At 67.7% G+C, this 51,035-nt stretch carries 33 protein-coding genes (1 of these 33 running past the window's edge); 22 read left to right on the forward strand and 11 right to left on the reverse strand.

Annotated elements, in window-relative coordinates:
- From J2853_RS47565 to J2853_RS47605, 9 genes are all read left to right on the forward strand, one after another.
- A protein-coding gene (locus J2853_RS47565) for a helicase-like domain-containing protein (protein ID WP_307569538.1) crosses the window boundary here: on the forward strand, window positions 1–12,821 show its 3' end. It extends 17,953 nt beyond the left edge of the window; only the last 12,821 of its 30,774 coding nucleotides appear in the window; the start codon falls outside the window, past its left edge; the stop codon is at window positions 12,819–12,821.
- Window positions 12,822–12,884: 63 nt separating this feature from the next.
- Window positions 12,885–13,577 (forward strand): hypothetical protein, encoded by a 693-nt coding sequence (locus J2853_RS47570; RefSeq protein WP_307569540.1) that lies wholly within the window; start codon window positions 12,885–12,887, stop codon window positions 13,575–13,577.
- 271 nt (window positions 13,578–13,848) lie between these two features.
- Window positions 13,849–14,676 carry a hypothetical protein gene (locus J2853_RS47575; protein WP_307569542.1) on the forward strand — a complete coding sequence of 276 codons (828 nt, stop codon included), beginning with the start codon at window positions 13,849–13,851 and terminating at the stop codon, window positions 14,674–14,676.
- 238 nt (window positions 14,677–14,914) lie between these two features.
- Entirely contained in the window at window positions 14,915–16,363 is a 1,449-nt protein-coding gene (locus J2853_RS47580; protein WP_307569544.1) for a toprim domain-containing protein, read from the forward strand.
- The gene (locus tag J2853_RS47585; RefSeq protein WP_307569546.1) at window positions 16,278–16,958 is read left to right on the forward strand and encodes a DNA-methyltransferase; all 681 of its coding nucleotides are present in this window, start codon (window positions 16,278–16,280) and stop codon (window positions 16,956–16,958) included. The genes J2853_RS47580 and J2853_RS47585 overlap by 86 nt, the downstream gene beginning before the upstream one ends.
- Window positions 16,955–17,338, forward strand: coding sequence for a hypothetical protein (locus J2853_RS47590; protein WP_307569548.1), 384 nt, complete (start codon window positions 16,955–16,957; stop codon window positions 17,336–17,338). The genes J2853_RS47585 and J2853_RS47590 overlap by 4 nt, the downstream gene beginning before the upstream one ends.
- A gap of 68 nt (window positions 17,339–17,406) precedes the next feature.
- Entirely contained in the window at window positions 17,407–17,688 is a 282-nt protein-coding gene (locus J2853_RS47595) for a hypothetical protein (RefSeq protein WP_307569550.1), read from the forward strand.
- Between the two features lie 55 nt (window positions 17,689–17,743).
- Window positions 17,744–20,746 (forward strand): Tn3 family transposase, encoded by a 3,003-nt coding sequence (locus J2853_RS47600; protein ID WP_307569552.1) that lies wholly within the window; start codon window positions 17,744–17,746, stop codon window positions 20,744–20,746.
- A gap of 497 nt (window positions 20,747–21,243) precedes the next feature.
- On the forward strand, window positions 21,244–21,399 hold the full coding sequence (locus J2853_RS47605; RefSeq protein ID WP_307569554.1) for a hypothetical protein: 156 nt from the start codon (window positions 21,244–21,246) through the stop codon (window positions 21,397–21,399).
- 132 nt (window positions 21,400–21,531) lie between these two features.
- Here the strand turns inward: J2853_RS47605 and J2853_RS47610 are convergent, their stop codons facing one another.
- Together J2853_RS47610 and J2853_RS47615 are read right to left on the reverse strand one after the other, a co-directional pair.
- Window positions 21,532–22,098, reverse strand: a complete 567-nt coding sequence (locus J2853_RS47610) for a hypothetical protein (protein WP_307569555.1) — start codon at window positions 22,096–22,098, stop codon at window positions 21,532–21,534.
- 409 nt (window positions 22,099–22,507) lie between these two features.
- Complete coding sequence (locus tag J2853_RS47615; protein ID WP_307569557.1) at window positions 22,508–23,047, reverse strand: hypothetical protein; 540 nt, start codon at window positions 23,045–23,047, stop codon at window positions 22,508–22,510.
- Between the two features lie 625 nt (window positions 23,048–23,672).
- Here J2853_RS47615 and J2853_RS47620 point away from each other — a divergent pair.
- From J2853_RS47620 to J2853_RS47655, 8 genes are all read left to right on the forward strand, one after another.
- A complete protein-coding gene (locus J2853_RS47620) occupies window positions 23,673–25,475 on the forward strand; it encodes a YVTN family beta-propeller repeat protein (RefSeq protein WP_307569559.1) in 1,803 nt (600 codons plus the stop codon).
- A 112-nt stretch (window positions 25,476–25,587) separates the two neighbouring features.
- A complete protein-coding gene (locus J2853_RS47625; protein ID WP_307569561.1) occupies window positions 25,588–26,148 on the forward strand; it encodes a hypothetical protein in 561 nt (186 codons plus the stop codon).
- Between the two features lie 337 nt (window positions 26,149–26,485).
- The gene (locus J2853_RS47630) at window positions 26,486–26,941 is read left to right on the forward strand and encodes a sulfatase-like hydrolase/transferase (RefSeq protein ID WP_370879568.1); all 456 of its coding nucleotides are present in this window, start codon (window positions 26,486–26,488) and stop codon (window positions 26,939–26,941) included.
- Between the two features lie 281 nt (window positions 26,942–27,222).
- Window positions 27,223–28,371: an RICIN domain-containing protein gene (locus J2853_RS47635; protein WP_307569563.1), complete on the forward strand. Its 1,149-nt coding sequence runs from the start codon at window positions 27,223–27,225 to the stop codon at window positions 28,369–28,371.
- Window positions 28,372–29,217: 846 nt separating this feature from the next.
- Window positions 29,218–30,246, forward strand: coding sequence for a DUF8189 domain-containing protein (locus J2853_RS47640; RefSeq protein ID WP_307569565.1), 1,029 nt, complete (start codon window positions 29,218–29,220; stop codon window positions 30,244–30,246).
- Window positions 30,247–30,658: 412 nt separating this feature from the next.
- On the forward strand, window positions 30,659–33,022 hold the full coding sequence (locus J2853_RS47645) for an arylsulfatase (RefSeq protein ID WP_307569567.1): 2,364 nt from the start codon (window positions 30,659–30,661) through the stop codon (window positions 33,020–33,022).
- A 223-nt stretch (window positions 33,023–33,245) separates the two neighbouring features.
- On the forward strand, window positions 33,246–33,530 hold the full coding sequence (locus tag J2853_RS47650; protein ID WP_307569569.1) for a hypothetical protein: 285 nt from the start codon (window positions 33,246–33,248) through the stop codon (window positions 33,528–33,530).
- Window positions 33,531–33,623: 93 nt separating this feature from the next.
- Complete coding sequence (locus J2853_RS47655; RefSeq protein WP_370879569.1) at window positions 33,624–34,184, forward strand: tyrosine-type recombinase/integrase; 561 nt, start codon at window positions 33,624–33,626, stop codon at window positions 34,182–34,184.
- A 339-nt stretch (window positions 34,185–34,523) separates the two neighbouring features.
- On the opposite strand, the gene J2853_RS47660 is transcribed toward J2853_RS47655, so the two are convergent.
- From J2853_RS47660 to J2853_RS47700, 9 genes are all read right to left on the reverse strand, one after another.
- Entirely contained in the window at window positions 34,524–34,868 is a 345-nt protein-coding gene (locus tag J2853_RS47660) for a hypothetical protein (protein ID WP_307569571.1), read from the reverse strand.
- A 135-nt stretch (window positions 34,869–35,003) separates the two neighbouring features.
- On the reverse strand, window positions 35,004–35,417 hold the full coding sequence (locus J2853_RS47665; protein ID WP_307569572.1) for a DUF4913 domain-containing protein: 414 nt from the start codon (window positions 35,415–35,417) through the stop codon (window positions 35,004–35,006).
- On the reverse strand, window positions 35,414–38,317 hold the full coding sequence (locus J2853_RS47670) for a TraM recognition domain-containing protein (protein ID WP_307569574.1): 2,904 nt from the start codon (window positions 38,315–38,317) through the stop codon (window positions 35,414–35,416). Before J2853_RS47670 ends, J2853_RS47665 begins: the two co-directional genes overlap by 4 nt.
- Window positions 38,314–39,807 carry a putative type IV secretion/conjugal transfer ATPase gene (locus J2853_RS47675; protein WP_307569576.1) on the reverse strand — a complete coding sequence of 498 codons (1,494 nt, stop codon included), beginning with the start codon at window positions 39,805–39,807 and terminating at the stop codon, window positions 38,314–38,316. Before J2853_RS47675 ends, J2853_RS47670 begins: the two co-directional genes overlap by 4 nt.
- A 12-nt stretch (window positions 39,808–39,819) precedes the next feature.
- A complete protein-coding gene (locus J2853_RS47680; RefSeq protein ID WP_307569577.1) occupies window positions 39,820–41,301 on the reverse strand; it encodes an SCO6880 family protein in 1,482 nt (493 codons plus the stop codon).
- Window positions 41,288–42,847 (reverse strand): hypothetical protein, encoded by a 1,560-nt coding sequence (locus J2853_RS47685; RefSeq protein WP_307569579.1) that lies wholly within the window; start codon window positions 42,845–42,847, stop codon window positions 41,288–41,290. The genes J2853_RS47680 and J2853_RS47685 overlap by 14 nt, the downstream gene beginning before the upstream one ends.
- Window positions 42,844–43,587 carry a DUF8175 domain-containg protein gene (locus J2853_RS47690; protein WP_307569580.1) on the reverse strand — a complete coding sequence of 248 codons (744 nt, stop codon included), beginning with the start codon at window positions 43,585–43,587 and terminating at the stop codon, window positions 42,844–42,846. The genes J2853_RS47685 and J2853_RS47690 overlap by 4 nt, the downstream gene beginning before the upstream one ends.
- Window positions 43,584–44,069, reverse strand: a complete 486-nt coding sequence (locus tag J2853_RS47695) for a hypothetical protein (RefSeq protein ID WP_307569582.1) — start codon at window positions 44,067–44,069, stop codon at window positions 43,584–43,586. Before J2853_RS47695 ends, J2853_RS47690 begins: the two co-directional genes overlap by 4 nt.
- Window positions 44,070–44,071: 2 nt before the next feature.
- The gene (locus J2853_RS47700) at window positions 44,072–44,653 is read right to left on the reverse strand and encodes a DUF6668 family protein (protein ID WP_307569584.1); all 582 of its coding nucleotides are present in this window, start codon (window positions 44,651–44,653) and stop codon (window positions 44,072–44,074) included.
- Between the two features lie 175 nt (window positions 44,654–44,828).
- Between J2853_RS47700 and J2853_RS47705 the strand changes: the two genes are divergently transcribed.
- From J2853_RS47705 to J2853_RS47725, 5 genes are all read left to right on the forward strand, one after another.
- Entirely contained in the window at window positions 44,829–45,872 is a 1,044-nt protein-coding gene (locus J2853_RS47705) for an NlpC/P60 family protein (protein WP_307569586.1), read from the forward strand.
- A complete protein-coding gene (locus tag J2853_RS47710) occupies window positions 45,869–46,495 on the forward strand; it encodes a hypothetical protein (RefSeq protein WP_307569587.1) in 627 nt (208 codons plus the stop codon). Before J2853_RS47705 ends, J2853_RS47710 begins: the two co-directional genes overlap by 4 nt.
- A gap of 259 nt (window positions 46,496–46,754) precedes the next feature.
- Complete coding sequence (locus J2853_RS47715) at window positions 46,755–48,569, forward strand: hypothetical protein (protein ID WP_307569588.1); 1,815 nt, start codon at window positions 46,755–46,757, stop codon at window positions 48,567–48,569.
- 33 nt (window positions 48,570–48,602) lie between these two features.
- Entirely contained in the window at window positions 48,603–50,141 is a 1,539-nt protein-coding gene (locus J2853_RS47720) for a hypothetical protein (protein WP_307569590.1), read from the forward strand.
- A 129-nt stretch (window positions 50,142–50,270) separates the two neighbouring features.
- The coding region (locus J2853_RS47725) for a hypothetical protein (RefSeq protein WP_307569591.1) at window positions 50,271–51,035 on the forward strand (765 nt) is incomplete at its 3' end.

The raw sequence follows: 51,035 nt of genomic DNA on the forward strand, positions 1-51,035 counted from the left end.
TGTTCGTCGCCGATGTCGGATCCATCGACCATCCGCACTACGCGGTCGCCAACGGCGTATGGACCCGCGTCATCGACGGCGTCCACCAGCCGGTCTCACGGTCGCCCGCCTGGAAAGAGCTGACCGAGCTCGCCGCGTCTGCCGTGTCCCTCGCCGCTGATGCGGACTTGGAGGGCGCCGATCCGGCGCGGCAGGAGGAGCCGAGCGCGACACCAGATCTAGATCTCCAGCAGGCCTGGCATCGTAGCCACGGGTGCGAGCCGGCCACATGCGTCATCGGCCCGCTGGCCGCCGAGCGGCTGCCGGATCTGCAACGCGCCCTGGACATCGACGACGCCGTGGAGCGGCTGGGCGTACCCAACGGCCTGCACGAGGTCACCTGGGATTCCACCATGCGGGCTTTTGGCGTCAGCTGGAGTGCGAGCCGCCTCGACCGCGACTGGACCCTCTACGTCCACGCCGCAGGCAACGGGATTTTCGCCGTCATGCACGGCTCGGTGTGGGCCGATGCCGGACTCGGACTGACCAGCGACACCCCCGTGCACGAGGCCGCCGCCAGCTTCCACACCTTTTTGATCGAACGCGCCGGACTCCATGACCCCGACCCTGACCGCGCCCTCGCCCTAGCACCGGCCCGGGATCCGCTTTCCTCCCCCACCGCTGATCCCACGACCCAGCCGGAGACCAAGGCTCCGGGCCCGGAGCCGATCCTGGTTCAGCTGTCGCCCACCGTAGACGCAACTGCCGAGGGTGAACCGGCGCCCGCCGCGCTCGACAGCGGCGAGGACCCGCCGGGCCCCGTCACTGGGCCCCTGGCTACCCGAATCATCATCGACGAGCACGGCCTACAGCCCGTGGTGCGCGGCACCCACTTCAAGCTCGACCCTCCGGCGCTGCGACAAGCACTCAAAGACAACCACTTCAACTGGAAGAAAGACCTGACCCATTGGCTTTATGAAGGACCACCCAGCACCAGCGCCCATGCCGTCGCCCAGCTACGCCACACCATCGATGAGCTGGACAGTCGGCACGCTCGCACCGTGGAAGCGGCCAAGGCCAAAGCCGAGTCGGCCAAGGCCAAGCCGTCGTATCCGCCGACCGCCCAGCAGCAGGCCATTATCGATGCCTGCCTGCGAGGCCTCGATGCCGCTGTCCAAGCGCTGGCCGGCACCGGCAAGACCTCTACCTTGCGGCTGGTCGCGCACGCGTTGGCCGAGAGCGCCCCCACCAAGAAGATCATCTATTTCGCCTACAACCGCTCCATCGCCGACGAGGCACAAGCGGCCTTTCCCGACAACGTCACCGCCAACACCTCGCACTCCTTCGCCCGCGCCGGACTGGCCGACGGCCGCTACAAAAACAAGATCAACCAGGTGGGTCAGGGCGTGCGCCTGCCCGCCGACCAAGCCGCCATTTTGGGCATCCCCAAGCAGTTCATCGCCGATGACGAATACGTCTCCGGTGCGGTGGCGGCCCGTTTGGCCATGGCCACCGTGCGTAAATACCGCGAAAGCGGTGATGACGACCTCACCGGCCAGCACCTGCCGCAGGCGGTGAGCGACACTCCTGAACTGGCCACCGCCGTCCTTGGCTACGCCCGCGCCGCCTGGGCTGACATCACCGACCCGGCAGGCAAGCTCCTCTTCGATCACGACGACTACTTAAAAATCTGGGCGTTGAGCAAGCCCCGCCTGCTCTGCGACATGATCTTTTTCGACGAAGCCCAGGACATCAACGGGGTGCTGCGCAGGCTGGTGCAAGACCAGCCGACCCAGACCATCGTGGTCGGCGACTCCAACCAGTCCATCTACAGCTTCCGTGGCGCGATCGACGCGCTGAGGGGCTGGCCCGCTAACGTCACGCTGCCCCTGACGCAAAGCTGGCGTTTCGGCTCCGTGCCCGCCGCGGTCGGCAACCGGTTCCTGACCATGCTGGGCTCGCCGCTGCTGCTGGAGGGTAACCCCCGCCTCAACACCCGCCTGGCACCGGTCGAGGCTCCGGACGCGGTGCTGTGCCGAACTAACGCCGGCGCGATCGGTGAGGTCTTCGACGCCCTGCAATCGGGCAAGCGGGTGGCCATGGTCGGAGGCGGCCAAGCCCTCAAAGACATCGCCCGCGCCGCCCGCGACCTGCAAAAAGGTCGCCGCACCAGGCATCCGGAACTGGCGGATTTCCCCGACTGGGACGCGGTACGCGATCACATCAGGGACGATCCCGACGCCCAGAGCCTGGAAGTGTTCGTCACCCTGGTGGAGCGCTACGGCGCCGAGCAGCTGATCCGGATGCTGGATCAGCTGGTGCCCGAAGACGACCCGGATCCCGATGAGGGACCGCAGGTGGTGGTCTCCACCGTGCATAAGGCCAAGGGCCGGGAATGGGACCACGTCAAGATCGCCAATGACTTCCGGGGCCCCACCTACGACGAGAAGACCAAGGAGATCATCCCTCCGTCGGATGAGGCTCTCCGGCTGGCGTATGTGACCGTCACCCGGGCCCGTAAAACCCTGCAGCTGGGGTCGCTGGGATGGATCTGCGACGACGACGTCGTCGCCGAGGTGATGGCCGCACTGCCGTCCCACTTGCGTAACCGGCCCATCCCGGTCATTCCCGACGCCGACGGCCCGCCTCCCGCCGCGGCGGCGCCGGATCAACTAGATCGCGTATCGTCGGTGCCCTCCGATACCGTCAACCCTCAAGAGCAGCCGCACCTCACCGCGGCCGCCACGTCACACGCGCCGATGCTGCCGTTGGTGTTGCCACAGGTAAGACAGGAGGAAAACGGCGATGAACCACTACGGTCAGCTGGCCCAGACCTACATGCGCCAGTGGAGGCCCCAGGCCTACCAGCAGATCAGCGACCTGCAGACGCACTTCACGGAGCTGGGCGAGACGATCGCGGACCGGGTGCTGGAGCTGAAGATGCAGATGGCCGGCTCCGACCCGCAGGGCGAGGGCTACCTACAGAAGGTGCAGCGCCTGGAGCGGGCCCAGATGGCGGCCGAGGAGATCGTGCTGGAGGACCTGGTCTACCAGCGGACCAAACCGGTGACGCCCAGCCCGTAGCGGCGCCACCGGCGGCCGGGAGCAAACGCGCACGCAAGCAGCAGCCCCTCCCGGTACAGCCGGATGTGTCCTGGCGGGAAGCCGAGCGGGTGGCCGCCGCCGCCCGCCGCGATGCCTTCAGTGCCCCGGCTGCTAGCGCCGAGGCGCAAACGGCCGCATTCCGGCCCGCCACCCAGGAAGATCTGGCTCCTTCCGGCCAGGTGGCTCGGGTGCGCGCCAACCTGGCCGCGGTGCGCACCGTGCGTCTGCTGCAGAGCGAAAAGCGGGCCGCCACCGCTGAAGAGCAGCAGGTCTTGGCCCGCTGGTCGGGGTGGGGCGCGGTCGCGGCGGTGTTCGACGAACGCGAGGAGCACTTTCAGCGGTTCGCCTGGGCGCGTGAAGAACTTCACGCCTTGCTGTCGGACAAGGAGTACGCCGCGGCGGCGGGTAACACCCTCAACGCGTTCTACACCAACCCGGCCATCGCCGGCCCTATCTGGCAGGCCCTGCAAGACCTGGGATTTACCGAAGGTCAAGTCATCGAGGCCGGCTGCGGGTCGGGTACCTTCATCGGCCTGGCCCCGCCCGGGGCGCGCATGGTCGGCATCGAGGTCGACCCGACCACCGCCGCCATCGCGCAAGCGCTCTACCCCCACGCGCGGATCCTGGCTGAGTCTTTCGCCGACAGCCGCCCCCCGGTCAAGAGCTTCGACGCGGGCATCGGCAACGTGCCCTTCGGCAGAGTCAACCTGACCGACCCCCGCTACAACCCCGCCCGCCAGCACCGCATCCACAACCACTTCCTGATCAAGGAACTGGATGCGATCAAGGAGGGCGGCATCCTGGCCGTCATCACCTCCGCCTTCACCCTCGACAGCCTCAACCCCGCCGCCCGGCGAGAGTTGGCCGCTTATGGCGACCTGATCGGCGCCATCCGGCTGCCCAACGGCGCTCACCAGCGCGCCGCCGGCACTAAGGCCCTGACCGACATCCTGTTCCTGCGTCGCCGTGAGAACGGCCGCGCCCCAGATGAGACCAGCTGGGAGCTGTCCAAACCCATCACGCTGGCACAGGGTCCGGTCCGGCTGAATGAGTACTTCCACGACCACCCCGAACAGGTGCTGGGCACCTTGTCGACCGGGGGGCTGTATCGAGCCGATGAATTGGCGGTCGAGCCGAACGGTGATTTAGGGCCCGCCTTGTCCCAGGCGTTGGACCGGATCGTCCAGCATGCCAAAGACACCGGTCTGACCTGGAGCTCCGCGCCGCCGCAAACCGCCCAACCGCTTCGGTCGCTGGTCGAGCAGCGCGCCCGGCCCAACGGGCACCTGGACGTCGATGGAACCGGGAAATTCACCATCGTCGAAGGCGGCGCCGTCGTCGCCTATCCCGTCCCCCCCAAGCAGCGCCACCAGCTCGCCCAGGTACTGCGCATGCGCAACGTGGCCGAGGCACTGCTCCGGGCACAAGCCGAATCGTTCGACGACACCGACGATATCTACGCGCTGCGCGCCGAGCTGAACGCCATCTACGACGCCTACGTCGACCGCTACGGCCCCTACAACCAGTTCAAACTGATCCGCACCGGCCACACCGACCCCGAAACCGGTGAAGACAAGTACCGGCGCGACTACGACCACATCCGCCGTCACATCAGCGACGACTCCATCGTCGCCGGCCTGGAGATCTTCGACGAGAAAACCCAGATCGCCACCAAACAGGAGGTCTTCACCCAGCGGGTCGTCGGCCGCAACGATCCGCCGCTGGGAGTGGAAAGCGCCGAGGACGCGCTCGCGGTCAGCTTCGACCAGCATGGCGAAGTCCGCATGGAGTATGTGGCGTGGCTGCTGGGGTGCGAGCAGGATGAGGCCCTGAAGCTGTGCGAGGGCCTGATCTACACCGATCCGGCCACCGGCAACCACGTGGCCGCCGCCACCTACCTGTCGGGCGACGTCCGTAAAAAGCTGCGTCAAGCACAGGTGGCGGCCGAGGCCGACCCGATGTTCCTGACCAACGTCAAAGCGCTGCACGAGGTCATCCCCGAGGACCGCGAACCCGAGCAGATCAGCGTCAAGCTCGGCGCCCCCTGGATCCCCGACCCCTATGTCCAGGAGTTTTTACGCGAGGCCTTCCAAGACCCCCGCCTGCGAGCCCACCGCGATCGCGAAGATCCCAACAAATGGTTCGTCACCCTGTCCAAGCTCAGCGATGCGCTGAATGAGGAATGGGGAACCGAACGCAAAAGCGCAGACGCCATCGTCGTGCACGCGCTGGAGCAGTCCACCCCGACCGTCAACGACTCCATCATGGTCGGCGAGGACATCAAGTCGATCGTCAACCACACCGAGACCGCGATCGCGCGAGACAAGGTCAACGAACTCCACACGCGATTCGCCGAGTGGCTGTGGGAGAACGACGAACGCGCCGCCACCTTGTCCACCCGCTACAACGAGTTGTTCAACGCCTACGTCCCACCCGACTACAGCCAAGTCAAGCTGACCTTCCCCGGCATGTCACCGGTGATGAGCCTGTACCCGCACCAGGTCGCGTCGGTCGCCCGGATCATCAGCGAACCCAGCGTCGGCCTGGCGCACGCCACCGGCGCCGGCAAGACCCGCACCCTGATCACCGCGGCGATCAAGATGCGCCAGCTGGGCATCGCGACCAAGCCCGCCATCATCGTGCCGGGCAACGTCATCGACGGCTTCGAGCGCGAATGCCGCCGCCTGTACCCCAACGCCAAAATCCTGCGCGGCTCCACCCGCACGATCAAAGGCAAGCGCCGAGAATTCGTGGCCCGCTGCGCGCAAGGCGACTTCGACATCGTGCTGCTCACCTATGAGGCCGCAGCCCGGATGCCGCTGTCGAATGAGCTCCTGGAGTCCTACACCGACGATCGGGTCCTGGGCGCGCTCAACCTGAGCGGTAAGTCGGTCAAAAAAAGCGAAGAGATCAAAGCCAACGCCACCGAGCAGGCCAAGGCCGACCTGGCGCGCAAACGCGACGAAGGCGTGCATTTCGACCTGACCGGCATCGACGCGTTGCTGATCGATGAGTTCGACAACTTCAAAAACCGGCGCCGGGTCTCCAAGATCGCCGGATTGGCGTACCGGAAGAACACCAAACGCGCTGCCCAGATCGAGGCGATGCTGCACTACGTCCGCGAGCGCTACAACGGCCGCACCGTGGGCGCCACCGCGACCTTCGTGCCCAACGCGATCGGCGAGATGCACACCGTCACCTCCCAGCTCGCGCCATGGCTGCTCGTCGAGCGCGGCATCGTCGACTTCGACAGCTGGGCGGCGGCCTTCACCCGGGCCGAAAGCCGGGTGGAGACCACCGTCGAAGGCAGTTCCCTGCGCATCAAGGAACGCCACCGCTACACCAACACCCATGAGCTGGGCCAGCTGTGGAGCCAGTTCATCGACTACAAGTCCAAGTCCGATCTGCCCTACATCCCCGAGCCGCCGCTGGCGCCGCGCGACAGCGACGGTGCCCGTGAAGCCGAAATCATGGTGTGCCCGCGGCTGCCCGAGCATCACGCCTACACCCAGCACCTGCTGGACCGCGCCCTGCTGATCACAGAGAAAAAGGTCAAGCCGAATCAAGACAACTGGCTTTTGCTCACCCACCACGCGCGGGAGATGGCGCTGGATCCGCGGCTGCGCGGATTGGACCCCTCCGGCCCGACCAAACTCGACATCGCCGCCGACAAGATCGCCGAAATTTACCGCCGCTACCAGGGTGCCACCTACACCGATTCCGCCACCGGTGAGCAGCTGCCCGCCAAGGGCGCGATGCAGGCGGTCTTCTGTGACCTGTCCACCCCCAAGCCGGCCTGGAACGTCTACGACGAGCTGACCGCTCAGCTGGTGCAACGCGGCATTCCCCGCGAGCGCATCTTGCGCATGCAAGACGCCAAGAACGAAGACGAAAAATCCCGCTACATGGACATGTGCAACAACGGCGAGGTCGACGTCATCATCGGCAGTACCCCGACGATGGGCGTGGGTGTCAACATCCAGCGCTGGGGGGTGGCCGAGCACCACCTGGACGCCCCGCATCGGCCGCGCGACATGATCCAGCGCTACGGCCGGCTGCCGCGCAACGGCAACGTGATGAGTGGCGTGCACCGCTACATCTACGTCACCGAAGGCACCCGCGACGCCGCCTCCTGGGACCTGCTCACCTTCAAGGCCGAGTTCATCGACCAGCTGCAGCGTGGCGCGGCCGTCGACGACATCGACGACGTCGATGAGGACGTACTGTCCATGGCCAAGATCCGTGCCATGGCCACCGGTAACCCGCTGCTGATCGAAAAAACCGAGATCAGCGCTGAGCTGAAGAAGCTCCAGCAGCAACATCGCGACCATGGCCGCCGCCAGGGGCGCCTGCGCAAGGCGGTCCAGAACCAAAGCGCCATGGCCGCCCAGTACACGGCCATGGCCGATCTGTGCGAGCAGATGATCGCCCGACGCGTCGACACCCGCGCAGAGGCCTTCGCCATGGAGTTGGGTGAGCACCGTTTCACCAAACGCGCTGATGCGTGGGCGCACCTTAAGCCGATCCTGCAACGCGCCCTGGTGCTGACCGCCCGGAGCAAGCCCGATATCAACACCGACACCCAGATCGGACACCTGGGCGGATTCCCGGTGTGGATGCAGGTCGGCTACGAGCGCGACATCGGCGCCCGGGTGCATTTGCACTTCGGCAAGGACACCCCCCTGGCCGGCGTGATGATCGGACTCGAGGACCTGGCCGACAAGGACTCCGCCGCCACCATCGTCACCCTGGAAAAGCGCATCCGCGGCCTGGAGAGCTGGCGCGATGGCCGACTGGATGACGCCGCCCGCTGCACGCAAGAGGCCGAACGTTCCCAAAGCCAGCTCGGCCAGCCCTTCCCCCACGCTCGGCGCCTGATCGAGGTCACGGCCCGAAACGAGGAGATCGACCGCCTGTTGGGCGAACTCGCCCTGGAAGACGCGAGCAATGACCTCAACCCCGGGCGGATCGCCGAGTTCCTCGGCTCGGACCTGCCGGGCAATAACTACCAGCATCACCCCGACCTCGAGCAGGTGGACTTCACCATCGGCACGGCCCCTTCCGCCACCCCCGTGCAGGTCCGTCTCAGCGAAGACCCCAACCGGCCCTTCCTGCTGGTCGTGCGAGGCCAGGCCTGTGCGGTGAACCGCAAAGAGATGCCCGATGTCTTGCGGTTCCTCTCCCACCCAGGGTTTCGCCGCGCCATGCCCAAAAAGGCGGCCAAAGCGATCGAGGAACGACTCATCGATGATCCAGGCCCGCGCCTGATTCCCGCCCCGCCGCGCCTGCTGAATCCGGCCGAGGCCACGCTGAGCGCCGCCGTGCGCACACAGCTGGAGCAGCTCGCCGCCCAGCACACCGTCACCTTGACCACGCAAGAACTCGGCTGGCTGCAGGCGCTGCCGATCGCCGCCGGCGATGACTCCACCCTGCGGGCGACCGCGCTGGCCAACCCGATCGACAGCTTCGCCCAGGTATTCGACGACTGGTTGCTCCAGCAGATCCTGGCCCACACGCGCGCTGACGCCGAGCCCGGGCCGTTGACCCTCGCCGTCTTCGACCCTCAGCAGGACTTCGGCCCCGCGCTCACCCAAGCCCTGCGCTCCAACGCCTACCAATTCATCCACACCCCCGCCGCTGGAGCCGACACCCCTTCGGCGAAGACCGCGACCGCTCCGCGCCCTTCAGCTGACCTCGCGCCACCGGTGCAGATCGTCGAGCACGTCACCGCGGAGCCGGAACCCGCTCACCTGACCGAGGCCGGGCGCCCCGGACACGACCTCACCCGGCTCCTCAACACGGTATTGGGCCCCTACACCGGCCCGGCCGAGCTCGTCGCCGGCTACAACGCCATTGTCCAGGCATGGTCGACGACCCTGGTCGCCTTCGCCCACGAGCCCTTTGCCGACCCCGATACCAAGGCCCAGGTCAGTGACCTGCTGCGCCAGATGGAAGAGCCGATCAATGCCGGGACCGCCCCCAACCGGATCAATCCCACCGAACTGACCGCCACCTACCGCAAAACCGCGGCTCAGGCGGCCGCTCTGGCTGACCTCGGATCCCCAGAGCTCTCCGATGCGGCCCTGCAACTGCAAGACTTCCTGCATCGCCATGTCGCCCGCATCGACGCCGCCCGAAACGCGATTCCCAACGCCCGAGCGCTGCTGGACAACGCCCGCGCCCTGAAGTTGAACGACCCACGGGTCGCCGTCATCTCCGACCCGCTACGCCTGTTCGTCGAGCCGTACCACGAGCGGGCGAAACTCCACGAGGCGCGCGAGGAGATCTCCCGGGCGATCGAGCGCTGGGCCGTGGTGCGCAGCTGGCAATCCCCGCCCCAAACAGGCGAACACATCACCGACGTCATGCGGATCCTCGGCGACCTGAACCAGAGCGCCGACGCCGATGAGCGCACCTTCGACACCGTCGCCGACCAGTGGCAGGCGGCCAGCGGCCACGCGATGCGCCTGGCCGACCAGCTCACCGTGGCCGATGAGCGCCGCGCGCTGAGCGGCGTGGCCAAGCTCCTCTACACCCACGCCCAACGACTGGCCGCACCCACCGTCCAGGCCCGGCGCCAGGCCGCACCGTTTGAGGAGGCCGAACCCTACCTTCAGGGCGCCGAGACCCTCCGTGCTCGCTACGGCACCTACGCCGAGACCCGGTTGTGGTTCTCCTTCGAGCGGCACGCACCCGAGAAGATGAACGATGAGAACTTCCGCACTGCCCACCACTGGTGGGAGCGACTCAACGAGGCCAACCACACCCTCCATAACCTGATCGCCGACGGCGTCGCCCTGGAGAGAATCGCCCGTCAAGCATTCCTGACCGCCGACACCGCTCAAACCCTGGTGCTGCATCTGACGCCCGCGCACTACCAGAGCACCGGCGAACGCGACCTCCTGGAAGACTTCTCCAACGCCGCCTACCGATACGCGGCCCAGCTGCAGCTGACCAGCCGCTCAGGATTGCGGGAGGTCCGCATCCGTGCCGCCCGGCAGGGGCTGCCCCCCACTTCCGAACACAACGATCTTCAGCCCACCACAGAGCTGGGCGAGCAGATCCAGCAGATCGCTCACCGCCATCACGTCGAACTCAGCCAGGCCGATCTGGACTGGCTGGAAGGCCACACGGCCATCGCCCGCGCCGATGAGCCTCTTGCGGCGGTGGCCACCAACAACGCCCTGGATGCCTTCACCCGCAGCTTTTCCCGGTGGCTCGATCAAAAGATGGTTCAGCGATCCCTCGGCAGCGACACCCTGACCGCTTGGGAGATCACCTACTACAACACCGCCTCCCCCTTCGGCAAGGAGGTGACGAGCGCGCTGTGCGCCGCCATCTACCCGGCGTTGCGCCGCGCCCCGAGCGCCAGCGCCGTCTTGAGCGGCGACCAGAGCGCGCCCGCCGCTGTCAGCGGAGCCGAGCACGCCGAATCGCCGGCTGTCTCGGCCGGCGAGCCGACGTCGCCCGCCGACCCGCCACCACCTCACCCGTGGGATGAGCACAGCGCCTTCCTATCGGCGGTTCTGGACCCCTACGCCATCGCGGCCGAACTGGTGGCCGCCCACGACCGCATCTCCCTCGCCGCCCATGGACTGCGCTGGCGCGTGAGCACCGAGGACTTCCCCGACGAAACTACCAAGCAGCAGGCCGAGCAACTGTATGCGGCGATCGAGACCGCCCTGGCGACCCCCACCTCCGACTCGGAGGATCCGGCCACCTATCTGACCCGTTACGGCACCGTCGCCACGCACGCTGAAGATCTCGCCAGACTGGTCGGCCCCAACCTGGCCAATCGCGCCCGGCACCTCAAAGACCTCGCGGTGCGCCACCGAGGCCGCCTCGGCGCCGCCGACGGCCATCACCCCTCCCCCACGCAGCTTCTCCAAGAGGCAGCGGCGCTCTCCGCACGGAGCGGAGAAGTGCGCGCCATCACCGATCCGCTGATGCTGCACGCGCCGACCTACGACGACCGCGTCGAAGCCGAAACCATCCACCGGCACCTGACAACGATCACCGCGGCGTGGGCCAACGACTACCCGATCCCAGCCACCGATACGCGGCGCGCGGCGCTCAATGCCCTGCACGAGGTGGATGCATACACCGTGCACGGTGAGCACCGCGACGGCCACACCATCGGCCTGCGCGAGCTCGGCGCGCGATGGCAGACCACCGCGCAGCAATGCGTTCAGGTGGCCGCCGCCAGCCACGATGAGCAGGAACGGGTTCAGCTGCAGCAGATCGCGCGCACGGCCTACGAACTCAGTCAACGACTGAACGTCACCGTCGTCCGCAAGGCTCCCGAGCGAACCTCCTACCGTGGGCCCGAGGAGTACCTGGCCGCATCCGCCACGTTGCGCGACGCCTACGGCGAGGTCACCCGCACCGCGACCGTGCAGCGGCTACACGCCCTCGAGGCCGGGCAACGCGAAAGCACCGACGTGGCGATCGCCTACCGGGCCACTCAGCGCCTGGAGCACGCCTACGAGCGCTTGGCCACCGACTCCGGCGCCGATCTGGCACAAACGCATGAGCACCTGATGGGACTGAGCGATACCTCCTACGCCCTGCTGATCGCCCTCCGCGAACAGGACTACCGTGATCCCGACGACCGTGACTTCCTGCTCGAACTCATCGACCTGCCGCTCAAATACGCCGTCCAGATGCGAGAAAGCGCCGGACAGCCGGACCTGGCCGAAAAGATCACCGAAGCTCTCGCCGCTCGCACCGGCGGCCCGGCCCCAGCCGAACAGGCGGGCGCCGCGGTGTACGGGTTGCGCATCGAGCACACCTCCGAAGGCACGATCGTCTTGGGCGTGCAGAGGACTGATAAGGCCATCCACAAGATCCTCGACGACGGTAATTTCAAGTTCAGCCGCAACAAGGGTTTCTGGTTCCTGCCTCGTACCTGGCGTCACAGCACCCGTACCTACCGGGTACAGGAGTTGCAACGTGCGCTGAAGCGCGATGGGCACACCTTCACCCTCGATAACCAGGAACCGACCAAGCCCGCAGTTGACGAGGCACCACCGGTGCCGTTGCCGCAGGCTGAGCCCTACACCGATCTGGGGGAAGCCCAGCGCAACTGGAGCAACGCCACGTCGGGGTACTGGGAGATGGAAGGTACCCCCGCGGGAAAACGCATGCTGCCCACGATGCGCAACTACACCGCTGAATTCCGCCCCGAGGGGCGAGAGTTGGGCCGCCTGCATGATCGCGCCCGTGGACACGGACTTACCGGCTCGGCCGAGCAGGTGACCACACGCTTTACCGCCTTGTTCCAGGCAGCGCGCCGCCTGCAAGACACCCTGACCACCCAGCGCTACAACGCGCCCTCCTTCCTCAAGCACTTAGCCCTCTACGTGCAATACACCGAGAAGCTGGCTTCGCGCCTGATCGCCACCGCCGCCGATCCAGAACGCTGGGCCACCGTCATGGCCTCCCACCTGAAAACCACCCAAACGGCCCGTGCCGCTGAGATGCCCGCCCTGAACGCGTTGGCCGACACCGCCTCAGCGGCAGCTGAACCTGCCGCGCAACCGCTGTTTTCAACCGACAGCGCTGCGCAAGAAACGACGGAGCAGGAAACAGCCCCCACCACGGCGCAGCTGGGCTTTCCCGGGAGCGCCGCAATGCGCCTCGGCGGATCGGGCACGCGTTCACCCGACCTTCAATTCGACCCACAGTCCGCGCCGGCCACGGCCCTGCCGCGAAACGAACCCGACCAAGCACGATAAGCCAACACGCACCACAGAAAAACACAAAAGGCACATATCGAATGAACGTTCTAAGGAGGTGTGATGGCAGATCAGTCCATTTATGATCGCCAACTCCGGGCAGATGCAATGCTCCGCACCTATTCTGCGGACCAAGGCCAGACACCAAGGGAGCGCGCCGCTGCAGCGATTGCTGACCTGCTGTTCTACGTCGTAACCGATCCACAGGAGGTGCTGGCCGCTGGCGTCCAGGAGTTTGCTTCTCAACTGGCTAGGGAAGATCCGCTGTCTGCGACAAGGGTGGACTGGATTCCCGGCGCTTCCGGAGGTTATGTTGCCGCCGCAAGTCGGATGATCGAATCACTCCTCGGCGAGGACGCTCAAATTCCTGGTTTGAACGTAGCCGACGCTCCTCGGGAAACTGCGCAAGCTGTGCATTCCCGTCTGATGCGTATGGGTCTAGGAAACTTCCCGATGCCTGATGCGGATAATACCAATTTCGGTCATGTGGAAGATATGAAAACGATGATGAGTGAAGCATCAAAAATTGTCGCAGAGCCGACCACGTCTGTTCTCGATACCGCTCAGGTAGCCCCCGCCGTCGCCGAGAGCTTGGGCCAGAAGGCTTCAGCGGCTTCTCTGTCTTTTCCCGTCGGCCCCGCTCAGCAACTGGCGCACTCCCAGCAGAGCGCAGCATCCGGCAGTGGCGATGAGCTGCAGCGTCCTGCTCACCCCGCCTTGGGTGGCCATTCCGCGCAGGGAGAGACCGGACGGTGACGCCGCAGATGATGAGCCGACACACTTCAGCACGAGCCCGTATGAGGCGTGCCCTCGGCGCACGAGGCCGGCTGCCGTGCTTCGCATGCTGGCGCCACCCCATCGAGCAACAACAAAGGTGGCGCGATCGCAGTCGAGGCCCTGTTCACCACAGCTCGCACCGACCACACACTCCCGGCGCGAAACGAGCCCGACCAAGCACGATAAGCCAAACCGCACCACAGAAAAACACCAAAAAGTACACATCGAATGAACGTTCTAAGGAGGTGTGATGGCAGACCTGTCCATTAATGATCGCCAGCTCCGAGCAGAAGCAATGCTCCGCACCCATTCTGCAGGTCAAGACCAGACGCCAAGAGAGCTCGTAACCGCAGCAATCGCCGACCTGCTTTTCTACGCGGAGAGCGAAATCCCACATGAAATATTGACCGCAGGTATCCAGGATTATTCCTCCCAACTGGCCAGGGACGACCCGACGCCGGTGACAGGGGCGGAAGCCTATACGATATTCGCAAGTCGAATGGTCGACGAGCTACTGTATGAGGCCAACCGAATTAATGGCACGAATGCGGAGGGGGTGCTACGAGAAACCAGACATTCAAGCCTGCTGGATACGCGCGAAGACCTCGAAGAAGGCACTGTACTTGACGTAGATGACATCGATTTCTCTCGGGTCCGAGAGTCGGTTCAGGCGTATAATGATCACATTGCCAAACAGCGAGCGGATGGAGCCGTATACACCGCCGCTTGGGAGGACTACGTCTACGGCCGGCCGTCTGCTTCACCGGCCGCTCAACGGTTTTTCGAACACTGGAATAGCCAACCCAGCTACCGGCAGGCCGCCGAGGACATGCGTCAGGCGCTGAAGGCCGCCGGGCAGTCGATCATTCCTGCTCCCGATCCTGTTCAGGTAGCCCAAGCCGTCGCCGATGGCGTCGACGGGGTGAGCTCAGCGGTTGCTCTGTCCTTTCCCGCCAGCGCCGCTCAGCGATTGGCACACTCCCAACAGAGCGCAGCGTCCGGTAGCGGCGATGAGCTGCAGCGTCCTGCCAATCCCGCCTTGGGTGGTCGTTCCGCGCAGGGAGAGACCGGACGGTGAGGCCGCAGATGATGAGCCGACATGCTTCAGTGCGAGCCCGCATGAGGCGCGCCCCCGGCGCACGAGGTTGGCGGCCGTGTACCGCGTGCTGGCAGCACCGAGAGCACCACGATCGTGGTCAATGCGCCGCCCATCCTCAACATGCCGCCTCGTCGCCTCGTGTGCGCGGCGGCTCACGCCAAGGTCGGCCCGACCTCCGACGCAACCACCGGATCATGATCGCTCACGTGCGGTGTTCATGACGAGCTCTTCTGCCATCGAGACCGAGCGCTCTGTTGTCCGATTGAACTTCTGGGCTCAGAACTTCTATCGCGCTCAGCTCGCCCGTAGCCGCTGGGGTTGTAGCTTCCTGCGTGAGCGGGGAGTGTCGCCTGCGCAGGTGAGCAGCTGGCAGATCGGCTATGCCCCCGCCGGCCGTCGCACTTTGGTGGAGCACCTGCAGCGTCGCGGTGCCCATCCGGTCGCCATCGAAGAAGCCGGTCTTGCCATCCGCGACGGCGACGGCGTCCTGATCGATCTGTTCCGAGACCGTCTCATGCTCGCTTTTCACGCGTCGACCGGTGCCGTCATCGGTTTCATCGGACGGGCCCGCGACCCCATCTCGGCCAGCTCACGCCCTGCACCGCCCAAATACCTCAACACCCCCGAGACCCGGCTATTTCACAAAGGGGAGGTGCTGTTCGGCCTTGATGAAGGACGGCACCGGCTGCGCCGCGGGGCTCACCCTGTCATCGTCGAAGGGCCCTTCGACGTGATGGCCATCAACCTGGCCAGCGCCGACCACGTCGGCGTCGCCCCGTGCGGGACCCAGCTCACCCCGGCGCATCTGGCGGCCCTGACCCACGCCGCACCCTTGGAGGACTGCGGGCTTTCGATGGCCTTCGACGGTGACCGCGCCGGCCGCGAGGCGCTATTGCGCAGCTACACGCAGGTCTTCGCCGCCGTTCCGGCTGCCACCGCTTTGGCCTTTCCCGACGACAGCGATCCCGCTGCCTTCGGGGCCCAGTATGGACCGAAAGCTCTTGCGGCGTTCTTGCGGCGTCCGGTAGCCCTGGCCGACCTGGTCCTCGACCTCACCCTGCGCATCCTCACCGCTCGCTCTCAACCGTCAAACCTGCGGCCGCCGTACCCGGAAGAACGTCTGGCCGTACTGCGCGGGGCCGTCGCGGTGATCGCCACGCTGCCATCTCATCAGGTGGCCCAGCAGGTAGCCCGCCTTAGCCAGGCCCTGAACGTCGATCACCATCTGGTCACCGAGGCGCTCATCAATACCAGCGCGCATCGATCCTGGGAGCCGTTTCCTCTCCCAAAAGCCCGCTTGCCGGCTCCGCGGCGCTCGCCTCCACCCATGCCGCAGCAGCTTTTCCCCACGCGCCGACCACCCAGCCGGCGATCTCTTCACCGCGGGAGACCACCCACACGGCGGCGGCCCCGTTTGCCGCTTGGCGCCTACCCGCAGCCCAGTACCACCTTCGTCTCCTTCCGAACACGGCACAGGAGCATTGATGACGCCATATTTCACCGACTCCCATGGGTATGTCACGTTGTATCTGGGCGACATGCGCGAGCTGTTGCCGCATCTACCGGAAACCGCCAGCGCGATGGTCACCGACCCCCCGTACGGTGTGACGTCCTTGCCGTGGGATCGCTGGCAAAACGGATGGCTGGAGGCAGTAGCCGACTCTGACATCAGCTCACTGTGGTGTTTCGGGTCCATGCGGATGTTTCTCGAGCACGCGCAGGAGTTCGCCGCAACGCGCTGGAAGATGTCTCAGGACGTGGTCTGGGAAAAGCACAACGGCTCCAGTTTCCACGCCGACCGTGTCCGGCGTGTACACGAACACGTCTTGCATTTCTACCGGGGTCCGTGGTCGAAGGTATGGAAGCAACCGCAGACCACACCGGATGCCGTCGCCAAAACGGCTCGGCGCAAAGCGCGGCCCCCGCACATGGGCGACATCGGCGGGGGTGAGTTCACCAGCTACGACGGCGGACCTCGGCTGTTGCGCTCGGTGGTGCGGATGCGCTCGATGCACGGCCGGGCCAGACACCCCACCGAGAAGCCGATAGGGCTCCTGGCGCCCCTCATCCGATATGTCGCGGCCCCAGGAGAAACGATTATCGATCCGTTTTGCGGGAGCGGATCCGCGCTGGAAGCCGCACTACTCACCGGACATCGCGCCATCGGCATTGAGTCTCACGAACCTTACGCCGAAATAGCGGCCTTACGCCTGTCTCAGAACATTTTCCTTAACGATAATTACTCAGGAGATGCTTCATGAGTGAAAATCCCGAAGAAAATCATCCGATTCCGGTCAGGCCAGAACCTGCGGGTTCGCAGAAATCCGGAGATGAGATGACCACAGCTCGGGAACTGATTGAGTCATTCGACCCCGACGCGGGATTTTTGCTAGCCGACGGTTTCGACGAGGCGCTCATTGGTGTGGTCGAGGCCTGGTTCGCGGGAAATATCCATAGTGTCGTCGCTCTCTATGACACCGCACGCTGTATCCAGATTCTCATGCGCGAGGGGATGGACGAAGAAGAGGCAAATGAATACTTCGAATTTAACGTCACTGGCGCTTACGTAGGTGAAGGAACCCCGGCCTTCGCCACGATCTATCGACAGCCAGACATCAGATCCGTGTCAGATGACTTTTAAAGAATTCAGACGTCTGGTGAACACCCGGCCGACCCGCCAGGAAATGATGACTACTCAGGAGATGTCTCATGAACGAAAATCCCGAAACAGATCGCCCCGATTCCGAGCACGAAATTGATTTCACGAACCTCACGTTTGATTTCCTCATACAAGAGGAAAGCGACACCATCCTTTATGATGAGGGTGATGGCAAATCGGTCAACAATGACCTTGGTCGAAGGATTCAGACACTACTCGGCGAGCTGGCAGATATTTCGGATCCGACAACTGCGGCTTCATCCTCTTTCCCAGGAACTCCTGTTTCACGGGGTCGCCGTAGTACTGGCCGAAAAACGGGCGGATATGGCTGAATAGGCTTCCTTGCTGGGATCATGGTCTGGCTGGAGGTCGTTGTTGGCGACGCGGATGTTCGCAGACGAGGATCTAAGGGGTCTGCGGGAGTTCCCAGAGATCGGTCGGGAGGAATTGTTCCGGTTCTTCACCTTGACGTCAGCCGATGTGGCGTTCGTTGATCCTGGTCGGGGGCGCGGGCCAGGGGATCGGCTCGGCCTGGCGGTGGCGTTGTGCACGTTGCCGTGGTTGGGGTTCGTGCCGGACAAGGTGTCTTCGGCTCCGCCGATTGCCGTATCCAGGCTGGCCGATCAACTGGGTGTCGATCCGGCTGAGTTGCGCTCTTATGGTCGACGCGCGAAGACGCGAACTGAGCATCTACGATTGGCGGCGAAGTATCTGGGCTGGCGGCAGGCGACGATGCTGGAGCTCAAGGAGTTGGATGAGTTCTTGCTCGCTCGCGCGTTGGAGCACGACTCACCGACGCTGCTGTTTCGGCTGGCGTGTGAGTATCTGATCTCGACGCGGGTGATCCGGCCTGGCCCGGTGAGTGTGGTGGAACGGGTCGCGCACGCCCGTGCGGAGGCGCAGCGGGAGACCTTCGACCGGTTGGCTCACGAGTTCAGCGCGCCGCGACGCGCTGAACTGGACGCGCTGCTGGACAACGACCCTGCGATCGGGATGACCCGTCTGCGGTGGCTGTCCACCGGCCCGGTTGAGGCGTCGGCGGCGGCGGTGAAGGCCGAGGTTGCCAAGCTGGAGTTCCTGCGCTCTTTGGGTGCGCACGAGCTCGATTTGTCGGTGTTGCCGGCCGAGCGGCGCCGGTTTCTGGCCACGGTCGGCCGCCGGTTGACCGCGCAGGCGTTGCAGCGGCGTGATGCGCAGCGCCGCTACCCGATCTTGCTGACGTTGCTGGCGCAGTCGGCGAGTGATGTGCTGGATGAGGTCGTGCAGTTGTTCGACCAGGCCGTCTCGGCGCGGGAGAGCAAGGCCGGCCGCCGGATGCGTGATGCGCTGGCCGAGCGGGGCCGGGCGGGTGAGGGGCGGCAAGCTCTCTTGGACGATCTGCTGGCGATCATCACCGATCCTGCCGTTCCTGATGAGCAGCTCGGCGGACTGATCCGGGGTGAGCGGATCGGGTGGCCGCGCTTGCGTTCAGCGCTGGCGCAGGCCTCGCCGAGGCTGCCGCGCGATCACGGGCATCTGGCCGCGCTCGATGGCTCGTATGGGTATCTGCGGCAGTTCACCCCGCCGGTGATCGCTGCGGTGCACTTCGCCGGCGGCACCGCGGCCTCCGAGCTGCTGCAGGCGGTGGAGATCTTGCGTGAGCTCAACGTCAGCGGCGCGCGCCGTGTCCCGGCCGGGGCGCCGCAGGGGTTCGTGCCTGCCCGGTGGCGTGGCTATCTGGAGGCGGCGGCCACGTCCGGAAGCGTCAGCGACTACCGGCATTACTGGGAGCTGTGCACGCTGCTGGCGTTGCGGGACGCGCTGCGCAGCGGGGATGTGTTCGTGCCCGGCTCGCGTCGTTACGGCGACCCGGCGGCTTACCTGCTGACGCCGGACGCGTGGAGGTTGCAGCGGGCGGGGTTTTGCCGGTTGGTCGGCAAACCTGTGCAGGCCGCTCGAGCCCTGGCCGCGGCCGAGCAGGAGCTGGAGGAGGCGCTCGGCGAGCTGGAGGAGGTCTTGGCCGCTGGGGACGGCCCGGTACGCCTGGATGAGGCGGGAGATCTGGTGATCTCGCCGTTGACCGCGGAGGACGTGCCGGCGGAGGCGATCGCGCTCAAGGCCGAGCTGACCGAGATGCTGCCGTTCGCGCCGATCGTGTCGCTGCTGATCGAGGTGGACCAACGCACCGGGTATTTGGACTGCTTCACTCACGCCGGCGGCAAGCAAGGCCGCAGCGCGGAGTTGAAGCGCAATCTGATCGCGGTGTTGATCAGCCATGCCACCAACCTCGGGCTGACCCGGATGGCCGAGGTGTGCGGGATCTCCTACGACGTGCTGGCCTGGACGAGTGAGTGGTATGTGCGGGAGGAGACGCTGCGCGCGGCGAACCTGGCGATCATCGGCTATCACCAGCGGCTCCCGCTCACTCCGATCTTCGGTGCTGGCACGTTGTCCTCCAGCGACGGCCAGCGCTTCCCCACCCGCGGTAAGTCGGTCACCGCTAGAGCGTTGAGCAGGTATTTCGCGCACGAGGGCCTGTCGACCTACACGCATGTGAGCGACCAGCACACCACCTATGGCACGAAGATCATCGTTGCGACGAAACGCGAGGCTCACTACGTCCTGGATGAGATCTTGGGTAACGCGAGCGATATCCCGGTCACCGAGCACGCCACCGACACCCACGGGGTGACCTTGGTCAACTTCGCCCTGTTCGATCTGCTGGGGCTGCAGCTGTCGCCGCGTATCCGGGATCTGGGCACGATCACCCTGTATCGGACGCGGCCGCGGGCGCAGGTCGCGGCCGACTACCCGCACGCCGGGCCGTTGCTGACCCGGCGGCTGAACACCGAGGTGATCGCCGAGCACTACGACGATCTCCTGCGGTTGGCCGGGTCGCTGAAGTTCGGCCACGCCACCGCGTCGCTGCTGGTCGGCAAGCTGTCGGCCTCCAGCCGGCAGAACGCGCTGGCTGCGGCTCTGAAGGAGTACGGCGCGCTGCGTCGCTCGATCTACGCCGCCCGCTACTTGGCCGACCCCGCCTATCGGCGGAAGATCTCCCGTCAGCTGAACAAGGGTGAGTCGCTGCACGCGCTCAAACGGGGCCTGCTGTATGCCCATGAGGGCGCGGTGCGGGGCCGCCATCTGGAGCAGCAGACCGAACAAGCCTGGTGCCTGACGTTGGTCACCAACGCGGTCATCGCGTGGACGACCGAGTACTACGGCCTGGCTGTTGAGTCGATGCGTGCCTCGGGGCGGCGCATCGACGAGGAGGCCTTGGCCCACATTTCCCCGGCGCACAGCGAGAACATCAACTTTTTCGGTTCCATCGCCGTCGACATCGAGGGCGAGTTGGCCCAGCTCGGCCCGACCGGTTATCGGCCCTTACGCGTGCGCGACACGCTCTTTTGAGGCGGCAAGCCCACTCCTTGTGGGTAAGCCGGGGCTGAGCGCCCGCCTGCGGGCGAGGTCGGACTAGCCCCAGGGGCAGACAGATGGGATGGATCACCGGTCCCCCCGCACTACAACCGGGCAAGATCGTCTGGGCGGACCTTCCCCATCCCGGAGCCTGCCCGCCGGCGAGGGTATGCCTTTGACCTTCGCCTGTCGCCTCTGGCCAGAGAGGGGTTCAACCAAGTGAGCCCGAAAGTCGCAATACATGATCGTTAAGTGGGGTCCAGGCAGAGTCGGTGAAAGTGCCGTTCGTGGCGTCGGGATACACCCTCTCAAGGGCGACTACTATATGTAATGAATAACTACTTTTAGTAGTCAACCAGGGGGGATTTCCCGTGCGTCTCATTACCCGCTCGACGCTCGCCGTCGCCGGCCTCGCTGCCTGCACGCTTGCTCTGCTCACCACCGGAACGGCCCACGCAGCACTCTCCGCCCCTACCGGTGAAGGCTGCTGGGTGTCGTGGCCCCAGGGAAGCTTTGGCCGTTACGAAGCTCGCACCCAGCTTCTGGACGGGCAGACCGGACGTAACCAGGCCGACCGGGTCACCTGCAGCAACGGTCACTACGTGAACGTGCAGAAGAACTACTACCCGGGCAACCCGCCGTGGTGACCTCCGGGGTTGAGGAACAGTGGAACAGCCGTTGGCTGTGAGAAAGATCTTGTTCCTCGCCGCCCACCGGCCGGAACCTGCCCATCCCAACGGGATGGGCAGGTTCCGGCCGGATTGAGCGCCGGTCGTCGTCTAGGGGACGTCGACGTCGACTTTCAGGGTGTTCATCTGGACGACGGAACTGCTGGAGTGTTGGTTGCCCTGGTTGCGCCAGTAGCCGCCTTCCTTACGTACGACGGCGGTCAGTTGGTAGTGCCCGCTGTCCACATTGAAGGTGTGCGTGGCCGTGCCGCTGTTGCCGTTCAGGCTCTCGCTGATGTCGCCGTGGGCGGTCCCGCCGTTCTTGTCCAGGGTGAAATGGCCGCTTAGGGAGCAGCCGTATATGCAGGTTCCGTCGGAGTACCAGGCCGCTCCCCAGTAGTAGTAGAAGTCAGCGCGGAAGGTGACCTGGATCGCCTTGCCGCCGTCGCTGCGTTGCACCACGTCCGCGCACAGCCCTGCGTTGCCTTTCGACCACTGGTCGTAGGAGAAGTAGGCTCGCCTGCCGCTGCCCGGATCGCAGATGCTGGCCAGCACGCCCTGGTGCGCCACCGGGCGGGTGGATGCCGTGGCCGATGCGGGGGCGGCCGCGGCGGTGACGAACGCCAGGGCCGTCAGGCCCGTTGCGATCCCTCGGCTTCGGCTCCGCTTGGGGCGCATGTTCCTTGCGGATCGGGAGCGGCGCGGTGAATCTCCCCGACAAAGGCAATTACTTATAGCATTCATCTAATGACCTTAAGTCACTTGATCAAGATGGGTCCGCCCAAACCGTGTTGATCTCTGCGTGGCGCGAACGATCGTTTGCAACACTTAACGATCTTGTACTGCAGCTTTCCGGCTTACTTCGGCCGGACCTCAGAGAAGACCGGTATATGGGCCGGTATGAAATGGGGGCATTCGTCGGGAACGGCTCGCGAACTCGCTCTCATGAGGGAGTTCATTGCTGGGCAAGTCGCCGACGGGCTGCTCGGTGGTCGGCGCGGCCGCGCGTGGATGGTCGCCTCTGCCCCCCGGGGGCGCGCCTGCAACGGCTCGACGGGGTCGGCTTGGCGGCGGAGCGGCTGGTGGTTTACAGGGGCTGGGTGAAGGTGAGGCTGGTGGTGCCGGAGGCCTGCGACAGCCCGGTGGTCAGGCAGGCGAGCAGGGCCAGGGGGTCGCGCAGGTTGGCGATCAGGATCTGATCGCCGGTGAAGCGGCCGGAGGTGACGGTTGCGGACAGGCCGGCGGTGCCGCCGACGCTGCCCAGGGCCATGAGCAGTCCGGTCACGTCGGCGTGTGTCTGGGTCGCGTCTGACCAGGTGATGTCCAGGGTGCCGGTGATGTTCTGTGCCGAGGTGCAGGTCAGGTTCCCGGTCAGAAAGTAGCTGAAGGTGCCGGTGGTGGCTCCGCCGCCGGGCAGGACGCAGGTGGTGATCGTGCCTGTCCCGGTCGAGGTCGAGGCGGGGCCCGGATTCGGGGGGATCGGCTGGGTGGCGGGCGGGGCGAAGTGCAGGGTGATGCTCGCGATGCAGGTGCCGTCCAGGACGGCCGCTCGGGCGGGCATCGCGCCGCCGGCCAGCGAGGCGGCTGCGGCCAGCAGGGCGGTCAGCACGGCGAGGAGGCGTTTCATCGGAGGGCTCCCGGCGGTGTGGGGGGTGACTGGCGGAGGCTGGTCAGGCGCCAGTACAGCAGTCGTTTCTCCCGCTGGCCAGAGAAAGGTCACGATGGAGCGACCGTAACCCTGTGTTTAAGACTTGTCACAATATGCTGCGTATGCGGGTTTTTGCCCACCATCTGACCGAACCCTGCTCGGCGGCATCTTCCGCGCCGCCGGTGCGTCGTCGGCTCCGACCAGCCACGATGCATTACCCGGTGGCGATCTGGTGCCGCTGGGCGGGTGCCCGGCGGCACCGGAGGGGCGTAAGCGGGGCGTGGTGGAGGGATTGCCGAACCGGCGCGGGCGTGATCAGCTCAGGGCTCCTTCACTCGTTGAGATCGGATGAACACATGGAGCGGGCAGGCGGTGGGCGTCGGCCCGCGGTGGGCCGGCCGTCGGCGCGCGGCCCTCCCGGCCGCGACGGTGTCGGTGGGTGGTTGCCGGTTACCGGCCCTGGCGAGCGCGGTGTGTCCACTCCGCCGCGGTGTTCTCGCGCGGGGCTCTGGCGCGGGGGAGGCTACGGGGAGCATCCCAGGCGGGCGTGAGCACGTCATCCCGCGCGGTCTTTTGTGATGTCTTCTCGCCCTGGGGGGCTCCCATGCGTTTGACCGCTGTCTTCCGCGCGCCGTTATGGCGGCGCACGATCGCGGTGCTGTGCGCCGTGCTGACCGCTGCTTTAGCGCTGGCCGCGCTGCCGGCCCGGCCCGCGCACGCGGCCACCGTCTATGCCTACATCGCCGATGGCAACACCGGAAACGTGCAGGTGCTGGACACCGCCACCAACACCATCACCGCGAGCATCCCGATGGGGGGCAGGCCGGACTACCTGGTGGTCAGCCCGGACGCCAGCCGCGTCTACGTCGCTATCTCCGGCATGTTCGACGGTGCGGTCAAGGTGATCGACACCGCCACCAACACCATTACCGCCACCATCACCACGGGCGGCGGCACCTCGGGAATCGCGATCACCCCGGACGGCGGCACGGTGTATGCCACCAACAGCTTTTCCAACGACGTCTCGGTGATCGACACCGCGACCAACACCGTCACCGCGACCATCGCCGCCGGTAACGGCCCAAGAGATGTGGCGGCCAGCCCGGACGGCAATCGTGTCTACGTCGTCAACTTCTTCGGCGACACGCTGTCGGTGATCGACACCGCGACCAACACCGTCACCGCCACCATCGCCATCAACGCAGACCGGGCCCGGGGGGTCACGGTCAGCCCGGACAGCAGCCGCGTCTACGTCGTCGGCGGCACCCTGCCCACCGGCACCCTGTCGGTGATCGACGCCGCCACCACCACCATCACCACGACCGTCACCGTCGGCGGTAACCCGCAGGAGGTGGCGGTGACCCCGGACGGCACCCGCGCCTACGTCACCAACTTCGACGGCACCTCCAACTCCGTCTCGGTGATCGACACCGCGACCACCACCGTCATCGCGACCATCGGCGTGGGCGGCAACCCCTACGGGGTGGCGATCACCCCCGACGGTGCCCGCGCCTACGTCATCAACCGCGCCAGCGTCAGCGCCTCGGTGATCGACACCGCGACCAACACCGTCACCGCGACCATCGGCGTGGGTGGGGTCGCCCCCGGCAATGTGGCGATCGCGCAGCCGGCCACGCCCAGTGGCGCGGACCTGCAGGTGAGCCTCACCGACTCGGCCGACCCGGTCAACCAGGGTGACACCGTCACCTACACCGCGACCGTCACCAACAACGGGCCCGGCGCCGCCACCGGCGCCACCGCTACCGTCACCCTGTCGGGGGTGGCTCGCACGATCGTCTCCGCCAGCGCCTCGCAGGGCTCGTGCGCCGTGGCCGCACCCACCATCACCTGCACGCTCGGCGCGCTGGCCGCCAGCGCGTCGGCGACTGTCACGGTGAGCGTGAAGCCGACCGCGACCGGCACCCTGACCGCCACCGCCACCACGACGGCCACTGAGCCCGACCCCAACCCGGCCGACAACACCGACGCCGAAAACACCACCGTCAACATCCCGCCGGCCGCCGACATCGACGTCAACCTCGGCGCCCAACCCCACCTGGGCATCTTGGTGCCGTATCTCACCTACACCCTGACCGCCCACAACACCGGCCCGAACGCGGTCACCTCGGCCACCCTGACCGCGACCCTGCCGCCCGGCAAAAGCGCCACCAACCTGTCGGCCGGCTGCACCCTGGCCGCGAGCACGGTCACCTGTACCTACGGGGCGATCGCCAGCGGAGCCAGCGTGAGTAAGACCTTCCGCGTGCCGCTGCACCTGCTGTCGCTGGGCCACGTCACCGTCGCCGGCGCCCGCACCACCTCGGCGCCCGCCGACCCCAACCCCGCCAACGACCACGCCTCCGCCACCTGCACCGTCATCTCCATCGCCCTGGCCACCTGCCCCTAACCCCCCTAATCCCCGGATGACCTGACCCTCTGCTGCCCGGGCGGGCTTTCACCTCTGAGCCCGCCCGGGGCCCTGACCGCCGAGGGCGCGGGCACCGCGAAGGAGACCCTTCATGGCTTCACCGACTCGCCCGCACCGCACCGCCCGCCCGCGCCTGGCGTCGATGGCGGCCGCGCTGCTGCTGGTGGTAGCCGCCGTTCTGGGCCCGGCGGGCCTGCCCGCGCAGGCGGCGGCGGTCTCGGTCACCTGCGTCGGAAGCTCGGCGCTCACCTACACACCCGGGATGAGGTTCACTCCCCGCACGATCGACTTCACCGAGACCAACACCTACACCGGGTGCGTGTCCTCGGACCCGGCGGTGACCTCGGGCAGCACCGCCGATGCCTACACCGCCCCCTTCTCGTGCCTGAACCCGCTGATCACCGGGACCGGTGAAACCTTCATCGACTGGAACAACGGCCAATCCAGCACCTTCACCCTGACCTTCACCGACACCATCGCCGCGGCGGTGGAGACGGTCACCGGCACCGGCACCATCACCGCGGGTGAGTTCGCCGGGGCCAGCGCCGTCATCGTGTGGACCTACGTCGTGCCCAACGCCCTGGCGTGCCTGACGCCCGCCGGGGTCACCAGCCAGTCCGGGACCATCCTCATCACGATCTTGGGCACCTGAGCGGCCGCATCCTCCCCATGAGCACCCTGCGGGCGAGCTCCACCCTCATGACCGCCGTCGATGCACCGAGGTGGAGGCGCCCTGGTCATGCGTCAATGGCGCAGCGTCTTGGAATGCTGGTCAACCGCCAACCGCCGTCTGTGATCGGAAGTGCGCCACGGTGCTGGATGGTGACGGCCCTTCGGCTCCGTTCAGCGCGTTCCCCTTCGTGTGCGAGGCGGCCGAGCCCGTGACCGGGCCGCCTTCGCGCGAAGCCGACCCCGCGGGTAGGCGTCCTGCTCGGCGGGAAGGTGGGGCGCTCGCCGGGGCAGGTGCCGTCGACCAGAGGATCGGCTGGGTGCAGGCCCAGACCTCCCTCACCCCCGACAAGCCGTTCTTCGCCTACCTGTCCTTCGGGGCGGTGCACGCCCCGCACCACGTGGCGCCCCCATGGCGCCAGCCCTACCACGGCCGCTTCGATCACGGCTGGGACCTTCAGCGCGACGGCACGCTGGCCCGGCAAAAGGAGCTCGGCGTCGTGCCGCCGCAGGCCGAGCTCGCCCCCTGGCCGCAAGGCGTCCCGCGCTGGGAGCAGCTCTCGGCGCAGCAAAAGCAGGTGGCCGCGGCCCTGATGGAGAACTACGCGGCCTTCGCCGCCCACACCGACCACCAGGTGAACCGGCTCCTGGACGCCCTGACCGCGATGGGCGTGCTCGACGGGACGACCAACGAGCTGTTTGCGTTCAACGGAATCCAGGACACCATCGAACGCCTCGTCGCCGAACTCGACAAACTCGGCGGCCCCGAGTCCTAAACATGCACGGCTGAGAGGCGAAACCCCAGCTCGGCACTTCCGAGAACAGGACCGCGCCGCTAGTGGGCGGCTGAGGACACATTCGGAAGGAGGAGGCCTACCCTCCGCGTTCGAGGCGGAGCTTTGCGTACACAAGTGGCGAAAGAGCCAGATGTGCGGGATGGCAGGGACGGGTGTGGTGTCCGGTGAGAGGGGGGACAGGACGGCGCGGTGATCTTAGGCTCCGGGAGGGCAGGTCTCCTGCCCGAACGGTCGGGGATGACCAGGAATGGGACGTCGCGATGAATCTGCAGGAGTTCAACACGCCGGGTGACTTCACCGTGAGCGTGCCGCCGGGATCGCTGGTGCTGGTCGAGGCGTGGGGTGCGGGCGGAGGCGGAGGCGGTGGAGGCGGCACCAGCTCCTACAACGACAGCGGGAACGGGGGAGGCGCGGGCGGCTCAGGCGGGTACACGCGGGCGGTGTTCACGGCGGTCCAAGGTGCCCTCACGATCGTGATCGGGGCGGGCGGCGCCGGTGGCGCAGCAGCAGGAGCCTCGGGCCAGAAAGGCGAGCCCGGGGCGGCGGGAGGCGTGACGTCGGTGTCCAACGGCGGCCCTGCCCTGGTGACGGCCCTGAGCGGGGCCGGAGGCGCGGGCGGCGACGCCGGCAGCCAGGCCATGAGCGGGGGGCAGTCGGTCGATCGGGGCGGCGCGGGCGGCCTCGGCGGCGGCGGCGGCCTTTTCCCCAGCGAGGGCGGCTACAGCCGTTCCGGTGGCAACGGCAACGCCGGGGTCACCTACGACTTCGCCAAGCCGACTCGCGCGGTGGGGGGCGGCCCGGGGGCCTTCGTCGTCAGTGGCGGGGGCCTGCCGGCCGCGCCCAACGTCGGCGGGAACGGCGGCGGCGGCTACCACGGCGGTTCTGCCGCTATCGCCGGTAGCGTGGGAAAGAGCGGCGCCGTGGTGCTGACGGTGTTGAGCAGCCCCGCAACCGCCGCCATCCCCGCCGTTCCCCTCCACGCCTACATTGTGGCCGGGCACGCGGTGAAGAACCTCGGCATGGCCGGCGCCGGAACCGTGAACAACGTGCGCGTCGACCTGGAGCAGTGGACCGGCGGAGCCCACCAGAAATTCACGATCGAACCCCTCGGCGACGGCCAGCACAAGATCATCGCTAAGCACAGCGGCAGTGTCGTCACCATCTACGGAGGCGGAACGAACATCGGCGCTGCGGTCGACCAGCACACCTGGGTCAACGCCCCCAACCAGAAATTCACGATCGAACCCGTCGCCGGCGGCTACTTCAAGATCATCGCGACGTACAGCGGCCTGGTCCTCACGGTGGCGGGCGGCGCGACCGCCGACGGCACCCTGCTCGAACAACACGCATGGGCCGACCTGCCCCACCAGAAATTCCAGCTCCGCCCCATCGACGACACTGCCTGGTAGCAGGCGCCAACAACGACCACACCCCCTGGCCGGCCGGCGAGCACCCTCTACCCACTACCTGCGCGCGGCGGCCTCCGGGGGGGCGGTCCACAAGACGGCCGAAGCGCGGCATAAAACGGCTGAGAGTACACCTCCGTCGTCACGGCGGGGGCCCCGCCGTGACGACGGGACATCGTGATCACCATCGGCGTGCATCCGCATACCCTGCGTCGCCTCGCGCATAGTGTCACCAAACGCTCACTTGGTGCAAGGATGGAAAAGTGTCCACATGTGGACGGTTGTCCCAAAATATGCACTGGTCGGCAGGGCATGTGCCAAGACGTTCTTGCGGCGAGCGGTTCGTTTGGGCCTCCGGGCAGCGGCTCAACCGGCGAGGTCAAGCAGCACCCTGGCCCCCTTCGCGCGCTCGCGGCCCGTCAGGCGCAGTGCCCCCATCCCGCCCGCGCGCCGCCTGGTCGGTCGCCGCGAGAAGCACATTCGGGAACGTTCCACGGATGGTTTAGGGACAACGGGTCGCTTGCCGCCTTATCGAGCCGGTGCAAAAGTGACGGAAAACGACCCAGTGTTCGCGAACGCTCACTCAAGGTGGTCTATTGGTCAAGGTCTGGCCCCCGCTCTGACAGTGACGACAGCTGCCCCGCCCCGCGCACATCCTCACCCTCACCCGCGTTCAGCCACGCGGCGCTCCGCCACGCCCTCATCGACTCCATCGACTCCCTCGACTCCGTCTACGCCGTCGCGCGCTGATGTCAGCCGCCTGACCGCGATGGCCACATCACCCCATGACAGGGAAGCCACGGCCGAGGCCACTTCGGCCTTCGCCGCCTCTCTTCGACAGGAGCCCCCGTGAAGATCACGTCATCGTCCGTCGGTACCTTCGCCGTTCCCGTGCCCGCCCAGCAGGTGAGCATGGCCAAGGGAGCCGACGGCCGCATCCTGATCGCCACCAACACCAGCAACATGATCTACACCGGCTGGATCACCGCCGATGCCCAGAAGACCTCCAACACCTACACCAGCACCGGAGCCAAGACCGCCGGCGCACCTTTCGCCATCACGCCGAGCGACGGCCGGATGGCGATCCTCTACCGCGACACGGGCAACCAGCTCATGTGCCTGCGCGAGAAGGCCGACCACACCGGCTGGGAGAGCCCCGCCTGGGTCGCCCAGGCCCTGCTGGCCGCCGACCCGGTAGTCGGCCGCAACGCCGACGGCCGCCTCGAGATCTACCTCCTCGGCACCGACGGCGCGCTCTACCACGTGAAGACCTCCTCCACCGGCGCCGACGGCTGGAAGCCAGCCGAGAAGTTCGGCGGCGGCGGCGTACGCGACCTGACGGTGGCCTCCACCGCTGACGGCCGGCAGGCGTTCTTCCACACCAACAGCGCCGCCCAGGTCTGGCTCATCCAGCAGAGCGCCCCCAACGGGGGCTGGTCGACCTTCAGCAACCCCGTCAACGGCGTCACCGGCCCGCTGGCCGTCGCTCGCGCCAAGAACTCCACCTTGATCGGGACGTTCCCCGGCCCCGACGGCTCCCTGGCCTACGTGCAGCAGAACGCCGCCGGAACCTGGAGCGGCCCGGCCCAGCTGCCGTTCGGCCAGGGCGCTCCCAACGCCTACCCCTTCGTCCGGCCGGTACTGCTGCCCGGACCGACCCAGGGCCAGCTGCTGTCCATCCACTCCGGTGCCGGACAGCAATGGATCCTGGAAGAACCCGCCACCGGCACCGGCTCCTGGACCGTCCTGGCGCACACCCCCAAGGACGCGGCCGGAAAGGTCGCCTGCCAGGCCGCCGTCCTGGACGGCACCAACCTCATCGTCGCCACCTGCTACTCCACCGGCCTGCAATACGACACCTACACCTACACCGCCTGACCACCGCTGGCTGCGGACCTGCCTGAACAGATCAGCTCTGCGGCCCCGGCCCCCAGCCAGGCGTGAACAATATGTCCGAAGAGGGCCTGACCTCGATTCGTCTGGCTTGGCCGTACCGCCGCGGCTCGTGAACGTGATGCTTGGGACCCGACGGGTTCCGCCGTGGCGGCACGGTCTCGGGCGCCGCCGATCGCGTTCCTCCAGGAGCGGACTCTGCCGCTCGGCGCCGATGCGGTGAGGGACTGCCATGACCGGCTCGACCAGCGGCTGACCACCACCGTGATCACCGAAATGATCCCCTCCCAAAAATTGATGACATTAAGTAATTAATCGTTGGCTGTTCGTGTGCGGTCTGGGTTGTGCGGAAAGGAGTGGTGGCAGCCCTCGCCCATCGCACGGCTGGAGAAGCACAATGACCGGTGCACGAGACGAAGGCCGCAGGAACCTGCCGATTCCCGACCTCGCCCAGGTGGGTTTCACCGCCCAGGACATCCGCGACCAACGTCCGGCGTTCGACAGGCCCCAGGCTCTGCGCCCGCCGGGGAACCCACCAAATGTGATCATCGTGCTGATCGACGACATGGGTTTCGGCGCGTCGTCGGCCTTCGGCGGGCCATGCCAGATGCCCGCGGCCGAACGACTGGCCGCACACGGACTGCGATACAGCCGCTTTCACACCGCGGCTTTGTGCTCGCCGACCAGGCAGGCACTGCTCACCGGCCGCAATCATCACTCGGTGGGGATGGGCGCTATCACCGAGTTGGCCACCTCCGCACCGGGCTACAACGGCATCCGGCCCAACAGCGCCGCGACCATCGCCCACATCTTGAAGTACAACGGCTACGGCACCGCGGCGTTCGGCAAGATGCACCAGACACCCCCGTGGGAGACCAGCCCCTCGGGGCCGTTCGACCGGTGGCCGGTGGGAGACGGGTTCGAGAAGTTCTACGGCTTCCTGGGCGGGGAGACCAACCAGTGGGAGCCGACGCTTTTGAACGGCACATCGCCGGTGCGGCCCCCGAAACACCCCGACAAGCGCTACCACCTGTCAGAAGACCTCGTCGACCAGACGATCGGCTGGGTGCAGGCCCAGACCTCCCTCACCCCCGACAAGCCGTTCTTCGCCTACCTGTCCTTCGGGGCGGTGCACGCCCCGCACCACGTGGCGCCCCCATGGCGCCAGCCCTACCACGGCCGCTTCGATCAGGGCTGGGACCTTCAGCGCGACAGCACGCTGGCCCGGCAAAAGGAGCTCGGCGTCGTGCCGCCGCAGGCCGAGCTCGCCCCCTGGCCGCAAGGCGTCCCGCGCTGGGAGCAGCTCTCGGCGCAGCAAAAGCAGGTGGCCGCGGCCCTGATGGAGAACTACGCGGCCTTCGCCGCCCACACCGACCACCAGGTGAACCGGCTCCTGGACGCCCTGACCGCGATGGGCGTGCTCGATGACACCCTCATCTTCTACCTGCTGGGCGACAACGGCGCCTCCGCCGAAGGCGGGCTCGACGGGACGACCAACGAGCTGTTTGCGTTCAACGGAATCCAGGACACCATCGAACGCCTCGTCGCCGAACTCGACAAACTCGGCGGCCCCGAGTCCTACCCGCACTACCCGGTCGGGTGGGCGCTGGCCATGGACACGCCGTATCAGTGGACCAAACAGGTGGCCTCCCACTACGGCGGTACCCGCAACGGCCTGATCGTGCACTGGCCGCGCGGCATCGGCAAAGCGGGCGAAATCCGCCATCAGTGGCACCACGTCATCGACGTCACGCCGACGATTCTCGAGGTCACCGGGCTGCCCGCGCCCTATTTCGTCGACGGCATCGCCCAAAAGCCGATCGAGGGCATCAGCATGCTCTACAGCTTCGACGACGCCGGCGCACCCGAGCGGCACACCACCCAGTACTTCGAGATGTTCGGCAATCGCGGCATCTACCACCTCGGGTGGACCGCCGTGACCCGCCACCGCATCCCGTGGGAGGTCGGGACGCAGGCGATGCGGTCCTTCGACGAGGACATCTGGGAACTCTATGACACCGGCGTCGACTGGACCCAAGCCCGCGACCTGGCCGGCGAGCAGCCGGACACGCTGGCCCGGCTCAAGGAGCAGTTCCTGATCGAGGCCGCCAAATACCAGGTGTTTCCCCTGGACGACCGGGCCGCCGAACGTCTCAACCCCGAGATCGCCGGCCGCCCTGACCTGCTGGCCGGCCGTACCTCGATGACGCTGTACGCCGGAATGAAGCAGCTGCAGGAAAACACCGTGCCCAACATCAAAAACAAGTCCCACTCGATCACGGCCGACATCGAGACGCCCGACGGCGGCGGCCACGGCGTGATCGTCGTCCAAGGCGGCCGGTTCGGCGGCTGGGCGCTGTATCTCAACCGGGGGCATCTGACCTACTGCTACAACTACCTCGGCAAGCAACGCCACTACCTGCGCGCACCCGAACCACTCACCCCCGGCAGGCACACCGTCGGCTATGAGTTCACCTACGACGGAGGCGGCGTCGGCCAAGGCGGGAGCGGGTCGCTGACCGTGGACGACGTCACGGTCGTCGACGGCCGTATCGACGCGACCGTCCCCTTCCTCTTCTCCGCCGACGAGACGCTGGACATCGGCCTCGACACCGCCTCACCGGTCAGCGAGGACTACGGCGACACCGACAACGCCTTCACCGGCACGATCCACCACGTCCGCATCGACATCGGCCACGACGATCACACTCCCCCCGAGGATCCCGAGCAGCGCCACCACCAGATCATGGCCCGGCAGTAGAACCCGGGCCGGATTCGGGTGCACCAGGCCACGAAGAGATAGGGCTTCCGGGGAGGACCGGACCGGACTTCGGCGGGAGAACTCAGCGCGCGATGATCTCCGCCCGTTACCGCAGATAGTGAACGATTATCTGCGGTAACGTCGAAGGCCTCCTGGGAGAACACCCCGCCACGAAGGGGCGACTCCACCTGCTTATCTGCGATAGCGGTCAGGGAAGGGCGGCATGGCGACGGTGCACCCGCTCAGCGCACGCCCGAAAGCGCCGGACATCGGCCCGGCCGCCGAGGCGTTCCTGGCCACGATCGGCAACGCCAACACCACACGCGCCTATGCGATCGCGCTGCGCGCCCTGACGGCCGAGCTCGGCGAACGCACGCCGCTGACCGAACTGGAGGGCGAGGCCGGCGCCGACCGCATCGCCTCCTGGTTCACCGGCCGGTGGGGCGGCGCGGCCGCGGCCACCGTCAACGCCCGCCTGGACGCGCTCGGCTCCGCCTGCGCCTGGTGACGCGATCAGGATTGGCTGATCAGCGACCCGCTGCGCCGCATCCGCCGTCGCCCCCGCACCCCGGACCGAACCAAGGCACTGGACCGGGCCGAGATCACGGCACTCCTGACCCGGCCAACGCTCGCGCTGCGCGAGCGCACCCTGTGGCGGCTGCTGTATGAGTCGGCGGCCCGCACCCAAGAGGTCTTGGGCCTCAACGTCGAAGAGCTGGATCTGCGCAACCGCCGAGCGAAGGTGCGCCGCAAGGGCGGCGCGGTCGACGTCATCGTCTGGCGCACCCCCACCGCGCGCCTGCTGCCCCGGCTGCTGGAAGGCCGCCGCGCCGGGCCGGCCTTCCTCACCGACCGCCGCGCTCGCCTCCCGCTGCCACCGGGGGACGTGGAGGTGCTCTCCGGCCAGGCCCGGCTGTCCTACCGACGCGCCGCCGAACTGTTCGAGACCGCCACAGCCAACCTCACCGGCGGCCCATGGACGCTGCACCAACTCCGGCACTCGGCGCTGACCCATGCGGCCGAAGACGGCGCCAACACCTCCACCCTGCTGGCCTACTCCGGCCACACCTCGGTCACCTCGCTGGCACGCTACGCCCGCGTCTCGCCTGAGGCGTTAGCTCGCTGGCAGGAAGCACGCGACCCGGCGTCTCGTCGAGGTTGACCAACACAACGTCACGGAAATCACGCTGCGTTACATGGCTGCTGGGAACACATCCGAAAGAAGACCCCCTGGTTCGCTGGATCACCCCTGGTCGTAAACGCCTGCACCCCATATCCGCCCGTTTTTCGGCCAGAACTACGGCGACCCCTTCACGGCTCGCCGGCACTTCCCCCTCGACCCTCGATCCCGCGTCACACACCCATCCACCAGGCCAGGTCAAGACGACCGAACTCGATCGCTGACCTGCGCTGGCCGACCTGCTCGTCGACAATCGGAGTGCGGCGCCCGTCGCCGATGCTTCAACAATGATGGGGAAGGATTTTCTCTGGTCAGGACGAATTAGCGCTCGTTGTCCTGCCGACTCTGCTGGGGGCCGGTCGCAGGGAACGGGCGCGTTGCGGGAGCCGATCCTATGGAGGTGTTTTCCTCCTGCCGCGCATCGGGATCGGTGCGCAGCCGATCTCTGACGGTGCCGGGAAAAGCAAAGGCCGCGGCCTGGGCCACCTCCTGCGTCTCCGCCATATCGATGCTGCTCTTTTGGCCCATCAAGACAGCCAGCCTCTTGTCTGTGATGGTATCGACAAGGCTACTGATAATCTCATAGGTTTCCACGATGCTATAAGAGCCATTCTCCAGCCGTTCCGCAACGGCGGTCATGAGCCGAGTTTCCTCTTCGGTGACCATGGTTAATCTCCGTCGTCTATATGCCATGAACAATACTGTAACGTCAAGAAACACGTGGTTACGGAGCTCGTAATAGGTCGCGTTCTTACCGCTCAGCGATTGATGCATCGGCACTGGTCAGGCGAGCGATGGCTATCAGGACCCAGTGTCACTGAAAGCGCTGGACATCCACATATTGGGGGGCGCTGGAGTACAGGGCAGATCCTTTCCCTGGCGGTGCTCGTCAGGCTTGCATCGGGCGAAAGGCCCGGCATCGCGCGAAAGCAGTACGTTCATATGCGGGTCGGCGTGATGGAGCCACCAAACGGACATGCCTGTCGCGCCTTGCAGACGCTGGTGCTCCCAGGCCATCCACAGCGAGGTGAGCCGGGAGACGGCCTCCGTGTGTTTCCACCATTTGGAACACCAGGTCATGGTGCCCCCGAGGTTACGCTGAATATGCGGAGACAGAAACGTCGTCACGAACTCCTCGACATTGGAAAAGTGCGGGCGAGGCGGCTGATCGTCTTCGTCGGGTACCCATCCGGCTTGGCCGGCGACGCTGGTCATGCGGGGGCTCCATGGGGAGGATCGAGCTCATGTCCGGGCAGGTCTTCTTCAGGTGCGTAGGTGGCCAGCGAGGCTCTGATCGCCTCAGCGTGCGGGCCATTGTGCCACGGCAGGGTTTCCACCAATACCGCGCGCGCCCCGGAGGGAAACAGCATCGCGCGGCCTTTGGGCAGGGCGAACAGGTCGGAGGGATCGAGGATCTTTTCCGGCCGGGTGGAAAGGGTCGTCGAGCGGCTGGCCGATCCTTGCCCACGGGAGATGGACGTTGAGGTCGTAGATGGTTCGAAGTCGCCGACCAAAGTGGACAGGTCGGATAGAAACTTGGGGTCGATGGCGCCGCCCCCGTAAACGCGGATGTTGGCCGCGCCCCATAGTTTAGCGATGCCCTGCTCACCCCAGGCCTCTATACCTTGGGCATAGGACTGCAAGATGGTCATCAAAATGATGCCGCGGCTGCCGTAGTGGCTGTAGAGATTGGGCAATTCCTTCCACCGGCAAACGTTGGCCGCCTCGTCCAAAACGCCGAGAAATGGCACCGACAGGCGTCCGCCTGGAGAGGTGGTGGCCAGGTCTTCAGCGGCTTCGATGGTGGCTACGGCCAGGGCGGCGACCAGCGGACCGGCGACCGCGCGGCCTTCTTGCGACAGGCTGTAGAGGGTAGCGCGGGAGCGAACGAACGCAGCCGGGTCGAACTGGGGGCGCGGCTCAGCGGTGGGAGTGACCCAACGGGTCACGATGGGGTTGACCAGGCAGGCCACGGACTTCTTGGCGGTGCCGAACACGCCGCCGCGCTGTTTGTCGGGCATATTGATCGCGCCCTGAACGCCTTCCGCGGGCAGCTCATGCCCGGCCTGGCGCAGCAGGTCCACGGGGGTGGTGTCGGTGGGGTCGTTGAGCCACCGGTAGATGATGGTGACCGGCAGGTCGCCCCCGGAGGCGGCGGCCAGCAGCATGTAGGCCAGCAAGGCCTCGCCTTCGGGGTCGAAGTAGGCGTCGGTTCGCGCGCCGGCCTCGCGACCGTAGGAGGAGAAGAGCGCCGCCAGCCGGGTGGCCTTATCGACGTCGGTGACATAGGACAGGGGGTCCCACCACCAGCTGGGCGGCTCGGCGACCAGCCCCTGGGGGTCGAAGATCCATACCTTGCCGACTTTTTCGCGCACGCCCCGGGTGGCGTCGACGACGTCGCGTTTGTTGCTGGTCACCAGGCATCCGCCGGGGGCATCAACGATCGCCGGCACGGCCCGGGAGGTGGTGTTGTGCGTCACGATGCACCCGTTGATGACGAACAGCCCGTCGGTGGCGGCCACCGAGATGCATACCATCTCGGCGTGTCCGTAGGGGTGGATGGCGGTGATGGCGCGATGCGGTGGCCGGGGCCGGTACTGGATGGTGCGTGCCTGCCAGCGCTGGTAGGCGTCGGCCCGGCGGAAGGGGGCGAACCCGAGGGGCAGGTGCATGTTCAGGCGTTGGCGGGCCGAGCCGCGCCAGCGGTGCGGGGTGGTGGCCAGTCCGCCCAGGGATTGCACCAGGAACCGTACGTCGACGGCCAGCTGGGCCGAGTCGGTGGCGAAGGTCAGGTGGGTGCGGCGGCCGAGGAACGCTCCGGTCTCCAGCAGCCCCTGAAGCAGCGCGATACGTGTGTCGGGGCAGGCCAGCAGGTAGGCGGGCGGGACGAAGGTCTGCGGGGCGGGGCGGGCGAGCAGGCCCAGCTGCGCCAGGGCGTCGTGCAGGGGGTTGCAGTGGGTGGGGCTGCCGCGTGGCGTCGTCAGCGTCCAGCCGGGCCGGGCGCCGCCGGTGGGCCGGGCGATGATCCCGGGGGGCAGCAGCGGCTGGAGTTCGGCCAGCAGGTCCTCGCCGTTGGCGATGGAGATCTGCACGCCGGGGCCGCTCAGGGCGCCGGCGCCCAGCAGGACGCCCAGCAGGTAGGGATCCAGCGGCATGGCGTGCCCGGGCGAGGCTGCGGCCGATCCGCTCGCGGGCGGGGTGTGGGCGTGGGTGGGGTGTGCGTCACCGGTGCAGGGGTGCGGTGGGTGCGCGGCGGGGAGCGGGCCGTTGAGGTGCACGGGCGCGACCAGCGGAAGCCGGTAGCGGGTGCGCCCGTCCACGCGGTACAGGCCGCGGCGCAACATCTTGCGGGTGGTCAGGGTGCGCAGCGGCGCGGAGGCGCTCTGGCCGGTGGTGTGCACCGACCACAGGTGATTGCCGTCGCAGCGCACGAGGGCGCCGTCGCTGCACCGCAGGAGGTAGGCCGGGCGGATGCCTTGCCGGTAAACGCCGGTGACGGTGGTGGGGCGGCCGTCGGAGCCGATGACCGGGCACCCAGGGGTCAGGTCCTCGATGGGGGTCCAGCCGTGCGGGGTCAGCACGGGGGTGTCGGCGGCCAGGGCCTTTCCGGTGCGCGGGCCCCAGATGTCGATGTGCATGTCCTCCACCGACCCGTACAGGGTTTGCGGGGAGGCGATGGTGCGGCCGATCTGCACGCCGGGCCAGGGAGTGCGGGTGCCCAGGCGGGCGGCGGTGGCCAGCGCGCCGCGCTCGGACAGGGCTTCCAGCTCGCGGCGGGTGGCCATGTGCCGGGCGGACACATCCACCCGGGTGGCGTGGCGCCGACGGTGGTGGTAGATCCGCCAGGCACCGGCCCCGGCGGCTCCCAGCGCACCCAGCTCGCCCGCCGCGATGATGGTGGTCATGGTGCCCGGCCAGGAGCGTTTGCCGAACAGCAGCTCAAACAGGAAGGTGAAGGGGTTGGGGGTCGGCGGCGCCACAGCCGGTGAGATCGCCGCGGTGATCGCGACTGATGTCCACAGCACACCCAGCACCACGGCGAGGACGGCGATGGCGCCGAAGATCATGTAGGGGGTGTGGTCGACGGGCCCGCGATGTTTGCGCGTGGAGCTCACCGCAGCCCCCGGGGCGCCGCCTGCGAGGTGGCGCGCGGGTGCCAGCGCTTGTTGGTGTCGTTGATGGCCAGCTCGGCGCCGGTCAAATCGACGCGGAAGGGAATGCCCGGCCGGCCGCCGACCTTGAGCAGGAACTTGCCGAGCCCGGGCGGGAGGCCGTCGCGGTTTACGGAGGGATCCCAGCTGGGCGGGGTGGACCAGTCGACGACCATGCGGCGCTCCTTGGCGCTCATGGCGACCACCTGGGTCAGCGAGGCCATCTCGGCCTCGGGCAGGCCGCCGCAGATGACCATTCCGGCGCGCTCGGCGAACCCGCGGGCCTTGATCCGGTCGGCGTGATCGGGCAGGGCGAGCAGGTCGTCCATGCTGTGGGTGATCATTGCCTGGCCCAGGCCGCGTTGCCGGTTGAGCCGGGTGAGGGCATCGACGCGATCGACCAGGCCGCGTCCGGCGCGCAGGACCCGCCACAGCTCGTCGAGCACCACGAAGAAGTGGCGTTGCGGCGCCAGGTCGGCATCGGCCAGGGCGTGCGCTGTCTCGATCGCGCCGAACCCGTCGGACCAGCAGGCCAGCAGGACCGCGGCCTGCAGCTCGGCGTCGCCCTCATCGATGCCGGAGATGTCGATGCAGACTCCTCCGGCGGCATCCAGGCGGATCGGCACGGTGGTGTGGCGGGCGAAGGTTTCGCCCATCGGCCCGTCCAGCAGGCCGATGAGGGAGGCGTGCAGCGGGTCGACCGCGCTGCGGTAGCGCTCATCGGAGCCACGCTCCAACGTGACCGCGCGCACCGCGGGCGGGCCCTCGTCGATCACCCGGATCAGGTCGGGTAACACCGGGGGGCGGCCGAGGTGATGGCGCTCATCCAGCACGCGCAACGCGGCCGCCAAAATGGTGCGCTCGTGGTCGATCAGTGGCTGGTGGCGCAGCACGGTGATCAGCGCGGTGACCATGTTCAGCCGCCGACCGGCGGCATCTGCGAGCAGCTTGGTGCGGGCGTGGCCCGACAAGCGTGCCGCCACGGCGGCACTGGAGCCGGGATCCAACACGTTCAGTGCGCCCAGCCCGCGACCGAGTTTGATCACTTGGCCGCCCAGGGCGGTGATCAGGTCGGCGTAGTCGGGTTTGAGGTCGCCCAGCACCATCGGGATAACGCCGTAGCCGGCCAGGCCGAGCACCTGGCGGCGCACCAGAGTGGACTTGCCCAGACCGGGTTTGCCCAAGATGAGCTCGGAGGGGTTGTGGATGATGGCGGCGCGGCGAAACCAGGAGATGGGATCGCAGCACAAGCTGGCGCCGGTGGTGAGCTCCCGCCCGACCGGTACCCCGATCATCGGGGTGCCCGATCCGGCGCCGAAGGGCCACAGCCCGCAGACCTGCACGGTGGTGCCGCGCCATTCGGGGACCGGTTCGAGGTAGGTGGTCCAGCCGCCGCCGCGGTGGCGGAACCCGCGCGGGCCGGGCGATGCGACAAGGCCAGGCTGAGACTTCACAGGGGGACTCCGTTACATGGCGTCGCGGACGGATTGCGGAACCTGCAGGTGGGCCGGGACGACCAGGCCCAGCGGCAGCGCGGCGGCGAAGGCCGCGGCCTGGCCGCGACAGCGGCGCAGCTGCAGCCGGGCGGCCGGGGCGAGGGTGTCGATCGCGGCGGCGGCCAGCGAGAGGTCATCGACCGAGCGCACGGTCGCGGTCAGCAGGAGCGCGAACCGGGTCACCCCGGCGCCGCGCGCTTCCTCACGGGCGGTCTGCTCGGCGGCGGCCACCGCCACGGCGTCGCGCGCGGCCACGTTCGCGCCGGTGATTTTGAAGCGGGCGTCTTTCTTGTCGCGCTCGACGATGGTGGCGGCAGCTCCGGCGTCGTGCGGGCGATACAGCAGGGTGACGCGTTTGCGGACGATGTCACGGTGCGGGCTGATCAACCCGGTCAAGACGTTGGCGTAGACCTCCCCGCGGGGGGCTTGGGACATCGCCCAGGTGATGGAGGCACCGCTGTCGTGCAGGTAGTGATCCCAGCGCTCCTCGTGCCCGGCGGGCCCGGCCTCGTGCCAGGCCAGCTGAGAGCCGCCGGCCTGGTTGGCCTGCTCGATCAGCGCGAGCGCCTCGGGGTCGTAGGCGACGCGGATCGCCTCGGCCAGCTGCACGGCCGTCATCGGCCGGGCGGCGCCCGCCCCGGTCATCTGCAGCCCGGTCGACAGGCCCGGCAGGCGGGTGCCGAGCTCGCGGGCCATCTGCTCGGTGGTGCGGCGTTTACCGCCCGAGGGCGGGGTGGCGGAGTAGGTGAGCGCGATGCGGGTGGAGACCTGCGCCGAGCCGGCCGGGTAGGTGGCCACCACCTCGCTCAGGACGCGGCGGGCCAGAGCGGGGGCATCGGCGGCCAGCTGGGTGCTGACCTCGCGGCCCAGCCGGGTGCCCGAGTCCGGTGCGGTCTCCACCGTGACGCTGGCGGCCACCAGGCTCGGCTCGGCTCCCAGCCCGGCCAGCCATTGCCCCCAGTAGGCCACCCAGGTGTCGATCTGGTCGGAGTCGACCAGGCCCGCCCCGTCGGCGCTGCACTCAAACACCGCGCTGTAGTGGCCGGTGGCCGGGACGACGAGCATCGCGAATTTCCGGTCGTAGGAGTCTCGCGCCTCATACAGGTGACTGGCCGCGGCCAGTCCGGGCAGGCGGCAGGTGCCGTTCGCGATCAGGCTGAGCGGGCCCGCCCGATACAGGTGCCAGCCGCTGCGTCGCGCCCATCGCCAGGCCAGGAGCGCCGCGACGTTTTGAAGGGGGTTGCGGCCCCGGCGGTCGCGAAACAGCAGCGGCGTGACCATCACGGCCGAGGTGAGGACCACCAGCAGGCCCAGCAGCGGCGAGAACAGCATCGTGACGATCGCCAGGAGCATCCCGCCCAGCACGATCAGCGTGCCGAGCAGCCCTAAGGCGCCGACGCCCGGCGAGGTGGGACTGCGCCAGTTGCCATAGGTCGGTTCACTTGCTGCCACTGGGTCCTCCCCCGTGTCCGTCGACGGCCTGGTCGGTGGCGCGCCGGAGTGAATCGGCGGCCCCTTGAGCGATCTGCGCGCCGCCGAGGACGGCGGCGGCGGGCCCCGCGCCGGCAGCGGTCGCCCCGGACGCCGTTGGAGAGGTCGGTGTAAAGGTCCTCGCAGCTGGATTTGCGCCGGAGGCCGTACTCGTCGAGTCCGCTCCGGTCGCAGTTGGAACGGCGGTCGGGTTGGTAGGTGGGGTGCTGGATGCGGTGCCCGAACTGGATGTGGTGCCTGTCGGGCCTGGACCTGTTGGGCCTGGACCTGTTGGACCTGGAGGTGTCGGACCTGGAGGTGTCGGCACCGGCATGGGCGAGCCGTTGGACGGCGGTGGTGAAGATGGACCGTCGGAGCCTTCGGGTCGAGCGCCATCCGGGCCCCCCGAGGGTGGCGGGCTACCGCTGGGGCCGGGCGTTCCCGTCGCTCCGGCGCCGCCGGAGCGGCCACGGCCGCCCAACGAGGGCACCATGCGCGCCCCGGTGGCCACCGCCATCCCCACGGCCGCCACTCCCCCGGCGCCTCCGGCGGTCGTCGCGCTCACCAACGGCGTGATAAACCGCATCAGCGCCGGTAGCGCGACCACCGCCAGGATGATCATTACGAAGCCGGACAGTTTGGTGATCTCGTCGTTGGGTTCGTCCAGTGCGGAGATGGCGTAGGCGTAGATGGTGGCCGCGACCGGTTTGTACAGCAGGTAGGCCACCAGCCAGCCGCCGGCCTTGCGTCCCAGGGCGCGGCCCTGCTCGGTGCTTGCCATGGAGGCCACCAGCGGCAACAGGCCCGTCAGCAGGCCGAGCATCGCCGTGCGAATCAGCATCAGCACTATCTGGACCAGGCCGGTGATCAACCCCAGTAGCGCGAGCACTAGTGTCAGCGGCCCCGGAAGCGCTTTGCCTAACGTCGTGCTCCCGGCGGCCATGCCGGTCAGGGAGGTGTAGCGGGTGATGGTCGCCGACCAACTGCCTTCCCCTTGCGAGGCCTGATCCAGGATCCAGCTGGAGTAGCTGTCGGCGGCCTGGCTGGCGGCCATCACCATCGCGGCGCCTACCGCGCTGACCACAACTAGAACCACCAGGCCGGTCAGCGCGCTGACCGCCGGTTCGGCCCGGCGCTGGATGGCCAGGCGTCCAGCGGCGATCAGCAGCCCGAACACCGCTACCGCCGCGACGTACCACTGGGTGTGGGTGGTCAAAAACTGCACCGGCCCGCTGCCTTGTTCGCCTTGACTGAGCGGCGCCTGAAACACACTGGTCGGCGTCTTGGCCCACCACGTGAAGATCATCGTCAGGAGCCTGTCGTTGGCCTCGGCGAAGGATCGGGCCAGATCGTCGAGGAACTCACCTGGCAGCGACTGTATTTTTTCCGAGGTGTTCTGGCCGGCTTCGTATCCGGCGCACATCACCTTTGCGAGGGGCAGGGCAATGTCACACACACCGCTGGGGTCAAGGCCGGGCGACGGGGTGGGCGTTGAAGCGCCAGCGGCGCCGAGGGTGGTGGCGATCACACACCGCCCCAGGCGATGAACGACTCCAACGAGCCAATCTGCGTGGTGGGCGACAAGGAGCCGTCTTCCTGCAGCGTCAGCCGCCAGTCGCCGTCGACCCAGCGCATCGTCACCGTGGAGACGTTCAGCGCGCCCTGAGCGCTGCGCGTGACCAGTTGCAGCACCGCGAGCTCGGGGGTGTAGTGCACGTACTGGTAGCCGGCCAGCTGGGCGAACACGCCGGGTTGACTGGCATTCCCGCTGATCTGAGCGCGCGCGCTGGTGTAGGCACTGCGCCCGGGACCGGCCAGCACCTGGCTGGCGGTCACCCGCTGCCAGGAGTCGGCGAGCAGGCATCGGACGGTGATCTGCCAGGAGGCGATCAGCGCGCCGTGCGGGCTGTGGGCGAAGCAGCGGGCGACCTCGCCGTCGACGACGCCGGGCCCGGCGCCGGCCGAGTACGGCAGCGCGACCGATTTGAAGACCGCCCAGTGCACATCGTCCGGAGGGGTCGCGAGCGCGGCTTGCGCGGGCGGACGACGACAGGGTTGCCCACGTCCCGATGGTGATGAGCCGGGTGGCTCGGCCGAGGCGGCGCCCGCGCCGCGCGCGGGCGCCGCGGTGGGCGGCGCGGAGAGGTCGTCGCCGCCAAAAAGCGCGACGGCGGCACCCAGCAGCAGCACCACGGCCAAAAACATGGCGGCGACGACGAATCCGATGCGCCCGCCGGTCCGCTCCCCCCGCGCTCTGGGCGCGCTCACAACAACGCGCCGATCAGACCGGTCGCCGATCCGGCCAGCACGCACGCCAGCGCGACCCAGCCCAGGCTCTTGGCGTTCTCCGAGCCCTCCCCACGCGAATGGTTGAGGGCCATCTTGCCCGCGGCGAACAGCAGCCCGCCCACGCAGGCGGCGCTCACCCCCCAAAACACCCAGCGCAGCAACAGATTGATCTTCTCCGAGCCCGGCGGAGCCTCGCCGCCGCGCAGATCGATACCCGGCACGCCACCACCGGTGCCAGCTCCACCGGTGCCACCGCCCGGCACGCCACCACCGGGGTCGGCTCCGCCGGTGTCGATGCCCGGCACGCCAGCGCCGGTGGACCCCGGGCCGGGAGTGAGGTTGGGCCAGCCCAACGCCAGCTCGTGCGCCTCCCGCAGGCCCGCGGCGTCGCTCACCGTCGCCGCTGCCCAGTGGCCGCCGTGGTGCAGGGCCTCAACGACGGCCGCGAACACAATGATCATGATCATCCTTTGGAGAGAAAGCGGGACAGCTGACCAGCCAGGCTGCGATAGGGACGGGGCAAAGAGACCTCGTGCGGCGGGCAGGTGCGCAGCCGCTCCACCCACGGCAGGGTCCACACGCACGGCACCCCACCGGCCAGCACGCCGATGAGCTGGGTGAGCGGACGAGGCAGGCGCCCGGGAGCATCGGCCACCAGGGCCAGGCCCAGCAGATCGATACCGGCGGGCAACGCACCCGAGGCCCACTGCGCCGCGGCGGCCTGGGCGGACACCAGCCCGGCGAGGTTGGTGCGCGCCACGATCACCACCCGCACCCGCTGCCGGGAAGCGGGCGCCGGAGCAGGCCAGTACCGACCGTGCTCGGCTCCTTCGGGCACGGCGACCGCCAGCGTGCTGACCCCGGCGCCGCCATGCGTGCCCACCCACCACCACGACGCCGACATCGCGGGCGTCAGCGCCCGAATCGGCAATCCGTGCTGCGGGCCGCCGGTGAACGCCCCCGGTTGCGGGGCGACCGGGTGGCGAGGTCGCAGCATCCGCCCGGATTCCAGCGGCCGCGCCGTGCGCGTAGCACTCGCATCCACCTGCGGCTCCTCCGCTCACGTGTCAGAACAGCCTTGACAAAAAACACCAACTATTGGCAGAAGTGAAGAGATCATCCGATATGCGGCAGATATTAGAAAGCACCATAGACCCAGTCAACACGCTAGCTTGACTACCTTGACCATTTTTGTCACGAAAATTCACGAGAGGAGGCCGGTGAGTCAGGTGACCAAGGCGGCCGCCGTGCTGATCGCGGCCGTGTTCGCCGGCATGCTCGCGCTGCTCACCATGGCGTCCCTGTCGGGTGGCGCCTCCGCCCCCGCGTCCGCCGACCAACCCCAGCTCAAAGCAGGCAAGGTCAGCGCCGAATACCTGCCGTGGGTGCTACGCGCCGGGCAAATGTGCCCCAGGTACGCCTTCATCTCCCCGGTGCTGATCGCCGCCCAGATCACCGCGGAGTCCGCTTGGAACCCCCAGGCCATCTCACCGGTCGCCAGCGGCCTGGCCCAGTTCACCGCCGCCACCTGGGCGCAGTTCGGCCACGACGAGGACGGCGATGGCACCGCCAGCCCGTTCGATCCCCCTGATGCGATCATCGCGATGGGCCGCTACGACTGCCACCTGGCCGAGCAGCTGGCCCGGGTGCCGGGCGAGCGCCTGTCCATCGTGCTGGCCGGATACAACGCCGGCCCCCAGGCGGTGCTGAAGCACGGCGGCGTGCCCCCTTTCCCTGAAACCCAGGACTACATCCGCCGGATCAACGCCCTCATGACCAGCTACGGCCGCATTCCCCCTCCGGCGCAGGCCGACGGCCCTTCAGCACAGGTCGGCGGCTCAAGCCTGGGCGCCCGGATCGTCGCCGCCGCCCGCGCCAAGATCGGCACTCCCTACTCCTGGGGTGGAGGCGGCTCGCGCGGACCCAGCACCGGCGTCGGACGCGGGGCCGCCACGGTGGGGTTCGACTGCTCAGGGCTGATCCAGTTCGCCGCCTTCCAGGCCTCCAACGGTGCGCTTCAGCTGCCGCGCACCTCCCAGCAGCAGGTCAAGGCCGGCGTCGCGATCGCCCGCAACCAGATGCAACCCGGCGACCTGATCGGGTTCGACAACCCTCACGACTCCCCCGACCTGGGCTTTGGTCACATCGGTATCTACATCGGCAACGGCCAGATGGTGCACGCGCCACAGACCGGCGACGTCGTCAAGATCGCCGATCTTAGTCAGCGGCGCGGTCAAATCTGGGCGGTCAGGAGACTGTCATGACACCCCTCGCGATCTTCGCCTCCCCCTCCGGCTCTGCCCGCTCGCGCCCCGGGAACCGGGCCGTGACCTGGAGCGCGGTGGTGGCCACGAGCGTGCTGCTGGCCGGCTGCAGCGAGCCCGCCGCGCCCCTGGCGTCCACGCCAAGCCCGGCCCCGTCCTCCGTACCGACCACTACCCCGCCGCCCGGCCCGCCGGAGGTGGCCCTGCCCGCCCCCGACCGCGTCGACGGCAACGATCCCGAGGCCGTTGGCCGCGCCGCGCTGAGAGTGATGTGGGCCGCCGACACCACCGCCGACACCGGCTGGCACCAGGCCACTTTGCGCGCCGCCGCCTACCTGGCGCCCGCCTACCTGGCCCAGCTGCGAGCCCAGGGCCCCGCACGCGATCCGGGCGCCGAATGGCGCATCTGGGCACGTCACCGCGCCTACCTGCGCCCCCAGCTGCGTCCCGGCCGCGATGAGCATCCCCCCGACACCGCCACCCAGGCACTGCGCCAGTGGCTGCTGACCCTCACCCCGATCGGCCGTGACGGCTGGCGCGGCCGCCCCCGTTCGATGACCGTCTTCGTCGAGCTCACCCGCGCCCGGGGAGCATGGAAGCTGTCGGCGATCGCCGTGCGCTGAAAGCGCGGTCAGCGCACGCACCCAGGCCGCCTCAAACGGGCCCTGATACCGCCACGAAAAGCGCCCCGTTCATGTCCTCAAATGCTTGTCTGACCGTTTTTAATTTCACGCTCAACGGCCTTTGATGGTCACAAAACGGCCACAATGTCACGAGATGGTTACCTTGTTCATAGAGCTACTGAAAGGTCTCCCCTACATTTGACAATCGCCTTGACAAACTGTTTTGGCATATCGTCCGAGTTATGGGGGGTGGCTTTCAATGCCGAACCCGGCACCGCGATCGGAACACTCGAACCTGTCCGAGCAACTCCCTCTCGACATCCCGCCCCCGCCCGCTGCCCTGCCCGCTCCGGGCGCCCCCGGCCCGCCACTCGTTCCCTTCCCCTTGGGGCCCCTACCTGTCATCGACCCCCTGGAGCCGCTGCAACCGCCAGGGCTGGTGCCGCTGCCCGGCATGCCCCCCATCGCACCCGAGAGCCCGATCACACCGGCCGAGCCGGATGAGGTCGACCAGATGGTCCAGTGGTACGGGCCCGCCCTCGTCGCCTACTGCCGCATCTGGCTCCCCGACCCCGTGGCCGCCGCCGACGCCGCCGGCCACGCCCTCATCGTGGCCCGCCACCACGGCGACCACCTCCCCGCCTCCCACCTGATCCGGCCCTGGCTGTATGCCGTCGCCCGGCTGCGCTGCCTGGCCGAACCCCATCCCGCTTCCGTCACCGGCGAGCTCACCGCGCTGAGCGCCGACCCCGCCGCACCCGCGCCAGCACCCCGCCGCGACGCCGACGAGCTGGACATGCTCAGCGCCCGCCTGGCCAGCGACGCCCTTTGCGGACTGGACCGCGACGACCGCGAATTCGTCGAATTGGCGCTGCGCCACCAGATGGACCTCACTCACACCGCCGCCATCTTGGGCCGGCCCCAAGACGACGTTGAGCACGCCACCACCGCCGCCATCGACCTGATGCAGGCCTGGGCCAACGCCGTCCACCTCGGCCGCACCGGCCGCAGCCTGTGTGAGGTCGTCACGCCTCTGGCCCAGGCCTGGGACAACAACCCCCGCCGCGAGACTCGCACGAAGATCCGCATGCACGTGACCCGCTGCCCTACCTGCAGCAAAGCCTTCAACCTACGCGTCAGCGCCGAAGAGCTCCTGAGTCACCTGCCCATCCCCATGCTGTCCGCGCTGCAACAAGAACACCTCATCCACCCGACCCTGCCGCCTTTCCCTCTGGAGCTGCACTGGGGCCCCGACGGCTTTCCCCTGCAGTCCGACCTCACCGCCGACCACACCGAGGTCGAAGAGGCCCCCGTTTTTTCAGCCGGACTCCGCGCCGCCAACAACAGGGGGTTTTGGGACGGAGACCCCGACGCTGAAGACGCTCGGTGGTGGAGAGATGACCCCTCACCCGAGGACTCCCCCGCCACCGGCCAGGCCCCATCACCCCCGCGGCTGATAGACGTCACCCTCGCCGAAGGCCTGCAACGCCTGCGCCGGTCTCTGCCCGCACCCAGCCTCGGCGGCGCCGGGCGCGCGCTGCGCACGCTGGCCCTCACCGCCGCCTGCCTGCTGATCGCGATCCTGCTCTACGTCAGCCTCTTCGATCAGCCCACCCCCATGCGCAGCAGCAACACCACCACCGGCGCCGTCGGCACCGTCCACGAGGCGCTGAACGCACCGGCCGAACCGCTGCTCCAGCCCTCCCCGCCACCGCCACCCACCGCCGCCCTCCCCGAACTCACCCCGACTCCGACGCCAACCCCCACCGCGCGCTCACCGCGCGCCCACCGCGCCCCCACCGCCTCCCCCCGCGCGACCCGGACCCGCGCACCCCAACCCAGAAAGCGGCCAAAGCTGCGCATCGAACCCCAGCAGGCCCCGACCCACGCGGTCCCCGTCCTGCCGCCCCCCTCCGCCAACCCGACCCCGCCCCCGTCCCTGCCACCCCCCTCAGCCAACCCGACCTTGCCATTGCCCGCACCGGCCGCCGCCCCGGCCGCCGCGCAGTTCACCGGCGCCCTCACCCGGCCATCGATCACCACCGCACTGCTTGGCCCCTGCCCATGTACCTAACTGCCGTCTCACCCTCTAGGAGCACACCCCGATATGCGCCACCCTCGCGGACGATCCCGCAACCTCCTCATCACGATCGTCGTCGCCGTCCTCATCTGCGTGCCCACCGGCATCGCCATCGCCGGCCCCCCCGCCCCTGCCGACCCCGCTGTTGAACAGGCCTGCTCCAACCGCTACGACGAAGAAAGCCTCGGCTACCAGGCCTGCCTCCAGGCCGCCACCGAAAGTCCCCCAGCGACCACGACCCTCATCACCGCCATCGATGGCTACCAACCCGACACCCCACCGGCCGCCAGCGACGACAGCACCGTCGTGCAGTACTGCGACACCGGCAACGGCACCTACCGCACCGGCGCCGCCGACTGCCCGCGCCCGATCACCTGCACCCGCCAAGCCGACACTGGTAAGTACCAGTGCCTCGACCCCACCGGCATCCCCATCAACCCACCCGGCGACATCTGCGAGCGCAGCCCCGCCTACGTCTGCACCTACACCAGCTCCCTGACCTCCGAACAGCTCACCGCCGGTCAAAGCGCACCGCTACCCACCGACCTCCCCTCTCCCCCGCCCGCCGCCACCACATCGCAATCGGCCGCCCCGCAACCCACCTCGACCGCACCGACCCCCGATCCGACCCTCACCCCGACACCCGCGCCAACGCCCACCCCGACCAGCACCGCCACGCCCACCGACCCCGTCGGCCAGAGCGTTCAGCAGGCCAACGCCCTCAACATGCGCATCTGGCTCGAAGGCGACCTGACCGCCGCCTGGCGCGAAGGCGCCGCCTCCCTCGCCGCCGCGGTCAAACGCCTGAGCGCCCACGCCGCCCAACCCGGCGTCATTGGCGTCAAGTTCGCCCATGACCTCGGCCTCACCGGATTCCCCTCCACCCGCGCCGGAGCCGCCGACCTGCAGCGCTTTCTCACCGACACCATCCCCGCGCTGCGCGCGGCCCTGCCCGCCGGCCGCAACATCGTCGTCGACGTCGCGGTGCCCGAACTCGGATGCGGCCGCAACCAGACCTGCATCCGCGCGATGCGCACCAAGTACCCCCTACTCACCGTGCCCGAGCTGGAAAAGCGCCTCCTGGGCGCCGTCGATGCCATCAACGTCACCGGCGACTTGTTCCTGACCGACTACCAAACCTGGAAGATCACCGAACAGGCCGCTCGCCGTAACCTCTGGCTGGAGCTGGCCCGCCTCAACTGGGACACCCGCGGCCCCGCCCTGCTCGGTGCCCGCGACACCAGCCTGGTCCACAACACCGACACCTCCCCGCTGAGTGCCGCCGCCGCTAAGCAAAAGGTCACCGCTGTCGTCGATACGCCCGTTCAGCTCGCCCGCGTCAACACCGTGGTCCTGCGCACTCACCGCCAGACCCACGACGGCGATATCTGGCGCATCCTCAACGCCGACCTGCACTCCAACCAGCTGTGGGAGGCCCTGCGCGCCCGCCGCGCGCTCGGCAAGATCGCCGTCACCTTCAACCCCGCCGACGTCGAAAAGTCCATCCCCGAAGACCTCAAGATCGTCGCGCAAATCGCCTCAACGGTCTACATCTTCGCCCAGTAACCCCCCACCAGCTCCCAGGGCCGGATCCAACCCCCACCCTTTCCGGCCCTGGGCCCACACCTTCAGACAGCGGCCGCCCATCGCCACGTTCAGCCAGATCACCAAACTCGCCGCAGGAGGTCTTGTGCCATGGCGCCCACCCCAGATCCAGCCGCCCACTACGTCACCGCAGCTTTTTCCAACGCCACCCGCGCTACCGCCGCGACCGTCCTGCAAGACCCACCCCAGCTCATCACCACCCCCGCCTCCCCTGCGCTGCGCGCCTACTACGACCAACTGCGCGAGCGCGTAATCGCGATCAGGTCCGGTCAGATCGACCCATACAGCGATAACGTCGTCCAAGTCGTCAGTAACGCCCGCTACGCCGCTCTCGATCCCTGGCTGGTCGGCCTCCCCTCCTCCGCCGACCATCCCACCAAGATCGACAGGGCCTGCGAGCTGATCGCCGACGTCCACGCCCGGCACGCAGACACATCCTCGCCAGGGCTCCAGATCGTGTACTGCGACATCATCGCCACCGCACAAGGCTGGAACCTCACCGAGGCCGTACGCACCAAACTGCACTCTCTGGGCATGGACCAACGCGCGGTCCGCTTCGCCGTTCCCGCGCTGACTCCCCGCCAAAACGAGAGCCTCGTCGCAGACTGCAACGACGGCACCGTCGCGGTCATGGTCACCACCAGCCAACGCTCCCTGGCCGCGAGCAACCTCGGTGCCGCGAGCAATCTCGGTATACATCGCACGATCAGCGCTGAGCACCACCTCGACCCACCCCCAGGTCCCGACCAGCTCGCCCACCGGATCGGCTTTTCAACAGCCATCGCCAACAACCCGGATCCCGACCGGTTCGTTCATGTCACCGAAGGCACTGTCGACGTCTTCACATGGAGCGAG

It is taken from the genome of Streptosporangium lutulentum (assembly GCF_030811455.1).
GTDB lineage: Bacteria > Actinomycetota > Actinomycetes > Streptosporangiales > Streptosporangiaceae > Streptosporangium > Streptosporangium lutulentum.

What these genes read in the sequence shown, in the direction of transcription:
- J2853_RS47570 (WP_307569540.1), top strand. Translation starts at nt 12,885, where the DNA reads ATGGCAGATCAGTCCATTTATGATCGCCAACTCCGGGCAGATGCAATG.
- J2853_RS47575 (WP_307569542.1), top strand. Translation starts at nt 13,849, where the DNA reads ATGGCAGACCTGTCCATTAATGATCGCCAGCTCCGAGCAGAAGCAATG.
- J2853_RS47580 (WP_307569544.1), top strand. Translation starts at nt 14,915, where the DNA reads ATGACGAGCTCTTCTGCCATCGAGACCGAGCGCTCTGTTGTCCGATTG.
- J2853_RS47585 (WP_307569546.1), top strand. Translation starts at nt 16,278, where the DNA reads ATGGTCACCGACCCCCCGTACGGTGTGACGTCCTTGCCGTGGGATCGC.
- J2853_RS47590 (WP_307569548.1), top strand. Translation starts at nt 16,955, where the DNA reads ATGAGTGAAAATCCCGAAGAAAATCATCCGATTCCGGTCAGGCCAGAA.
- J2853_RS47595 (WP_307569550.1), top strand. Translation starts at nt 17,407, where the DNA reads ATGAACGAAAATCCCGAAACAGATCGCCCCGATTCCGAGCACGAAATT.
- J2853_RS47600 (WP_307569552.1), top strand. Translation starts at nt 17,744, where the DNA reads ATGTTCGCAGACGAGGATCTAAGGGGTCTGCGGGAGTTCCCAGAGATC.
- J2853_RS47610 (WP_307569555.1), bottom strand. Translation starts at nt 22,098, where the DNA reads ATGCGCCCCAAGCGGAGCCGAAGCCGAGGGATCGCAACGGGCCTGACG.
- J2853_RS47615 (WP_307569557.1), bottom strand. Translation starts at nt 23,047, where the DNA reads ATGAAACGCCTCCTCGCCGTGCTGACCGCCCTGCTGGCCGCAGCCGCC.
- J2853_RS47620 (WP_307569559.1), top strand. Translation starts at nt 23,673, where the DNA reads ATGCGTTTGACCGCTGTCTTCCGCGCGCCGTTATGGCGGCGCACGATC.
- J2853_RS47625 (WP_307569561.1), top strand. Translation starts at nt 25,588, where the DNA reads ATGGCTTCACCGACTCGCCCGCACCGCACCGCCCGCCCGCGCCTGGCG.
- J2853_RS47635 (WP_307569563.1), top strand. Translation starts at nt 27,223, where the DNA reads ATGAATCTGCAGGAGTTCAACACGCCGGGTGACTTCACCGTGAGCGTG.
- J2853_RS47645 (WP_307569567.1), top strand. Translation starts at nt 30,659, where the DNA reads ATGACCGGTGCACGAGACGAAGGCCGCAGGAACCTGCCGATTCCCGAC.
- J2853_RS47650 (WP_307569569.1), top strand. Translation starts at nt 33,246, where the DNA reads ATGGCGACGGTGCACCCGCTCAGCGCACGCCCGAAAGCGCCGGACATC.
- J2853_RS47660 (WP_307569571.1), bottom strand. Translation starts at nt 34,868, where the DNA reads ATGGTCACCGAAGAGGAAACTCGGCTCATGACCGCCGTTGCGGAACGG.
- J2853_RS47665 (WP_307569572.1), bottom strand. Translation starts at nt 35,417, where the DNA reads ATGACCAGCGTCGCCGGCCAAGCCGGATGGGTACCCGACGAAGACGAT.
- J2853_RS47695 (WP_307569582.1), bottom strand. Translation starts at nt 44,069, where the DNA reads ATGATCATTGTGTTCGCGGCCGTCGTTGAGGCCCTGCACCACGGCGGC.
- J2853_RS47710 (WP_307569587.1), top strand. Translation starts at nt 45,869, where the DNA reads ATGACACCCCTCGCGATCTTCGCCTCCCCCTCCGGCTCTGCCCGCTCG.
- J2853_RS47715 (WP_307569588.1), top strand. Translation starts at nt 46,755, where the DNA reads ATGCCGAACCCGGCACCGCGATCGGAACACTCGAACCTGTCCGAGCAA.
- J2853_RS47720 (WP_307569590.1), top strand. Translation starts at nt 48,603, where the DNA reads ATGCGCCACCCTCGCGGACGATCCCGCAACCTCCTCATCACGATCGTC.